Annotated in this window: 56 protein-coding genes and 3 pseudogenes; 29 read left to right on the top strand and 30 right to left on the bottom strand. The window is 69.5% G+C overall.

The annotated features are described in order from the left end of the window. The first annotated feature begins 92 nt into the window (after nt 1–92). The 3 genes from HZS56_RS12625 to def all read left to right on the top strand — a co-directional run bounded on the left by HZS56_RS12625 (nt 93) and on the right by def (nt 2,802). On the top strand, nt 93–830 hold the full coding sequence (locus HZS56_RS12625; RefSeq protein WP_253914138.1) for a DUF3152 domain-containing protein: 738 nt from the start codon (nt 93–95) through the stop codon (nt 828–830). A 290-nt stretch (nt 831–1,120) separates the two neighbouring features. After that, nucleotides 1,121–1,951 carry a C40 family peptidase gene (locus HZS56_RS12620; protein WP_216720776.1) on the top strand — a complete coding sequence of 277 codons (831 nt, stop codon included), beginning with the start codon at nt 1,121–1,123 and terminating at the stop codon, nt 1,949–1,951. Between the two features lie 227 nt (nt 1,952–2,178). After that, nucleotides 2,179–2,802, top strand: coding sequence for a peptide deformylase (gene def, locus HZS56_RS12615; protein ID WP_216720775.1), 624 nt, complete (start codon nt 2,179–2,181; stop codon nt 2,800–2,802). Nucleotides 2,803–2,873: 71 nt separating this feature from the next. On the opposite strand, the gene HZS56_RS12610 is transcribed toward def, so the two are convergent. Continuing rightward, a complete protein-coding gene (locus HZS56_RS12610; protein WP_216720774.1) occupies nt 2,874–4,166 on the bottom strand; it encodes a geranylgeranyl reductase family protein in 1,293 nt (430 codons plus the stop codon). A gap of 97 nt (nt 4,167–4,263) precedes the next feature. Between HZS56_RS12610 and HZS56_RS12605 the strand changes: the two genes are divergently transcribed. Together HZS56_RS12605 and HZS56_RS12600 are read left to right on the top strand one after the other, a co-directional pair. Further along, the gene (locus HZS56_RS12605; protein WP_216720773.1) at nt 4,264–4,818 is read left to right on the top strand and encodes a GNAT family N-acetyltransferase; all 555 of its coding nucleotides are present in this window, start codon (nt 4,264–4,266) and stop codon (nt 4,816–4,818) included. Nucleotides 4,819–4,885: 67 nt separating this feature from the next. After that, nucleotides 4,886–5,245, top strand: coding sequence for a PASTA domain-containing protein (locus HZS56_RS12600; protein WP_216720772.1), 360 nt, complete (start codon nt 4,886–4,888; stop codon nt 5,243–5,245). A 109-nt stretch (nt 5,246–5,354) separates the two neighbouring features. Here HZS56_RS12600 and HZS56_RS12595 read toward each other — a convergent pair whose 3' ends face one another. The 4 genes from HZS56_RS12595 to HZS56_RS12580 all read right to left on the bottom strand — a co-directional run bounded on the left by HZS56_RS12595 (nt 5,355) and on the right by HZS56_RS12580 (nt 9,914). After that, nucleotides 5,355–6,050 carry a demethylmenaquinone methyltransferase gene (locus HZS56_RS12595; RefSeq protein ID WP_216720771.1) on the bottom strand — a complete coding sequence of 232 codons (696 nt, stop codon included), beginning with the start codon at nt 6,048–6,050 and terminating at the stop codon, nt 5,355–5,357. Nucleotides 6,051–6,111: 61 nt separating this feature from the next. Beyond that, complete coding sequence (locus tag HZS56_RS12590) at nt 6,112–7,212, bottom strand: acyltransferase family protein (protein ID WP_216720770.1); 1,101 nt, start codon at nt 7,210–7,212, stop codon at nt 6,112–6,114. Continuing rightward, nucleotides 7,212–9,491, bottom strand: a complete 2,280-nt coding sequence (locus HZS56_RS12585; protein WP_216720769.1) for a bifunctional polysaccharide deacetylase/glycosyltransferase family 2 protein — start codon at nt 9,489–9,491, stop codon at nt 7,212–7,214. The genes HZS56_RS12590 and HZS56_RS12585 overlap by 1 nt, the downstream gene beginning before the upstream one ends. Before the next feature lie 18 nt (nt 9,492–9,509). Beyond that, a complete protein-coding gene (locus HZS56_RS12580) occupies nt 9,510–9,914 on the bottom strand; it encodes a hypothetical protein (RefSeq protein ID WP_216720768.1) in 405 nt (134 codons plus the stop codon). 265 nt (nt 9,915–10,179) lie between these two features. On the opposite strand from HZS56_RS12580, the gene HZS56_RS12575 reads away from it, so the two are divergent. Further along, nucleotides 10,180–11,208, top strand: coding sequence for a chitinase (locus HZS56_RS12575; RefSeq protein ID WP_216720767.1), 1,029 nt, complete (start codon nt 10,180–10,182; stop codon nt 11,206–11,208). A 76-nt stretch (nt 11,209–11,284) separates the two neighbouring features. Here the strand turns inward: HZS56_RS12575 and HZS56_RS12570 are convergent, their stop codons facing one another. From HZS56_RS12570 to HZS56_RS12555, 4 genes are all read right to left on the bottom strand, one after another. Beyond that, a complete protein-coding gene (locus tag HZS56_RS12570; RefSeq protein ID WP_216720766.1) occupies nt 11,285–11,884 on the bottom strand; it encodes a hypothetical protein in 600 nt (199 codons plus the stop codon). Between the two features lie 7 nt (nt 11,885–11,891). Beyond that, complete coding sequence (gene mqnC, locus HZS56_RS12565) at nt 11,892–13,091, bottom strand: cyclic dehypoxanthinyl futalosine synthase (RefSeq protein ID WP_216720765.1); 1,200 nt, start codon at nt 13,089–13,091, stop codon at nt 11,892–11,894. A gap of 78 nt (nt 13,092–13,169) precedes the next feature. After that, nucleotides 13,170–14,009, bottom strand: coding sequence for a prepilin peptidase (locus HZS56_RS12560; RefSeq protein WP_216720764.1), 840 nt, complete (start codon nt 14,007–14,009; stop codon nt 13,170–13,172). Nucleotides 14,010–14,095: 86 nt separating this feature from the next. Next, nucleotides 14,096–17,164 carry a bacterial transcriptional activator domain-containing protein gene (locus HZS56_RS12555; protein ID WP_216720763.1) on the bottom strand — a complete coding sequence of 1,023 codons (3,069 nt, stop codon included), beginning with the start codon at nt 17,162–17,164 and terminating at the stop codon, nt 14,096–14,098. A gap of 272 nt (nt 17,165–17,436) precedes the next feature. Here HZS56_RS12555 and HZS56_RS12550 point away from each other — a divergent pair, with 272 nt between their 5' ends. The 4 genes from HZS56_RS12550 (at nt 17,437) to HZS56_RS12535 (ending at nt 20,792) form a co-directional block, all read left to right on the top strand. Further along, on the top strand, nt 17,437–18,069 hold the full coding sequence (locus HZS56_RS12550; protein WP_216720762.1) for a hypothetical protein: 633 nt from the start codon (nt 17,437–17,439) through the stop codon (nt 18,067–18,069). A gap of 157 nt (nt 18,070–18,226) precedes the next feature. Next, nucleotides 18,227–18,886, top strand: a complete 660-nt coding sequence (locus tag HZS56_RS12545) for a hypothetical protein (protein WP_216720761.1) — start codon at nt 18,227–18,229, stop codon at nt 18,884–18,886. Nucleotides 18,887–19,071: 185 nt separating this feature from the next. Then, nucleotides 19,072–19,710, top strand: coding sequence for a hypothetical protein (locus tag HZS56_RS12540; RefSeq protein ID WP_216720760.1), 639 nt, complete (start codon nt 19,072–19,074; stop codon nt 19,708–19,710). Beyond that, nucleotides 19,698–20,792 (top strand): hypothetical protein, encoded by a 1,095-nt coding sequence (locus HZS56_RS12535; RefSeq protein ID WP_216720759.1) that lies wholly within the window; start codon nt 19,698–19,700, stop codon nt 20,790–20,792. The genes HZS56_RS12540 and HZS56_RS12535 overlap by 13 nt, the downstream gene beginning before the upstream one ends. Here HZS56_RS12535 and HZS56_RS12530 read toward each other — a convergent pair. Continuing rightward, nucleotides 20,782–21,036, bottom strand: a complete 255-nt coding sequence (locus HZS56_RS12530) for a hypothetical protein (RefSeq protein ID WP_216720758.1) — start codon at nt 21,034–21,036, stop codon at nt 20,782–20,784. The genes HZS56_RS12535 and HZS56_RS12530 overlap by 11 nt on opposite strands. Nucleotides 21,037–21,241: 205 nt before the next feature. On the opposite strand from HZS56_RS12530, the gene HZS56_RS12525 reads away from it, so the two are divergent. Next, nucleotides 21,242–21,892 (top strand): hypothetical protein, encoded by a 651-nt coding sequence (locus HZS56_RS12525; protein ID WP_253914137.1) that lies wholly within the window; start codon nt 21,242–21,244, stop codon nt 21,890–21,892. 31 nt (nt 21,893–21,923) lie between these two features. Here HZS56_RS12525 and HZS56_RS38165 read toward each other — a convergent pair. Both HZS56_RS38165 and HZS56_RS12520 read right to left on the bottom strand, forming a co-directional pair. Continuing rightward, nucleotides 21,924–22,133: pseudogene (locus HZS56_RS38165) on the bottom strand (hypothetical protein); the annotation flags it as partial. 8 nt (nt 22,134–22,141) lie between these two features. Continuing rightward, nucleotides 22,142–22,573 carry an ATP-binding protein gene (locus HZS56_RS12520; RefSeq protein WP_216720756.1) on the bottom strand — a complete coding sequence of 144 codons (432 nt, stop codon included), beginning with the start codon at nt 22,571–22,573 and terminating at the stop codon, nt 22,142–22,144. Nucleotides 22,574–22,867: 294 nt separating this feature from the next. On the opposite strand from HZS56_RS12520, the gene HZS56_RS12515 reads away from it, so the two are divergent. Further along, a complete protein-coding gene (locus tag HZS56_RS12515; RefSeq protein ID WP_253914136.1) occupies nt 22,868–23,641 on the top strand; it encodes a helix-turn-helix domain-containing protein in 774 nt (257 codons plus the stop codon). Between the two features lie 8 nt (nt 23,642–23,649). Further along, a complete protein-coding gene (locus HZS56_RS12510) occupies nt 23,650–23,841 on the top strand; it encodes a DUF397 domain-containing protein (protein ID WP_374201133.1) in 192 nt (63 codons plus the stop codon). A gap of 81 nt (nt 23,842–23,922) precedes the next feature. Here HZS56_RS12510 and HZS56_RS12505 read toward each other — a convergent pair whose 3' ends face one another. Continuing rightward, nucleotides 23,923–24,450: a DapH/DapD/GlmU-related protein gene (locus HZS56_RS12505; protein WP_216720796.1), complete on the bottom strand. Its 528-nt coding sequence runs from the start codon at nt 24,448–24,450 to the stop codon at nt 23,923–23,925. A 114-nt stretch (nt 24,451–24,564) separates the two neighbouring features. Between HZS56_RS12505 and HZS56_RS12500 the strand changes: the two genes are divergently transcribed. From HZS56_RS12500 to HZS56_RS12490, 3 genes are all read left to right on the top strand, one after another. Continuing rightward, nucleotides 24,565–25,509 (top strand): LysR family transcriptional regulator, encoded by a 945-nt coding sequence (locus HZS56_RS12500; protein WP_216720754.1) that lies wholly within the window; start codon nt 24,565–24,567, stop codon nt 25,507–25,509. A 165-nt stretch (nt 25,510–25,674) separates the two neighbouring features. Then, nucleotides 25,675–26,019 carry a hypothetical protein gene (locus HZS56_RS12495; protein ID WP_216720753.1) on the top strand — a complete coding sequence of 115 codons (345 nt, stop codon included), beginning with the start codon at nt 25,675–25,677 and terminating at the stop codon, nt 26,017–26,019. Nucleotides 26,020–26,254: 235 nt separating this feature from the next. Next, nucleotides 26,255–26,608: a hypothetical protein gene (locus HZS56_RS12490; RefSeq protein WP_216720752.1), complete on the top strand. Its 354-nt coding sequence runs from the start codon at nt 26,255–26,257 to the stop codon at nt 26,606–26,608. 20 nt (nt 26,609–26,628) lie between these two features. Here HZS56_RS12490 and HZS56_RS12485 read toward each other — a convergent pair whose 3' ends face one another. From HZS56_RS12485 to HZS56_RS12420, 14 genes are all read right to left on the bottom strand, one after another. Continuing rightward, a complete protein-coding gene (locus HZS56_RS12485; RefSeq protein ID WP_216720751.1) occupies nt 26,629–27,225 on the bottom strand; it encodes a hypothetical protein in 597 nt (198 codons plus the stop codon). 8 nt (nt 27,226–27,233) lie between these two features. Then, nucleotides 27,234–27,890 carry a hypothetical protein gene (locus HZS56_RS12480; RefSeq protein WP_216720750.1) on the bottom strand — a complete coding sequence of 219 codons (657 nt, stop codon included), beginning with the start codon at nt 27,888–27,890 and terminating at the stop codon, nt 27,234–27,236. After that, complete coding sequence (locus HZS56_RS12475) at nt 27,887–29,251, bottom strand: hypothetical protein (protein ID WP_216720749.1); 1,365 nt, start codon at nt 29,249–29,251, stop codon at nt 27,887–27,889. Before HZS56_RS12475 ends, HZS56_RS12480 begins: the two co-directional genes overlap by 4 nt. Beyond that, nucleotides 29,248–30,672 carry a putative T7SS-secreted protein gene (locus tag HZS56_RS12470; protein WP_216720748.1) on the bottom strand — a complete coding sequence of 475 codons (1,425 nt, stop codon included), beginning with the start codon at nt 30,670–30,672 and terminating at the stop codon, nt 29,248–29,250. The genes HZS56_RS12475 and HZS56_RS12470 overlap by 4 nt, the downstream gene beginning before the upstream one ends. Further along, nucleotides 30,669–30,992, bottom strand: coding sequence for a hypothetical protein (locus tag HZS56_RS12465; protein ID WP_216720747.1), 324 nt, complete (start codon nt 30,990–30,992; stop codon nt 30,669–30,671). Before HZS56_RS12465 ends, HZS56_RS12470 begins: the two co-directional genes overlap by 4 nt. An 82-nt stretch (nt 30,993–31,074) precedes the next feature. Beyond that, nucleotides 31,075–31,548, bottom strand: a complete 474-nt coding sequence (locus HZS56_RS12460; protein WP_216720795.1) for a pilus assembly protein TadG-related protein — start codon at nt 31,546–31,548, stop codon at nt 31,075–31,077. A 38-nt stretch (nt 31,549–31,586) separates the two neighbouring features. Beyond that, nucleotides 31,587–32,072 (bottom strand): TadE/TadG family type IV pilus assembly protein, encoded by a 486-nt coding sequence (locus tag HZS56_RS12455; RefSeq protein ID WP_253914135.1) that lies wholly within the window; start codon nt 32,070–32,072, stop codon nt 31,587–31,589. Continuing rightward, nucleotides 32,073–32,546: a TadE family protein gene (locus tag HZS56_RS12450; protein ID WP_216720746.1), complete on the bottom strand. Its 474-nt coding sequence runs from the start codon at nt 32,544–32,546 to the stop codon at nt 32,073–32,075. 64 nt (nt 32,547–32,610) lie between these two features. After that, nucleotides 32,611–32,871 (bottom strand): hypothetical protein, encoded by a 261-nt coding sequence (locus HZS56_RS12445; RefSeq protein ID WP_031035077.1) that lies wholly within the window; start codon nt 32,869–32,871, stop codon nt 32,611–32,613. A 114-nt stretch (nt 32,872–32,985) separates the two neighbouring features. Beyond that, a complete protein-coding gene (locus HZS56_RS12440; protein WP_216720745.1) occupies nt 32,986–33,906 on the bottom strand; it encodes a type II secretion system F family protein in 921 nt (306 codons plus the stop codon). After that, a complete protein-coding gene (locus HZS56_RS12435; RefSeq protein WP_216720793.1) occupies nt 33,903–34,913 on the bottom strand; it encodes a type II secretion system F family protein in 1,011 nt (336 codons plus the stop codon). The genes HZS56_RS12440 and HZS56_RS12435 overlap by 4 nt, the downstream gene beginning before the upstream one ends. A gap of 89 nt (nt 34,914–35,002) precedes the next feature. Beyond that, entirely contained in the window at nt 35,003–36,310 is a 1,308-nt protein-coding gene (locus HZS56_RS12430) for a TadA family conjugal transfer-associated ATPase (RefSeq protein WP_216720744.1), read from the bottom strand. Continuing rightward, complete coding sequence (locus HZS56_RS12425; protein ID WP_216720743.1) at nt 36,307–37,254, bottom strand: hypothetical protein; 948 nt, start codon at nt 37,252–37,254, stop codon at nt 36,307–36,309. Before HZS56_RS12425 ends, HZS56_RS12430 begins: the two co-directional genes overlap by 4 nt. A gap of 18 nt (nt 37,255–37,272) precedes the next feature. Further along, nucleotides 37,273–37,989, bottom strand: coding sequence for a hypothetical protein (locus HZS56_RS12420; RefSeq protein ID WP_216720742.1), 717 nt, complete (start codon nt 37,987–37,989; stop codon nt 37,273–37,275). 714 nt (nt 37,990–38,703) lie between these two features. Here HZS56_RS12420 and HZS56_RS12415 point away from each other — a divergent pair. The 3 genes from HZS56_RS12415 to HZS56_RS12405 all read left to right on the top strand — a co-directional run bounded on the left by HZS56_RS12415 (nt 38,704) and on the right by HZS56_RS12405 (nt 41,306). Next, a complete protein-coding gene (locus HZS56_RS12415; protein WP_216720741.1) occupies nt 38,704–39,453 on the top strand; it encodes a hypothetical protein in 750 nt (249 codons plus the stop codon). 150 nt (nt 39,454–39,603) lie between these two features. Beyond that, nucleotides 39,604–40,275 (top strand): hypothetical protein, encoded by a 672-nt coding sequence (locus tag HZS56_RS12410; RefSeq protein WP_216720740.1) that lies wholly within the window; start codon nt 39,604–39,606, stop codon nt 40,273–40,275. Further along, entirely contained in the window at nt 40,263–41,306 is a 1,044-nt protein-coding gene (locus HZS56_RS12405; protein ID WP_216720739.1) for a hypothetical protein, read from the top strand. Before HZS56_RS12410 ends, HZS56_RS12405 begins: the two co-directional genes overlap by 13 nt. 352 nt (nt 41,307–41,658) lie before the next feature. Here the strand turns inward: HZS56_RS12405 and HZS56_RS12400 are convergent, their stop codons facing one another. Continuing rightward, nucleotides 41,659–42,255 carry a hypothetical protein gene (locus tag HZS56_RS12400; protein WP_216720738.1) on the bottom strand — a complete coding sequence of 199 codons (597 nt, stop codon included), beginning with the start codon at nt 42,253–42,255 and terminating at the stop codon, nt 41,659–41,661. A 165-nt stretch (nt 42,256–42,420) separates the two neighbouring features. Here HZS56_RS12400 and HZS56_RS38160 point away from each other — a divergent pair, with 165 nt between their 5' ends. The 9 genes and pseudogenes from HZS56_RS38160 (at nt 42,421) to HZS56_RS12355 (ending at nt 49,903) form a co-directional block, all read left to right on the top strand. Continuing rightward, nucleotides 42,421–42,573: a hypothetical protein gene (locus tag HZS56_RS38160; protein WP_253914134.1), complete on the top strand. Its 153-nt coding sequence runs from the start codon at nt 42,421–42,423 to the stop codon at nt 42,571–42,573. Nucleotides 42,574–42,875: 302 nt separating this feature from the next. Further along, nucleotides 42,876–43,184: pseudogene (locus tag HZS56_RS12390) on the top strand (PE-PGRS family protein); the annotation flags it as partial. A gap of 1,481 nt (nt 43,185–44,665) precedes the next feature. Continuing rightward, nucleotides 44,666–45,337 carry a hypothetical protein gene (locus HZS56_RS12385; protein WP_216720736.1) on the top strand — a complete coding sequence of 224 codons (672 nt, stop codon included), beginning with the start codon at nt 44,666–44,668 and terminating at the stop codon, nt 45,335–45,337. 26 nt (nt 45,338–45,363) lie between these two features. Next, a complete protein-coding gene (locus HZS56_RS12380) occupies nt 45,364–46,407 on the top strand; it encodes a hypothetical protein (protein ID WP_216720792.1) in 1,044 nt (347 codons plus the stop codon). Between the two features lie 127 nt (nt 46,408–46,534). Further along, a complete protein-coding gene (locus HZS56_RS12375; protein WP_216720735.1) occupies nt 46,535–46,819 on the top strand; it encodes a hypothetical protein in 285 nt (94 codons plus the stop codon). Between the two features lie 44 nt (nt 46,820–46,863). Continuing rightward, entirely contained in the window at nt 46,864–48,204 is a 1,341-nt protein-coding gene (locus HZS56_RS12370; RefSeq protein ID WP_216720734.1) for a putative T7SS-secreted protein, read from the top strand. A gap of 13 nt (nt 48,205–48,217) precedes the next feature. After that, nucleotides 48,218–48,628, top strand: coding sequence for a hypothetical protein (locus tag HZS56_RS12365; RefSeq protein WP_216720733.1), 411 nt, complete (start codon nt 48,218–48,220; stop codon nt 48,626–48,628). After that, nucleotides 48,618–49,289, top strand: coding sequence for a hypothetical protein (locus HZS56_RS12360; RefSeq protein ID WP_216720732.1), 672 nt, complete (start codon nt 48,618–48,620; stop codon nt 49,287–49,289). The genes HZS56_RS12365 and HZS56_RS12360 overlap by 11 nt, the downstream gene beginning before the upstream one ends. Then, nucleotides 49,286–49,903: a hypothetical protein gene (locus HZS56_RS12355; protein ID WP_216720731.1), complete on the top strand. Its 618-nt coding sequence runs from the start codon at nt 49,286–49,288 to the stop codon at nt 49,901–49,903. The genes HZS56_RS12360 and HZS56_RS12355 overlap by 4 nt, the downstream gene beginning before the upstream one ends. 153 nt (nt 49,904–50,056) lie before the next feature. Here HZS56_RS12355 and HZS56_RS12350 read toward each other — a convergent pair whose 3' ends face one another. Then, on the bottom strand, nt 50,057–50,359 hold the full coding sequence (locus HZS56_RS12350) for a WXG100 family type VII secretion target (RefSeq protein WP_194276485.1): 303 nt from the start codon (nt 50,357–50,359) through the stop codon (nt 50,057–50,059). Between the two features lie 264 nt (nt 50,360–50,623). On the opposite strand from HZS56_RS12350, the gene HZS56_RS12345 reads away from it, so the two are divergent. Beyond that, nucleotides 50,624–55,210: an FtsK/SpoIIIE domain-containing protein gene (locus tag HZS56_RS12345; protein ID WP_216720730.1), complete on the top strand. Its 4,587-nt coding sequence runs from the start codon at nt 50,624–50,626 to the stop codon at nt 55,208–55,210. A gap of 133 nt (nt 55,211–55,343) precedes the next feature. Here the strand turns inward: HZS56_RS12345 and HZS56_RS12340 are convergent. Continuing rightward, a pseudogene (locus tag HZS56_RS12340) lies at nt 55,344–56,037 on the bottom strand (serine/threonine protein kinase); the annotation flags it as partial.

The raw sequence follows: 56,037 nt of genomic DNA, 5'->3' as shown, positions 1-56,037 counted from the left end.
ACTCCGTGCACCGCAGCGGCGTCATGGCAAGTGTGGAGAACATCCTCAAACGGCCAGTCGAACCTCGGAGAAGAAGAGTCGGAGAGAAGAGCATGCCGGTCCGCCCCTCGTTATCTCTTTCCCTCGCAGCCGTCGTCGCGGTGTCCTTCCTGTCGGCCTGCGGCACGGACAGCAGCGCCGCGGACGGCGGGAAGGCGGAGGGCGACAGACCACTGGCGACCGACAGCGGGCCCGTTCCGGGCGTGCTGCAGCACGGGAACGGGGAGTTCGACACGGCGCAGGCCTCCGGGCAGGTGCACGGCGACGGAAACAAGGTACGGCGGTTCGCCGTCATGGTGGAGGAGGGGACCGGTGTCTCGGCGGACAAGGCCGCCCGGGAGATGGAGAAGATTCTCGCCGACGAGCGGGGCTGGACCGCCGACGGGGTCAACGCGTTCCAGCTCGTCTCGGAGAAGCCGTACGACTTCGTGATCGACATCGCCAGTCCGGACACCGCGGACCGTATCTGCGCCGAGGGGGATCTGGACACCATGGGAGAGCTCAACTGCGACGTCGGGCACAAAGTGGTGGTCAATCTCAAACGCTGGCTGACGGGTTCACCCGAGTTCAAGGGGCCCACCTCCGAATATCGCGCGCTGATCGTCAATCACGAGGTGGGGCACCGCATCGGCCACGGCCACGAAGGGTGTCCGGGCCCGGGAAAGCCGGCACCGGCGATGATGCAGCAGATCTACGGACTCGACGGCTGCGAGGCCAACGCCTGGCCCTACGACACCAAGGGGAACTATCTCGGCGGACCGCCGGTGAAGGGGTCGAAGGCCGGCGACTGACGGCCCGGCGGTTCCCCCCTGCGCGGACCACCGCGGAGTGGCCTCCGTCACACTCATGAGAGTCGCATGAGAACAGGGATTGGCCAACCACTCCAACCGATGGTAGGTGCGGGGCAATTCGGACGTAACGATGAAAGTACGTGATCACGGGCCGATCACGGACGCCCGCTATGTCCGTTAGGGCGTCAATAAGGAACGACACGCCCGGGATTCGGAGGTGCGGTTGAACAATTGTGGCGCACCCCACGTTTCTTGAAGGTATGGAGGAGTCACTGATACCGGTTGTTCCTATGTCCCACACCGCTCACATACGCAGCCACCGGAAGCCCCGCCGCAGCGCGTCGACGATCGCGATGCGGACCGGAGTTGCCGGTGGCGTCCTCAGCACCCTGGCAGTGGCCGGTGCGTCGGGGTCGGCCAACGCGGCCGAACCGGTGACGCAGACCCTTGAACTGCCCACCCTGACGGCCGACCTGGCTGCTCAGGTCGCCCAGTCCGCCGACGTCACGCAGCAGGCGGCCTCGAGCTACGAACTGCGGGCCGAGCGTGACGCCGCGGCCGCGAAGGCCGCCGAGCAGGCGAAGGCGGACCTCGCCGAGGCCAAGAAGAAGGCCGCCGAAAAGAAGAAGGCCGAGGAGGCCGCGCGCAAGGCAGCCGCCGAGCGCGCCGCGCGCACCGCCGAGCGCCCCACGCTGAACTCCTCCTCGGACACCGGCCCCGCCCAGAGCGCGGACACCGGCACCAGCACCGGCTCGTCCTCGGCCACCGGTTCGGCCGCCGCGATCGTCTCCTTCGTCCAGGCCCAGGTCGGCAAGGCGTACGTCTCCGGCGCCACCGGCCCGTCCGCCTACGACTGCTCCGGACTCGTGCAGGCCGCCTTCAAGCAGGTCGGCATCAGCCTTCCGCGCGTCTCCCAGGACCAGTCGACGGCCGGCACCCAGGTCGGGCTGGACAACCTCCAGCCGGGCGACATCCTGTACTGGGGCGGCGCGGGCAGCGCGTACCACGTGGGCGTCTACGTCGGCGACGGCATGTTCGTCGGGGCGCAGAACTCCTCCACCGGCGTGGTCGAGAAGCCGCTGTCGTACGACCCGCCGAGCGGCGCGGTGCGGGTGCTGTAACCCGCCCCCGCGCGCACTGCGCCATGTGCGCGCGCAGTGGTCCCCGCGCAGCGCAACCCCGCGCACTGCACACCGCACTGCGCACAACCGCACATCACGTACACCGCGGACATGTCCGCACGGAGGGCCGCAGCCGCTCGGGGGCTGCGGCCCTCCGGCCTCTCCTGGCATGCTCGGCGCGGGCCGGTGCCCCACCGGCCCGTCCACGAGCCGGAGGAGAGAGAGTCATGCCGAGTGTGTTCGTACAGGGGCGGCCCACCGCCTCCTATCCCCCGTTCGCGCCCGAGGCCCGGCGCGGATCGGTGCGGCGCGTCACCGAGGTCGGCGAGGAGGTCCTGCACCGGCCGTGCCGGGACGTCACGGAGTTCGGACCCGACCTCGCCGCGCTCATCGACGACATGTTCCGCACCATGTACGTCGCGGAAGGGGCCGGGCTTGCGGCCAATCAGGTCGGGCTCGGCCTGCGTCTGTTCGTCTACGACTGCTCGGACGACGAGGGTGTCCGGCATGTCGGGCACGTCGTCAACCCGGTGCTCGACGCCCTCGACCCGGCCGCGCGCCGGCTGCTGGACGAGGGCGAGGGGTGCCTGTCGGTGCCGGGCGCCGTCATGGCCGTACCGCGGCCCGACCGGGCCGTCGTGCGGGGCCTGGACAAGGACGGCGCGCCGCTCCTCGTCGAGGGCACCGGGTACTTCGCGCGCTGCCTCGCCCACGAGACCGACCACGTGAACGGGCACGTCTACCTGGACCGGCTCTCCGCGCGGGAGCGGAAGGCCGCGCTGAGGCAGTCGGCGGACCGGCGCGAGGAGGTCTTCGCGCGCAGGTCCGCCAACGCCGCGGCCTTCGCCTGAGCCGGCCGCGCCGACCGAGCCGGCCGCGGTGGTCGGAAGCCGCGTCCGGGGTCCGGCGACGGATCCGGTGATCAGGCCTTCGGCGCGACCTTGCTCAGCCCGTTGATGATGCGGTCCATCGCGTCGCCGCCCGTCGGGTCCGTCAGGTTGGCGAGCATCTTGAGGGTGAACTTCATCAGGATCGGGTGGGTGAGGCCGCGCTGGGTCGCGATCTGCATGACCTTCGGGTTGCCGATGAGCTTCACGAAGGCGCGGCCCAGGTTGTAGTAACCGCCGTAGGTGTCCTTCAGGACCCGCGGGTAGCGCTGCAGGGCGATCTCGCGCTGGCCCGGCGTGGCCCGGGCGTGGGCCTGGACGACGACGTCGGCGGCGATCTGGCCGGACTCCATGGCGTAGGCGATGCCCTCGCCGTTGAAGGGGTTGACCAGGCCGCCGGCGTCGCCGACCAGGAGCAGGCCCTTGGTGTAGTGGGGCTGGCGGTTGAAGGCCATGGGCAGGGCGGCGCCGCGGATCGGGCCGGTCATGTTCTCCGGGACGTAGCCCCAGTCCTCGGGCATCGACGCGCACCAGGCCTTGAGGATCTCGCGCCAGTCGAGCTCCTTGAAGGCGGCGGAGGTGTTGAGCACTCCGAGGCCGACGTTCGACGTGCCGTCGCCCATGCCGAAGACCCAGCCGTAGCCCGGCAGCAGGCGGTCCTGCGGGCCGCGCCGGTCCCACAGCTCCAGCCAGGACTCCAGGTAGTCGTCGTCGTGGCGCGGCGAGGTGAAGTACGTGCGCACCGCGACGCCCATCGGGCGGTCCTCGCGGCGGTGCAGGCCCATCGCCAGGGACAGCCGCGTGGAGTTGCCGTCGGCGGCGACGACGAGCGGGGCGTGGAAGGTGACCTCGCGCTTGTCCTCGCCCAGTTTGGCCTTCACACCGGTGATACGGCCCGTGCGGTCGTCCACGATCGGCTCGCCGACGTTGCAGCGCTCGTGCAGCCGGGCGCCGGCCTTCTGGGCCTGCCGGGCGAGCTGCTCGTCGAAGTCGTCGCGCTTGCGGACGAGTCCGTAGTCGGGGAAGGAGGCGAGATCGGGCCAGTCGAGCTGGAGGCGGGAGCCGCCGCCGATGATGCGCAGGCCCTTGTTGCGCAGCCAGCCGGCTTCCTCGGAGATGTCGATCCCCATGGCGACGAGCTGTTTGACCGCCCGCGGGGTGAGGCCGTCGCCGCAGACCTTCTCCCGGGGGAACGCGGTCTTCTCCAGGAGCAGGACGTCCAGTCCCGACCTGGCCAGGTGGTACGCGGTCGTGGAGCCGGCCGGCCCCGCGCCCACGACGATCACATCGGCGGTGTTCTCGGAGAGCGGCTCGGTCTCGACGGTCACGGCGGGATCTCCCCAAGTTCGGAATCTGCGTGCCGACCGGCACTGGACATGGGCAGTCTATTCAGCGTCATCGTCCATCCGGCTGAAGGGCTGCCCCGTGAAGCGACCTCTCCCCGTTGTACGGCTGCGCGTTCCCACCGACGAGGACGCCCTCGCCTGGCACCGGGTCTTCGACGACCCGGAGGTCATGGAGTTCCACGGCGCGAGGTCCGCGGAGCTCTCCGTCTACGAGGAGCTGACCGCCCGCCAGCGCCGGCACGACGCCGAACGCGGTTTCTGCCTGTGGACCATGGTGGACGCCTCCGGGCAGGTCCTCGGCTTCACCGGCGCCCAGCCCTGGCCGCGCGAGTGGGGGCCCAGGGGCGAGATCGAGATCGGCTGGCGGCTCGGACGGGCGCACTGGGGCAAGGGGTACGTCACCGCCGCGGCAAGGGAGACCCTTCAGCGGGTGCGGGCGGCGGGGGTGGCCGAGGTGGTCGCGATGGTCGACGCGCGCAACACCCGGTCCATCGCGGTCACCGGGCGGCTGGGCATGCGGCTCGCCGAGGTGTTCACGACTCCGGACTCCGAACGGCAGGGGCACTGCTACCGCCTCGCTCTGGACGAGACCCGCGAACCCGTCGTCACAGTGGGTAGTCGACTGTCACAGTAAGCCACTTGACGCTTCCGGGTGACGTCCGGCGGCGCTACTGTGCCGGGTACCGCTGGGGGTGACGCCCGTGGGCCTGGTATCCGAGAAGCCCGAAGTCCGCGTACCGCGCCTGGTCGGCCTGATGGCCGAGGACGCGTACGACACCGCCCGCGTGCGGGGCCTGTCCCTGCAGGCGCCGGACCGGCCCGACCTGCGGCACGCCGTCGTCGACCACGTCGTACGCCAGTACCCGCAGCCCGGCGCGCAGGTGCCGCCGGAGTCGACGGTGTACGTGTGGTTCGACTTCAGGGAGGGCGAGGGCGAGGGCGGCGGGGGCATCCGTGAGCCACGGGTGCCGCGGCCGCCGCTGGGCGGGCTCCGCAGGGAGCTGGCGGAGCCGGGCGAGCCGCCGGCCCGCCGCGTCGTCCACAGCGTCAGCCTGCCCTGAGCATCTGAAGACCTGAAACATCTGAGGACCCGAGAACCTGAAGACCTGAAGCGCTTGAAACGCTTTAAACGCCTCAAGCACCTCAAGCCTCGGGAGGGGGGCGTCGCGCTCAGGCCGCCTTGAAGCCGCGGTGCAGTGTCACCACGCCGCCCGTCAGGTTGCGCCACGCCACCCTCGACCAGCCGGCCCCGCCCAGCCGCCCGGCGAGCGCCGCCTGGTCGGGCCAGTCGCGGATGGACTCGGCGAGGTAGACGTACGCGTCGGGGTTGGACGACACCGCGCGGGCCACCGGCGGCAGTGCGCGCATCAGGTACTCGGTGTAGACGGTGCGGAAGGGCGCCCACGTCGGGTGCGAGAATTCGCAGATGACGACCCGCCCGCCGGGCCGCGTCACCCGGTGCATCTCGCGCAGCGCCGCGTCCGTGTCCTGGACGTTGCGCAGCCCGAAGGAGATGGTGACGGCGTCGAAGACGTCGTCCCTGAACGGCAGCCGTGTCGCGTCGCCCGCGGTGAACGGCAGCCACGCGTGCCGTTCCTTGCCGACCTTGAGCATGCCCTGGGAGAAGTCGCAGGGCACGACGTAGGCACCGGTGCGGGCGAACGGCAGCGAGGAGGTCGCCGTACCGGCCGCGAGGTCCAGGATCTTCTGCGCGGGGCGGGCGTCGACGGCCTGGGCGACCGCCTTGCGCCAGGCCCGGTCCTGCCCGAGGGAGAGGACGGCGTTGGTCAGGTCGTACCGTTCCGCGACGTGGTCGAACATCGAGGCGACTTCGTGCGGCTGCTTGTTCAGGGAGGCGCGGGTCACGGGCCCATTGTTGCAGCACCGCAGGCCGGCACCGCAGGGCAGCCCCGCGCCCGCGGCCCCCTCACGGCACCAGGCGCGGCCTCCTCCGCGCGGCGACGTCCTCCACCCACCCGAACAGCAACACGAACACCCCGACCAGGACCCAGCCCACGCCCAGCAGGAACCACTGGCTCTCCAGCGGCAGGTACGCCGCGAAGGCCGGCACGTCCCAGCACCGGTCGATCAGCGGGACGGCCAGCACGAGGGCCAGCTCGTGCCAGAGGTAGACGGTCACCGCGCGGGCGTTGAACACGCTCACGAGCCGGTCCAGCCGCCGCATCCGGACCAGCCCCGAGAAGTCGGTGCCGAGCCGTGCCTTGGCGTACATCAGCAGCGTCAGGAACCCGGCCGACCAGAAGGCCTGCGCGAGCGGGATGTCGTCCAGGTCGTAGGTGCCGTACTCGCCCCGGTGCGCGAACGCGTACCAGGCGCCGAAGGCGAGCGCCGCCGACGACAGGGCGACGACCGCGAGCGGCCTCAGGCGGCCCAGGACACCGTCGTGGTGGGCGAAGCCGAGGACCCAGCAGAAGAGGTACGTCGCGAGGTCGAGCAGCCCGGTGCCGAAGCGGTCGTCGGGCGGCTGCCACAGGAACCGGAGGACCACGGCCGGGGCGAGGGACAGCAGCAGCACCGGCACCGGCGCGAGCCGGAACAGCCGCAGGAGCAGCGGGGAGAGCAGGACGAACCACAGGTACGTGCGCAGGTACCAGAGGATCTCCCAGGCCTGTTCGCCCCAGGCGCTGCCCGGCGGGTCGCCGAGCGGCACCACCCAGTAGACGATCTGCCACCCCGGCATCCAGCCGCGCACCAGCATGGCGCCCACGACGAAGAGACCCCAGCACCAGAACGGCGGCAGCAGGCGGCGCAGCCGGCTCCGCAGCACCGCCGGTGCGGGGCGCCGCAGCGACCTGGCCATCAGGCTGCCGGCCAGGCCGAACATCACCCCCATGGAGGGGAGGACGAGCCCCGCCCAGGGCCAGCCGAAGGCGTGGTACGCGACCACCCGGACGAGGGCGAGCGCCCGCAGGGTGTCGAAGTAGCGGTCCCGCACGGGTGTGCTCCCGTCGGCGTGCGCGTCTCCCGCTGCACGCCGGTGCACCGCCCCCTTGCTGTGCGCTCCCATCACCCGTTCCCCGCCGGCGTCCCCACCTCGCCCGTCCGTTTCAGCTTCTGCCAGCGCAGCCGGCCGCCGGTGAGGGCGGTGACGCAGGAGTGGATGAGGACCAGGTACATCATCTGCCGGTACGCCAGCTGCTGGAGCGGCATCATCAGCAGGTAGCGGTACTTCTCCCGGTCGAGCCGGAAGGCGTACGCCGCGCACACCAGCTGCACGCCGAGCACCGCCAGCCACGCGAGCAGCGCCGCGCGGAAGTCGACGAAGACCATGGAGTAGAGCGTGAACACGTCGATGAGCGGGGCGAAGACGGGCGTGACCACCTGGAAGAGCACGACCAGCGGCATGCCGACCCGCCCGAAACGGCCCGAGGGCCCCTTGTCCGTCAGGGACCGGCGGTGCTTCCACAGCGCCTGCATCGTGCCGTACGACCACCGGTAGCGCTGCGACCAGAGCTGGCCGAGCGACCCCGGCGCCTCGGTCCAGGCGCGGGCGTGCTCCTCGTAGACGACCCGCCACCCCGCGCGGTGCAGCGCGATGGTGATGTCGGTGTCCTCGGCGAGCGTGTCGTCGCTCATGCCGCCGGCCTGGAGGACCGCCTCCCGCCGGAACGCGCCGATCGCGCCGGGGATGGTCGGCATGCAGCGCAGCAGGTCGTACATGCGCCGGTCGAGGTTGAAGCCCATCACGTACTCGATGTGCTGCCAGGCGCCGATGAGGGTGCGCCGGTTGCCGACCTTGGCGTTGCCCGCGACCGCGCCGACGGCGGGGTCGGCGAAGGGCTGCACCAGGTGCCGTACGGTGTCGGGTTCGAAGACGGTGTCGCCGTCCATCATCACGACGATGTCGTACCGGGCCTGGCGGACACCGTTGTTGAGGGCGGCGGACTTGCCCGCGTTGGCCTGCCGCACGACGCGGACGCCGGGCAGCCCGAGGGACTCGGCGATCTCCGCGGTGCCGTCCGTCGACCCGTCGTCCACGACGATGATCTCGACGGGGTGCGTGCTGCGCGCCAGCGATCTCAGGGTCGCCTCGATGCACTCCTTCTCGTTGTACGCCGGGACGATCACGCTCACCGGCCCGGTGACGGGCGGGCCCCAGCTGAAACGGCGTCTGTTGCGCTGTCTGTGGTGGCGGCGGGCGAGGACCAGCATCATCGCGAACCGGCCCATGACGGCCACGCCCACGACGACGAGTCCGGCCGAGAGCGCCGGGACCGTCCACTCGGCGACCGCGACGGCCGCGACGAGCGCCTTGCCCTCGTAGAGGGTGGCGCCGGTGGCCTTGTGGTGGGCGGCCTGGAGACCATCACCGCCGGGCTGCTGCGACTTCCGATCACCGTCCGGCTGCTGTGACTGCTGCTGTGACTGTTGCTGTGCCTGCTGGTCGGCCATGGCGCCGCTGACGGTGGTGAAGGTGTAGCCCTTCGCCTGCATCTTCTCGATGTACTTCGGCAGCGCCGCGATCGTCTGCGACCGCTCGCCCCCGGCGTCGTGGAAGAGGACGGAGGCGCCCTCGCCGTCCTCCGGCGTGGCCCAGTCGACGATCTTCGAGACGCCGGGCCGCTTCCAGTCGTCGCTGTCGGTGTCGATGAAGACGCTGGTGTAGCCGTCCTCGCCGAGGCTCTCGTAGACGGGCCAGCTGTAGTTGTCGATGGCGTTCGTCTCGGAGGAGTACGGCGCGCGGAACAGCGTGGTGGTGATGCCGGCCGCGCCCGCCAGTGCGAGCTGGGTCTGCTCGATCTCGCGCTCGACGCGGGCCTCGCTCTGGTAGGAGAGGTCGACATGGGTGAAGGTGTGGACGCCCACCTCGTTGCCCTGCTCGACCAGGTCCCGGACGATGCCCGGGTGGCGCGAGACCATCGAGCCGACCAGGAAGAACGTGCCGGGCACGTCGTACTCCTCCAGGATGTCGAGGACCTGCGGCGTCCAGGTGGGGTCCGGCCCGTCGTCGAAGGTCAGCACGATCGTCTTGTCCGGCACGGAGACGGTGGTCGCCTGTCCGCCGGGGAAGGTGAGGATCGGCCCGCCGTCCAGGACGTCCTCGGGCACGTCGCTCGCGGAGGCGCCGGTGCGGACGCGTTCGTCGCCGCCGACCTCGGCGCGCAGGTAGCCGTCCAGGAGCATCACGCACGTCAGCGCGAGGAGCAGCAGCAGGGCGAGCAGGACACGCGGGCGTTGCAGCGCGGCGGCCCGGCCCGCGGCCCGGCCGATGCGGGAGGGGGCGCGGCGGCGACCGCGCGGTGGGGAGGAAGCGGGTGAGGAGGGAGGCGTGGTGGGTGTGGTCATGGGGGTGGGGGCGTCCGGTCAGTCGGTGGAGGCGGCGCTGGGGACCGCGCTGGGAGAAGCGGAGGGACCGGCGCTCGGTGGAGAGCCAGTGGGAGCGACACCGCCCTGCGGCCCCGCGCCACCGCCCGGACCCGAACCCCCCGCACCGCCTGGACCGCCCGGACCGCCCGGTCCGTCGCCGCCGGCGCCGAAGGGCAGCAGCGAGGAGGGGTTGACCGAGATGCCGACGCCCATGAAGGCGAGGCCCAGGACGGCCGCGTAGCCGACGCAGACGGCACCCACGAGGAGTCCGAGCCGGCGGAGCAGCCGCGCACGGCGTCCGGAGCTGTCGACGAACACGGGGCCTTCGGCGGACCCCTTGCCGCGTTTGCGACGGCGACCGCGCGCGGTGGCGCGGGAGGCGATGGCGGGCTCGGATTGCATGCCCCGGACGTTAAGGAGACTTTCCTGTCGTGAACTGGGAGCTTGTTGAGAGGTCCCGGTGAAAACCGGTCTGTCCTGTGCGTTTCCTGGCAGACAGGGCCGATACGCCTCCTTTCCTCAGCGAAGACCCAGAAACGCGTGCCAGGCTCACTCGTCCGAACACAGACGCCGAACAACGCCGAACAACGCCGAACACGAACGCCGAACACGAACGGCGAACACAGATGTCGAACACAGACGCCGACAGGATCGGGAGCGTACGCACATGAGGGCTCACCGGAAGGCGGCGGCCGGGTGCGCCCTGCTGCTCGCGCTGGCCACGGCGGGCTGCGCCGGACAGGACGACCCCGCAGGCACCGCCGACGCGGCTCCGACGGCACCGGCCGAGTCGTCGGGGGGATCGACGGGCGCGTCGTCGGCCACCGCCTACGCCCCCTACGTCAGCGCCACCACCGCCTCCGCCAACGACACGGCGGGCTCCCCGGCGACGTACAACCTCGCCTTCGTCATCTCCTCCGGCGACGACTGCGCCCCGCGCTGGAACGGCACCCAGGACGTCGACGACACCTCCGTCGCCTCCCGCGTCGGGAAGCTGAAGGAGTCCGGCGCCACGGTCCGCGTCTCCTTCGGCGGCGCCTCCGGCACGGAGCTGGCGGCGGCCTGCGACAGCGCCTCGGAGCTGGCGGCGGCGTACGGCACGGCGCTGGACGCCGCCGGCTCCACGCAGGCGGACTTCGACGTCGAGGGCGACGAACTGGCCGACGCGGACTCCCGCGCCCTGCGCTCGGAGGCGATCGCGCTGCTCCAGGAGGAGCGGAGCGACCTGGAGGTCTCGTTCACCCTGCCGGTGATGCCTTCCGGCCTGGACTCGGACAGCCTGGCGCTGCTGGCGTCCGCCAACGACCATGCCGTACGGGTCGCCACGGTCAACCTCATGACGATGAACTACGGCGAGTCCTACACCGGCGACATGGGCGAGTACGCCCTCACCTCGGCGAAGGCCGCGCACACGCAGCTCAGGGAGGTCTTCGGGACGTCCGACGCGGACGCGTGGCGGGGCATGGCGCTCACCTCGATGCTGGGCGTCAACGACGTCGCCGGTGAGACGTTCACCCTCGACGACGCGGCCGAGGTCCGCGCCTTCGCCGAGGAGAAGGGGATCGGCTGGGTGTCGGTGTGGGCGGCCTTCCGGGACACGCAGTGCGCCGACGACGCGCCGGCCACCGACGCGCTCACCACGTGCAGCGGCGTGGAGCAGGAGGACGGGGAGTTCGGGACGGCGTTCGGTACGTAGACCACGTAGACCACGTAGGCCACGTAGGCCACGTAGACCACGTGGACCGGTCGGACCGCGCCCGTGGACCGCGCGTTCAGCGCCCCCGGTAGACCAGGCGGCCGCCCACGACGGTGGCCACGCACGTGGCCGCGCCGTCCCGCACGAGCGCGGCCCGGTCGGGTACGTCGAACACCGCGAACCGGGCGGGCTTCCCGGGAGCGAGTGCGGGAAGCAGCACCAGCGGCACCGGCGAGAAGGACGCGGGCCCGGGCAGCCCGGCCGGACGCGCCGCCAGGGCGAGCCCCGCTCCCCGCACCGCGTCGAGGACCGCGCGGCCCCGTAGTTCTCCGGCGACGGCGACCGTGCCGTGGGCCAGCATCCGCTGCACCCCTCGGCGGGCGCTGCCGCCCCGCGCGGACGGGTTCGCACCGAGGAGGGCGAGCGCGCGCTCCCCGAAGAGCGGCTCGGTGCCCAGCCGGTCCGCTTCGCGCGGGTCGGGGTGGTACGCCTGCTCCAGCAGTTCCGGGCCGTACGGGTTGAGCAGTCCGGGCGTCAGGATGCCGGGCCACCGGCGCACCCGCGCCCGCGGGTGGCCGGCGGCCAGCCCCTCGTACGGTCCGACGGCGGCGAGCTGCGCGCCGTCGACCGCGACGGCCGCCTCCGGCGAGGCTTCGGCAACGTGGATCGTCAGCACGGCAGCTTCAGTTGGAGGCGAGCAGCTTCAGCTCGGGGTGCGCCGTGCCGCCCTCGATCGCCGTGGACGAGATGTGCGAGACGACGCGCTCGTCGACGGGGTCGTTCGCCGGGTCGTCGTGCACGACGAGGTGCTCGTACGTGGTGGCCCGCTGCGCGGGCACCCGCCCCGCCTTCCTGATCAGGTCGATGATCTCCAGCCGGTTGGACCGGTGCTTGGCGCCCGCGGAGGAGACGACGTTCTCCTCCAGCATGATCGAACCGAGGTCGTCGGCGCCGTAGTGCAGGGAGAGCTGCCCGACCTCCTTGCCCGTGGTCAGCCACGACCCCTGGATGTGCGCGACGTTGTCCATGAACACCCGCGCGATGGCGATCATCCGCAGGTACTCGAAGAGCGTGGCCTGCGTACGGCCCTTCAGGTGGTTGTTCTCGGGCTGGTAGGTGTACGGGATGAAGGCGCGGAAGCCGCCGGTGCGGTCCTGCACGTCCCGGATCATCCGCAGGTGCTCGATGCGCTCGGCGTTGGTCTCGCCGGTGCCCATGAGCATGGTGGACGTCGACTCCACGCCCAGGTTGTGCGCGATCTCCATGATCTCCAGCCACCGCTCGCCGGACTCCTTCAGCGGCGCGATCGCCTTGCGGGGCCGCTCGGGCAGCAGCTCGGCACCGGCACCGGCGAAGGAGTCGAGCCCGGCGGCGTGGATGCGGGTGATGGCCTCCTCGACCGACACCTTGGAGATCCGCGCCATGTGCTCGACCTCGCTCGCCCCCAGGCTGTGGATGACGAGTTCGGGGAACTCCTTCTTGATGGCGGCGAAGTGCTTCTCGTAGTACTCCACGCCGTAGTCCGGGTGGTGGCCGCCCTGGAACATGATCTGCGTGCCGCCCAGCTCGATCGTCTCCGCGCAGCGGCGCAGGATGTCGTCGAGTTCGCGGGTCCAGCCCTTTTTGGTGTCCTTGGGGGCCGCGTAGAAGGCACAGAACTTGCACGCCGTGACGCACACGTTCGTGTAGTTGATGTTGCGCTCGATGATGTACGTGGCGATGTGCTCGGTACCGGCGTACCTGCGCCTGCGTACGGCGTCGGCGGCGGCGCCCAGCGCGTGCAGCGGGGCGTCGCGGTAGAGGTCGAGCGCCTCTTCGGGGGTGATCCGCCCACCGGCGGCGGCGCGGTCGAGGATGGGCTGAAGGTCGGCCTTCTCGGTCACCGGCTTCCCTTTCGCAAGGTTCGTAAGGGTTGTGGACAGACCTGCCCAGGGTACGCCAGGCCTTTCGCCCCCTCGTGGTCAGGCCGCGAAGGCGCCGACCAGGACGCCGAGGAAGGCGCCCGCGATGAGGAACGGCCCGAACGGGATGGCCGTCTTGCGCCCCGCCCGCCGGGTGACGAGGAGGGCACCGCCGTACAACGCGCCGAGCAGGAACCCGGCGAAGGTGCCCAGCATCAGCGTGGGCCAGCCGTACCAGCCGAGGACGGCGCCGGCGGTGAGGGCCAGCTTCACGTCGCCGAAGCCCATGCCGGCCGGGTTGATGAGGAACAGCACGAGGTAGCCGGCGCCGAGGGCGAGGGAGCCCAGCAGGGCGGTGGTCCACTCCCCCGCGTGCTCGGGTACGAGCGCGACGAGCCCGAGCAGGAGGAGCGCGGCCCCGGCGAGCGGGAGGGTGAGGGGGTCGGGCAGTCGCCGTACCCGCAGGTCGACGGCGGCGAGGAGTACGCCGACCGGGGCGAGGAGCAGCCAGACGGCGACCTCGGGCCGGGCCCCGGTGGCGGCGGCCAGGGCGACGCAGACGACGGCGGTGACGGCGGCGAGGAGACCGGCACCGGGACCGTACGCGCCCTGCCCGCGCCCCCCGCTCTCCCCGTTCTCCCCGTTCTCCCCGCTCTCCCCGCTCTCCCCGTCGGCGCACTGCCCGCAGCGGGCCGGCCCGAGCCAGCCGCGCACCTGATGCTCCCGCGGGCACCGCTCGCGCCACGCCTCTCCGGACGGGGCGGAGAACCGGTACACGGCGCGGGGCAGCAGCGCGCCCGCCGCCACGCCCCAGAGCGCGGCGACGAGAACGGCCAGCAGGTCGAAGTCCACCCCGAGCCCCTCTCCGAGACTCGTCACGAAACCCGTCCCCAGACTCATCCCTGGCCCCATCCTCAGACCCATGCCCAGCCCATGCCCAGACCCATCCCTGGCCCCGTCTCCGGACCCATCCGGCGGCCCGGGGCTCAGCCCGTTGCCGCGGCGCCGTCGCGCCAGGCCGGCAGGAGTTCGTCGAGCAGCGCCTCGGTGCGCGGCGGCAGACCGCGCGCGCCACTGCGGCCGATGAGGTCGGCGGCGAGAGCACGCAGCCGGTCGGTGTCCTCGGTGGCGTGCGTGGCGCGCAGCAGCTCGTGCCACAGGCGCTCGTCGGCGGGGGCGGTGCGCAGGGCCGCGTTCAGCGCCTCGATGGCCTTCTCCGCACGGTTCTTCTCCAGGTGGAACTCGCAGAGTGCCAGCCCGGTGTCCGCGACGAGGAGCGGGAGCTGGGCGTCGACGATCTCGTGGGTGAGCCAGCGGTAGCGGCCCTCGGGCCGGTCGGCGAGGAGCGGCCCGCGCACCAGCACCAGCGCGTCGGTGAGCAGCCGGCCGCGCACCTGGCGGCTGCCGGCGCCCCGGCCCTGTGTGGCCTCGTGGTAGAGGGAGCGCAGTACGTCGAGGTCGGAGACGACGGACTTGGCGAGGGTGAGCCGACCCGCGTCGTCGGTGCGCAGCCGGGCGCCGCCGTCGGGGTCGGTGCCGAGCCAGGTCCGCAGCCGGTCGAGGAGCGCGTCGCGTACGTCCTCGGTGACGCCGCGCGGCCACAGCGCGGAGGAGAGCACGCGCGGGTGGACGCCCTCGCGGTGCAGCAGGAGCAGCGCGAGCGCCTCGTGGAGCTGGGCGCTGCGGTCGCTTTCGGGCGCGTCCAGCCCGATGATCTCGTACGACCCGACGAGCCGGGCGTACACCGCGGGCCGCCCCTGCTCGCTGATGTCGACGAGGAACGGCGGCCTGTTGGCGGACCCGCCGGATCCGCCGGACCCGCCGAAGTCCCCGGAGCCGTCGGGCCCGTGCCCGGGATCGGCGTCGCTGAACAGCCGGACGACGGCCCGCTGCTGGGCGACCGGCAGCAGTTGCGCGTCCAGCTCGAGACCGAGCAGCGGCGCGAGCAGCCGCCCCTGCCCGGTGATCTCCAGCTCCCAGGCGGCACCGGGCAGGTCCGCACTCCCGGTCCCCACGAGGTAGCCGATGCCGAGCCGGCCGGCGTCGGCGGCGAGTTCGGCGAGCCGCAGCGCCTCCTCGTCGGACGGCTGGGCGGCGAGCAGGACGAGGTGCGGGGCCCAGCGCGTGTGCTGGGCGGGCCCGGTGCGGCCGGTGAGCACGGAGTCGTGCCCGGCGGCGCCGAGCGCGCCGCGCCGCTGCCGGGTCTCGGCGGACATGGTCTCGAAGAGGTCCTCGAACCCGTCGAGATGGCGGATCCGGTTGGGCGCGAGCGGCGTGAGGTCGTCGCCGAACCCGACGAGGGTGATGGTCATCCGGTCCGACCAGCCGTTGGTGGCCAGTTCGGCGGCGACCGACGCGAACACGGCGGCCCGGTCGGCCTCGGTGCCGCTGAGCGAGACGATGCCGGGCACGGCCTCCAGGTTGAGCAGCAGCCGGGAGTCGTCCATGGTGCCGAGACTGACGAGCCCCGGGTACGGCGCGGCCGTCTCCGCGTCCTCGTACCGCTCGGCGTCGGCGCGGGTCAGCATCCAGAACGTCTGGTCCTGCCCGAGCTGCCAGGGCGCGGGCGGCTTCCCGGCGGGCTGGGCGAGCTGGAGGTGCAGGTCGCCGTTGCCGCTCATCCAGGCCGCGTAGACCACGGGCAGCGCGCGCGACTCGCCGGCGAGCGACGCGGCCAGCCCGCGCAGCGAACGGTCCAGCAGGCGTACGCCGTCGGGGTCGGCGCCGACGAGCAGCGCGTCCTGCACGTCCTGGGCGTCACCGGTCGGCGTGGGCGGCTCCATGCCGCGCCGCCCGCCGACGGCCCCGAGCGCCGACTGCCACAACGCCTGCCGTCGCCTGCGGCCGAGGGCGCCGAGGAGCCCGGCGGCGAGGAGGGGCGCGGCGAGGAGCGCCTCGGGCAGCCCGAACGACTGCCCGGCGTCGGCAGCGGGAGACGCGGACGTGGCAGGAGCGGCCGGCGTAGCAGGCGCGGCGGGCGTCGCAGGCATGGGCGCAGGCCGCTGCTCGGGTACGGACACGCGCGCGTCCCCAGCACCCCCACCACTCCCGCTGCCGCTGCCGCTGCCACTGCCGGCATGGCCCCCGCTCCGGGCGTAGTCACTGATCTGCTGCTGCACCTGCTCGGAGACGTCGGGTGCCTCGTCCGGCATCTCGACGAGCTCGCCACCGCGCGCGTCACCGGGCATCTCCATGATCCAGCCCGGCCGGATGAGCGAGGCCTCGGACAGCCTGGACCCGTCGGGCTGCACCCGGTCCTTGTTGAGCTCGAAGATCTCCTTGTACCGCCGCCCGTCCCCGAGGTGCCGTTCGGCCACCTCCCACAGCGAATCGTGGTGGCGTCCCTCCGGCGGCTGGATCCGGTAGTACTTCGTGTCCCCGTGCGCCGCGGAGCCGCCGCCGTCGGCCCGCGCCGCGGCCTGCCCCGCCTGTCCGGCCTGCTCCGCGAGGGCACTCGCCGTGGCGGCGGCCTGCTCCTGCTGCTGGGCGAAGAGCCCCGGCGTCTGCTGCGCGGCGGCGACGGCCGGCTGCTGATTCCCCTCCAGGCCCTGCCCGAGCTGCGACAGCCCCGGCGTGAGGCTCGCGGCGGTGGCGCCGAAGAGCAGCAGCGCGGCGACGAGCTGCCGGGCCAGCAGCTGACTGGGCCCGGACCCGGGCACCCGCCCCGGCACGCCGGCGCCGGACAGCGCGGCCTTGACCTCCACGAGCACACAGGCGGTGAACTGCGCCCACGCGAGCCAGACGATGACGGTCAGGATGTGCAGGAAGGTCTGCACGGTGATCTCACGCTGCAGCCAGTCGAGACTGGGCGCACCGCCGGGCAGCGGCCAGCCGACCTGCATGGCCAGCGCGAGCGGCACCCCCACGACCAGCCCCGCCAGCGCGACGAAGGCGAAGAACGCCTTGACGAAGTCCCCGAACGACCGCCGCCGCACCCGCACGGGCTGAGGCGTGCGGTTCCTCGGCGCCGGGGAACCCGAGGATGCGGAGGGCGCTGCCGAAGGAGCCGAGGGAGCCGTCGAGCTGGAGGAGCTTGATGTACGGCGTCGCGGCATGGCGTGGAGTCCTGGGTAGTGGGCGGCAGAGGCCGGAGGCGTCCGGTATGAGGGGTGTGCTGAGCCTACAGAGATCTTATGGACTCCGACCGACAGCGGCGAAGGCCCGAGAACGGCCATCTCACAACAGGCGCCCGTTTCGCCCCCTTTAGCCACCCCTGTCATCCACCCCTTCGCGGCCCCGCGCGGCCGCCGAAAGCCGGCCAGAACCCCTGCACCCGCCCCTGATAACTTCGTTCCCTGTCGCACACGCCGCACCCGGGGGAACACCAGTGGCCCGCAACACCCTCACCACCACCGCCGCCACCCTCACCGCAACAGCGGCCCTGCTCCTGACCGCCTGCGGCTCAGGAGGCGACACCGAGGGAGCGAGCGGCCCGTCGTCTTCGCCCTCGCCGCCGCGTGCGGCCGACGTGAACCGGCCGGACGTCGGCCTGCCCGAGGACCTCAAGCTGGTCTTCGACTTCGAGGAACCGTCGGACGCGGACTCCGCTGCCGCGCTGGACGACGCCGCGAACTACATCAGAGCGCTGAACCACGGCATCACCGAGCAGGATCCGAAGGACCCCGCGTACGGCTTCTACTCCGCAGCCGGCGCCGCTCGCTACGCCGAGTCGCAGATTCAGGAGTACGTGGACGGCGGCTGGACCCTGACGGGCGAGGACCGGTACTACCAGGCCGGAACCAGCCCCGCGGGCGAGGGGGAGTCGATCGTCGTCACTTTCTGCGAGGACCAGTCCCGGGCCTACGGCAAGGAAGTGACGACCGGCAAGGTCCACCGAACCGAGGAAAGCCTGGCCAGTTACCAGAAGTTCAGTCTCCTCATGGCACCCCAGGAGGACTCGCCCGTGTGGCGCGCCCAACAGATCACCGTCGAGGGGAAGGCCGCCGCCTGCCGGAGCTGACCGCCTCCCGTCGTCCGAAACACCTTTCCTCCGTCACCCGCCCCTGTCACCCACCCCCTTCGCGCCCCACGGGACCCCCGAAAGCCCGCCAGAACCCCTGCACCCGCCCCTGATAACTTCGTTCCCTCTTGCACACGCTGCACTCCGGGGGACACCAGTGGCCCGCAACACCCTCACCACCACCGCCGCCACCCTCACCGCAACAGCGGCCCTGCTCCTGACCGCCTGCGGCTCGGGAGGCGACGACTCGTCGCAGGGCGACCCCAAGGGGGCGGAGACGGAGACGAGCAGCCCTTCGGCTTCGGAATCGCCGAGCCCCTCATCACGCCACGGCGCCGATCGTCCGGTGATCAAGCTTCCCAGTAGCTTTCGCCTGACCTTCGAGGACTGGAAGAGCAGCGACGCCGAGCAGCAGTCCGTGCTCGAGGACGCCAGGGAAGAGCTGCGGGCGGGATACGCCGCGATCATCGCCGACGACCCCGACAGCGAGTCCGTCGCCTTCTACGACACGGGTTCCGGGCGGTCGCAGAGTAAGAAGTGGATCAAGTCGTACACGGACAAGAACGTGAGCGTCGTCGGCAAGCTCCCGGTCTTCGACCCGAAGGTGACCCTCCTCCACGACGGCAGGACGGCGTCCCTCGGCTACTGCACCGACGAGAGCGAGGCCTACACGAAGCACCGTGAGACCGGCAAGGTCGAGGGAAACCCCGAGGGCATGGACCCCCAGGTGTATTACCGGGTCACGCTCCGCAAGAGCAGCCAAGGCGTGTGGCAGAACGACTCCGTCCGCTCGGAGAGGGGCGACTGCGCGAAGTGAGGACTTGGCGCAGGGGCTGCCCGTGACCGCCACCTCACTGACGACCGCCCTCGCCCCCCCCTTCACACCCCGCACACAATCCCCGAAAACCGGTCAGAGCGCCTGCACGCACCCCTGATAACTTCGTTCCCTGTCGCACACGCCGCACCCCGGGGGGAACACCAGTGGCCCGCAGTGCCCTCGCCATGACCACCGTCACTTTCACCGCAACGGCGGCCCTGCTCCTGACCGCCTGCGGCTCGGGAGGCGACGACTCGTCGCAGGACGACATCAAGGGGGCGGAGACGGGGGCGAGCAGCCCTTCGGCTTCGGAGTCGGCGTCGGGGGCGGACGACCGACCGGACCTGAGCCTGCCGACCGACCTCAAGGTCGAGTTCGACGTCTCACAGCCGTCCGAAGACCGCCACGCGGCGGCTCTCGACAACGCGAAGAACTACATCCTGGCTCTGAACCACGGCATCACCGCTCAGGATCCGGACGACCCGGCCTACCAGTTCTACTCGCTCGGCAATGCCACCAGGTACGCCAGAACACAGATCCAGGCCTGGGTGGACGACAAATGGACCGCCACCGGCACGGACAGCTACTACAAGTCCCGGACCGACGACGTCAGCGACTCCGGCGGCGTGCTCGTCACAATGTGCCGGGACCAGAGTGAATTCTTCGGAAAGAACGTCGATACGGAGAAGGTCAAGCACACCGAGCCGAGCCTCGACGACTATCAAGAGTTCCGTCTCCTGATGAAGCCTCCGCAGGCCTCCCAGAAAATCTGGAAGGTTCTGCAGATCGAGGTGCAGGGGCGTGTGAAGGAATGCAAGCGATGACGCCGAGGCCTCTGGCACTGCGCCTGGCGTCCCTCCTGGCCATGACAGCCGTCCTGGGGCCCGTCGGCACGGCGTATGCCGCGGGCCCGGAGGACAACACCACGGTGCCACCCGCCGACGAACCGAGCGGCAACGCCACCGGCGACGGAACACTGTCGGCCTCGGTGTCCCACATCAAGGTCACATACTTGAGCGGTGGGGACGGCAAGGGCAAGCAGGGCAACCTCGGCACCGTCGATCCCAACTGGAAACCTCCGGCCTGCTGGTACGAGCCCGCCTTCACCCCCGCCCAACTCAAGAAGTTCGTGGAGACGGACGGCGGGGGAGACGTCGGTATTCACCAGTCGTGGTGGGGCGAGGAACTGTGGACCAACCACTACCGCGACGAGAAACCGTCGGACAACTTCGATTTGCACGCGCCCACCAACAGCTCTGCCGACGGATACAAGAACTACAACCTCGGCAAGGACGGCTACTTCTGGCGCGGTGTGGCTCCCGACAGCTCCGACCCCGATTCCTGGGACTGTGGACGCATCATGTTCTGGGTCGACGCCGGCCAGCTGCCGGACGATCCGAACAGTCCCACCCCTGAAACACTCGCCGAGTACGCCTACGACAAGGTCAAAGTCCCGGAGACGGAGGTGGAGCTGAAACCCGAGGCCCGTTCGACGGTGAATCTCCCCACCTGGGTCTGGCTGGACAAGGAAACTTTCCAGGACGTCAAGGTCCGCGCCGAGCTGCCCAACACTGGCCTGTGGGCGGAGACGACCGCGAAGCCGGTCGCCCTCCACCTCGAACCCGGCACGGACGACGCCGAGACCTTCCCCGCCTCCGGCGACTGCGAGATCAACGCCGACGGATCCATCGGCACGCCCTACACGAAGGGCAAGTCCGACGAGACCCCGCCCTGCGGCATCCGCTACCTCCGCGCCTCGGGCGGCAAGCCGTACCAGCTGAAGGCCTCGATCACCTGGAAAGTCTCCTGGGAGGGCACAGGCAACGCCCGGGGCGACCTCCCGGACGGCACCTTCGAGACCACCCAGGACATGGACGTCCAGGAGATCCAGTCCATCAACCGCTGAACAGGTCTTCCGCCCGAGCGACATGAATGGCCCGCTGGGACCAGATCTTGAGCTGCTCCAGGTCGGTGCAGGCAAGGACCCGCTCACGGACAGCACCCGACACCCGGATACCGCGCCACTCAAGAATCTCAAGCGTGATCTCGGACCGATCCTCGGCCCGCCCTTCCTCACGGCCCTCCACCCGGCCTTCCTCACGAACCTTCTCGGCCACCGGATTGTTGAAGAAGTAGCGGATCTCCGACATCAGTTCATTCCAAGGACCCTTGGCCCGGCGGCCACGTAAGCACGATCAGACGGGGCCCCGGGACATCACCGCTCTGCCTGATCTCACACCGCACACGTGAGCGTCGAACGCCGGCGCAAAGGCGTCTGCGTTCCCCTGATAACTTCGCTCCATGTAGCACACACCTCGCCTCGGGGGAACACCAGTGGCCCGCAGCACTCCCGCAATGACCGCCACCACTCTCGCCGCAACAGCGGCCCTGCTCCTGACCGCCTGCGGCTCGGGAGGCAACGACTCGTCGCAGGGCGACCCCAAGGGGGCGGAGGCGGGGAAGCACAGTCCCACGCCCTCGGTACCGGCATCGGCGTCGGGCAAGTCCGAAGCGGACCGCCCGGACGTGAGCCTGCCCAAGGATCTGAAGTTGGTCTTCGACTTCGAGAAGCCGTCGGACGCGGACGCCGCTGCCGCACTGGACGACGCCGCGAACTATATCCGCGCTCTGGACCACGGCATCGCGCAGCAGGATCCGAACGACCCGGCGTATCAGTTCTATTCGACCGGCGGCGCCCAGAAATACGCCAAGTCGCAGATCGAGGCCTGGGTGAAGGACGGCTGGACGGTCACCGGAAACGACCGGTACTTCGACGCCAGTGTCGAATCCGCGGGCGAAGGCAAGTCCACACTCGTCACCTTCTGTCGCAACCAGGCGAAGTTCTACAGCAAGAAAGTCGAGACCGGTAAGGTCAGCTACACCGACGAGAACCTGGACAGCTACCAGAGATTCAGCCTGCTGATGAGCCCCTCCGAGACATCGGCAGAAGTCTGGCAGGCGCGGCAGATCGAGGTGCAGGGCCGCGTGGAGGAATGCAAGGGATAACCGCCCCTCGCCGTATCGCCCCGACCTGCGGCCGCTTGCCGTCGCCCTTCTTCCCCTGTGCCTCGATGACGAGGAGGTACGCCCCCTCGTCCGTCTCCACCCGCATCAACGTGTCCACCCGTCTCTCGACGGGTTCGATCTCCGTGACATCGGTGTTCAGGACCGCGAAGTCACGCGGTTCCGGGAACGGAACGCGCAGCACACTCTGGAACGCCCGCGCTCTCCCTCCTGTACGAAGCAATCAACGCGCTACGCCGCGACAAGGTCACACCACAGATACTTGCCCCGGTTCCCGTCCCGGACCAGCGGCTGCCAGCCCCAGGCGTCCGCGCACGCCCGCACCAGCGCGAGTCCGCGCCCCTCCTCCGCGTCACCGAGCGCCTCGAAGTCGCCGGGCGGCTCCGGCGGTTCCGGATCGGCGTCCCAGGCCCCGACCCGCAGCACCCCGGCCGCCCACCGCACCCGCAACGCGGCGGGACCCTTCGTATGACGTACGGCATTGGCGACCAACTCGGTCGCGAGCAGTTCGGCGGTGTCCACAAGGCGAATGAGGCCATGCATGGTGAGGATCAGCCGGAGGGTACGGCGGCATACGGTGACGGCGCGCAGGTCGTTGGGGATGTAGAGGGTGTACTCCCAGGGTGCCGCGACCGCAGGGTCGGCGTACTCGTTGTCAGGCATGGGTGAACTCCGTTCGGTGATGGGGAGTTGGCCGGCCGGTGGCATCGCCGCTCCTCCAGGCACGACGAAGCGGTGCTCTTCCGACACTGCTGCTGTCACACAGTGCGTGCGACATCACTGACGGTATTTCCTAGTTTTAGGAAACTGCAAGTGCCTGCCGTATTCTGGCCCCGAACGAGCGACGCGACGCGGACCGTTGGCCCCAGGAGGAATCAGTTGCCGCCGAAGAGGCACCTCACGGCACGCAGGGTGCGGTTGGGCTCTGAACTGCGCAGACTGCGAGAGGCAATGGGCATGAAGGCCAGGGAGGCCGCGGAGCTGCTCGGCGCCGACTCAGTCCAGATCAGCCAGATCGAGTCCGGCGTCGCCGGAGTGAGCGCCAAGCGCGTACGGCGTCTCGCGGCTCATTACGCGTGCACGGACGACGGACTGGTCGACGCGCTGGTCGCGATGGCGACCGACCGCACTCGCGGCTGGTGGGAGGAGTACCGAGGCGTTCTGCCTCCGGTGTTCCTGGACACAGCCGAGGTCGAGCACCATGCAACGGCCCTGCGGGAGATCGTGATCACACACGTCCCAGGGCTGCTGCAGACCACGGACTACGCCCGCGCGGTGTACACGTACATGATGCCGGGGCTGCCCGACAGCGAGCTGCTCCCCCGAATCGAGCATCGGATGCGGCGGCGTTCCGTGATCGAGGGCGACAACCCGGCGCCGTACGAGACGATCATTCACGAGTTCGCGCTCCGGGTGCGTGTGGCCGATCGCCCGGTAGCTCAGGCTCAGCTCCGTCAGATCCTGGCGCGGAGCGAGGACGGTCACGCCACGGTCCGAGTCATCCCGGCCGACCAGGACGGGTTCGCCGGCGCCGAGGCCTCGATGATGCAGGCATGCGGCCCCGTGCCCCAACTGGACACCGTACTCCGCGACTCTCCTACCGGGACTGCCTTCATCGACGCAGAGCCTCAACTGAACCAGCTTCGAACACTGTTCCGTAAGGTGGAGAAGGCGTCACTGAGCCCAGCGGCGTCACGGGACTTCATCCACCGGTTGGCCAAGGAACTGTGAGGCGAGCAGTGACCGAGATGCTGTGCTGGCGCAAGTCGTCGTTCTCCGGCGGCGGCGACGGCAACACATGCGTCGAGATTGCCCGGCTGCACAGCCGAGTTGCGATACGCGACTCCAAGGACCCGTCCCGCGGGACCCTGACCGTCCCGGCCGGCTCCTTCAGCGCCCTCGTCCGGGGACTCAAGACGACCGCCACCTGACGAGGGCGCCCCGCTGAGGCAGGAAGTGCGTCCAACCGCACCCTGGAGGTGGGGCGCACCCAGGCCGACGGCCCGGCCGGCTCAGTCGATCGTCTTGATCACTCGGGCGGGCACACCCCCGACCACCGTTCCGGCAGGAACGTCCCGAGTGACCACCGCGCCCGCGGCGACCACCGCACCGGCACCGATGGTCACCCCCTGCGTGATGACCGCAGCCGTCCCGATCCAGACGTCGTTCTCGATGACGACCGGGGCGAAGGAGAGGTACTCGCGACGCTCGGCCAGGGGCAGTGGATGGCCCCCGGTGATGAGGCTGACCTTCGGGGCGATCATGACCCCGTCGCCGATACGGATGCCTCCCCGGTCCATGAAGGTGCAACCCTGGTTGACGAAGACGTTCTCCCCGAACGTCGTGTTCAGTCCGTACTCGGTGAAGAACGGCGGATAGATCGTCACCGACTCCGGCAGCGGACCACCGAACACAACGGAGAGTAGTTCCGCGCGGCCTTCGCTGTCGCCGAACGGAAGCACGTTCAGCCGGGACGTCGCATCGGTCACCTCCACGATCCGCTCCGCATGACGCGCGAACTCGGGCGTCCGGACATACATGACCTGCTCTGTGCGCGTAGACATGCGCTGATCCGACCACCGGGCAGAACACTCGATCAAACAACCCCGCACCACAGCGCTCACAACCAACGGTTGTGCACGTAGGCTGCGAAGGTGGACGTTGAAGCGCTGCGGACGTTCGTGGCCGTCGCCGGGACCGGCCACTTCCAGGCCGCGGCCGACGAGTTGGGGATCAGCCAGCAGGCGGTCTCCAAACGGATCGCGGCCCTGGAAAGGCACATCGGGGCGACGCTCCTGGTGCGGACCTCCCGCGGCTCCCGGCCGAGTCCGGACGGCCAGGTCCTCCTGCCGCACGCCAAGAAGGTCCTGGCAGCCGTCGAACAGGCCGAGCAGGCCGTGCGTCCCGGCAGCCGTCCCTTGCGCGTCGATGTCCTCAACCGGCGCATCGCCCCGGCACAGGCCGTCTACCGCTTCTACCGCTCACGCCCCGGGACGGACCTGGACGCGGTCACCCTGAGCAGGGAGAACGCCACCCAGGCCGCCCAGGCGGTGCTCGAAGGGACCATCGACGCGTCCTTCCGTGCCCTACCGGCAGACCAGGTTCCGACAGGGCTCAGCACCGAACGCCTCCTGGACGCTCCTCTGGAGCTGCTGGCCGGCCCCGGCCACCCGCTGGCCGACGCGCCCTGGATCCGTCCCGAGGACCTGGCCGGCCACCGCATCTGGATCCCCGGGATCACACCGGGCACGGAATGGGCGGCGTTCTACCGGGCCCTGTCCGAGGCCTTCGGCCTGAACATCGACGCACTCGGTCCCAACTTCGGTGACGAAGCCCTGATGGACGCACTGGCCGACTCGGCCTCGCCGGCCACCCTCATCGGCAGCGGGGACCGGTACGTGTGGCCCCGCACCCACGACCTACGACGCATCCCGTTGCGCGACCCGACCCCGGTCTACCCGCACCTGCTGCTGTTCCGCGACGGAGACCGGCACCCCGTACTGACCGCGCTGCGCGACCATCTGCGCGTCACGGCACCGCGCACCCCGCACGACGTATGGACACCGGACTGGGCAGACCGTCGACCAGTATGGTGCTGACCCGGACGTACGTCCCCGTACGGGGAACCACCTGCCAGGTCGTGCTCGTCTCCGGAACCAGCCCCCGTGCTGGATCTCGCCGAGGCGTTCCACGACACCTTCGACGCTGTGACCGGCACCTTCCGTTTCGTCTGGATCGTCTGACCCGCAGAGAGGACTTCGGCCATGGGCAAGAGCGACCTCGCACTGCCGTTGACCGAGATGGAGGACTACGGGCGCCGGCTGCGGTCGCTCAAGACGCGGCTGAACCACACCAAGAAGCTCTTCGAGTCGTACGAGGACGACATCGGCGACGGCAGTGTCAACGACGCCCTCAGTGACTTCGAGTCCAACTGGGAGGACGGCCGCGAGGACATCAGCCAGCAGCTCGACGCCCTCGGCGACATGTCGGACGCCGTCGTACGGGAGTTCAAGAAGCTCGAGGACGAACTCACCAAGAAGATCAACGATGCCGTGAAGACGGAGGACAAGCGGGGCGGGAAGGGCGGCAAGGGCGGCAGCGACACGTAGGGCCCTCTGCCGGGACCGGTCCCGGGAGGGTGTGTCTACCGTGCCGGCATGCCGTGCTCCGCTCTTGGTGATCCGTGTCCCCGGGGCGGGCCCGTGCGCCAGGGCTGCCAGCAGCCGTTGTTCGCGGTCGCCCATGGGCTCGCTGAACAATCCTGTCGCCGCTGCAATGGGGCGGCTCCCCGACACAGGGGCAGCCGGTTGTGTCTGTTTTCACGCACCCCGTTGGAGGAAGACCGTGGGCTACCAGGAACGACGGACCAAGCTGATCGCCAAGCGGGCCGCACCTCATCTGGAACCCGGAGAGACGATCCAGACGGGTTTCATCGCGCAGAGCGGTTCGTCCGTGCTCACCCTGCGGGTGTGGACGTTCGTGGCCACCGACCGCGCGATCCTGGTCATTCGCCGCGGCGGCGTGCAACGCCTCCCCCGTGACCTGTACTTCGGCGAACCGACGGGCCTGTACCACACGTTCGAGCTGGATCGCGTGTACAAGGTGCACCGGGACTACTACACGGAGTTGGGCACCGCCGACGCAGCCCTGCGCAAGATGCAGCCCGACGGCAACGCGCCGGACGGCGAGCAGCTCTGACTCCGGCTCGCTCGGCGGCGTCACAGGTGCAGCGTCGTCGCGATGGTGTCCACGATGTTCTCCAGGGGCTCGTCCAGGACCGGTTCCGTCCAGGAGGCCAGGAGGGTGATGGCCGCGTCCGTGGTCGGAGGGCGGACGGCGTAGAAAAGGGTGTGGACGACCGGGCGCGGGCCGAGGAGGCGTTTCTTCTCCTCGATGAGGTTCTGGCGGATGCGGACCGCGTCGCCCAGCGGAAGCCCGACCTCGCGGACGTCGGGTTCGCCGAAGTCCCTCGCCGTCATGTGCTCGGTGAGGAGCGGGAGGGTGACCTCCGGGAACGTGGCGTCCGGGTGGATCGCGTCGAGTTCGAGGACGGCCGCCACCGTCTGGTGGCCGCTGAGGTACCAGCCGAAGGCGCCCAGGGGTTCGCGGGTACGGCTGTCGGCCGCGGCGCGTCCGAGGTCGCGGGCCAGGAGGCGGGCGTTGCCCTTCTCGCCGTCGCGTGCATACCGCTCGACCAGCTCACCGGCCTGGTGCTTGGCCCAGTAGTCGAGGTCGATCGTCCCGGCGACGGGGAAGGGCACCCAGTCCTCCGAGCACTCCAGGCCGAGGTTCGACAGATCGTCGTCGGCGGTCATGTACGTGGTCACTCCGTCCAGGTCAGCGAGCCGGCGATCGCGTCGAAGAGGCCGGCCATCGCGTCGGCGATCGGCTCCAGGGGCGTGGAGAAGGTGAGCAGCAGGTACGCCGTCGTGCCGGGGACGGGGAGGTGGTACTCCACCGAGACGGAGGCGTTGGGTCCGTGTGGGTCGTCCGGGCGGTCCGGGCCGTTTCCGCCCGGCTGCCGGGCAAGTCTGCGCACCCGTACGGCCGTTCCGGCGGCCAGGTGCTCGACGCCGATCTCGGGCGCCGGCGTCTCCGCGTCCCCGTCACCCGCGTCCTCGGCGAGGGCGCGGGCGAGGTCCTCCGGCGGGAGCGGTTCCGCGTGGCGCAGGGGCGCCAGGGTGATGAGGAGTGAGGCGGGGATGGTGAAGGGACCGACCGCCTGGAGGCTCAGGTACAGCTCGATGCCGCCGCTGCGGTGGGCCTTCGCGGCGCGGCGGCGGAGGTCGCCGCGCAGCTCCTCCTTGAGGTGCGGGGCGTTGTCGATGCCGCGGAACTGGCGCTCCACCAGCGCGTCGACGGACCTCTCCCGCTGATCGGGGTCGAGCAGGATCCGGAACCAGCCCTCCGGCAGCAGCAGACGGTAGTCGGCAGGAGGCGTAGGGCCTTCGGTGGGTGTCGGACTTTCGGTGGGCGTCATGCGGCAACTTTCCTGGAGGTCGTCCGTTCCGGGAGCGGCCGGTCGAGGTGGAGGCGGCTGCGCAGTTGGTGGATCGTGTAGGGGCCGCCCTGGAGGGCCAGTCCGACCGCTCCCAGGAGTACGGCGCCGAGTGCGGCGCCCGGGTGCTCGTCGGTGATCCGCAGGCCCTGGATGACGGAGAAGACGGAGCCGATGGCCATGATCGCGGTGGAGGACACCCCGGCGATCGTGCCGGGGAAGCGCGACATGCGGCGGGCCTCCGCGCCCGACCCGGGGAGCAGACGCAGGCCAAGCACCGGGCCCTTCGGCCAGATCGCCTTCCCGGTCAGGCGGCGTTCGGACGCAGTCAGCCCGGTGGCCGCCCGCAGCCGTGCCCAGCCGTCGGCGCCGGTCTCGCCCCCGAACCAGAGGTCCCAGGGCAGGACGGCCCGCACCTGCTCCCCCGGGCCCCGGAGTTCCACCCCGAGGTCGGCGCCCGTGCGGTCGCGCACCCGGACCAGCGACGTCACCGCGTGCGCGCCGGTCAGCGGGAACCAGTACTCCTGCCCGCCCAGGTCCCGCAGGACGAGGTCCCGGTCCTGCACCCGCAGTTCGGTGTCCCGGCAGAACCGCACCGTGGCGCCGAGGCCGGGCGCGGGGGACGGGCCGACGCGCTCGCGCACGGCGGGGACGTACCGGCGCAGGCGTATCCGGGTCCAGGCGCGCAGCGCCAGCCTCGCCACCGGTGCGACGGCTGCGGTGGCCGCCAGGAGCAGGACGAGCCAGGGCGCCGTCGTGCCGGAGAAGAGGACCGCCGTGAACGCCGCGAACCACACCGCCCCGGCGACGGCGCGGACGCTCCAGTACCAGTACGGGAAGACGGTGCCCGGCCCGAGCGCGGCGCCTCTGCCGCCCGAGGCCACCAGCGGATCGTTTCTGTCCTGCACGACGTGCAGGGGCACCCCCGCCGCCTTGAGGAGGTGGGACACCCCCGTCCGATGGAGGAGCTGTTCGCCCCGGACGGAACGCTTGGGCAGGGCGGGCGACTCGGGCAGCCAGTCCTCGAGGTCGAAGCGGCCGATGAGCGCCCCGTCGCCGTCCTGGAGCTGCAGTTCGCCCCAGGAACCGGGCAGGGTCGGGCCCACGCGTTCCCGGTCCTCGCCGGGGGTGTCGACGAAGACGGCCCGCGCGATGCCGGTGCCGCCCACCGGGTGGCGGACGGTGCGGCGGCGGGTACGCAGGACCAGGGCGCCGTCCTCGCAGGAGAGCCGGGCGGAGTGGCAGCGTGCGAGACCGGGGCCGCGCGAAGCGGCCGGTCTGAGGGCGGGCTCGGCGGGCGTGGGGGGCGTGGAGTGCGCGGGGCTCGGAAGGCGCGCGGTCATCCCGTCGCTCCGTCGTACAGGGACGTGACCGTCCCGTAGGCCCCCTCGGCGCCGGCTGCCACACCGGTGGCGGTGGCACCGGCCCAGACGTTGGTCTGGCCGGAGAAGTTGCCCAGCGCGTTGCTGACCGCGGGCATCTGCGTCGCGGCGGGCGCGATGCCGTCGAGGTCGGCGGCGGCCCTCGCCAGGTCGGGGTCGAGGGTGCCCGCCGAACGGGGCGCCGCCATCCCGCCGAGGCCCTCCCGCCAGCCCTGCTTGGAGAACGCGTTGCTGATGGACTTCACGCCGTCGACGCTATCGCGGTACATGGACACGGGGCTGAAGCCCTCCTTGATGTTGCTCCAGGTGGGCAGTTTCCCCTTGGGCATGTTGGCCATGGCCTTCGCTGCGTCCTTGCCCCGGATCGCGCCCTGGGCGCCCCGGTTGGCGAGGTTCCAGGCCTTGTTGGTCTTCATTCCCGCCGCGACGGCGCTCTTGTAGAGGTTGCTGCGGGCCAGCGCCTTGCTGCCCGCGGCCACTCCCTTGGCACCCGCCATCGCAGCCCGCCCGAGGCCGAAGGTGGCCACGCCCACGGCGTCCAGGATCACCGACTTCCAGCTGCCCTCGCCGCCGAGTGCCAGCACGAGGTCGGTGGCGAGGGCGACGACACTGGCGAGCAGGGCGACCGCGTTGGCGACAGCGGCGATCGCCTGCCCGATGACGGGTATCCAGCCCAGGGCGAGCGCCGCGACGCCGGCCCACAGCGCGATGCGCCCCGCCCATTTGGAGATCTGGGTGAGCCAGCCCGCGTTCTCGTGGACCCAGTTCTTGAACTTGTCCTTCCAGCCGTCCTTGAGACCGTCGTTCTCGATGACGTCGTGGATGGCGTCGGCCGCCCGGCGCGCTGCGGCGTCCCGGATCCCCTTGGCCGTCCGGAGCGCGTCCTTGGCCGACGACAGGGCCGACGACGCGGTCTCCTTCTGGTCCTTGTACTTCTTGGTGTCCGGGTCGTCCTTCGGGGTGTCGTCGGGCTGCCCGTCCAGTGACTTCTGGGCGGCGCCGAGGTCTTCGTCGGCGGCTTCCGCGTCGGTCAGCGCCTTGTCGGCCATCTGCTGGGCCCGGTGCAGTTCCGAGGCGAACTCGGTACTGCACACGCCGTCCACGACCCGGGTTCCGAGCGCGTCGGCCGCCTCGTCGTACCGCTTGAACGCCTTGCGGAGCTTGTCACCGGCGCCCTCGGCGGCCGACCGGAACTCGGTGGCGGCCTTGCCCTTCCAGTTCTCGACGGAGGCCAGCTCCTTGATCTCGCGGGCCTCCTTCTCGATGGCCTCGGCGGTCTTGCGCAGTTGCCGGCCGAGTTTCGCGACCTCTTCCGGGTCGCCGGGCACCGGGTCGGAGTTCTCGTCGAGCACCGCCCAGCGGTGGTTCGCGGGACGCGTCACTTGCCGCCGCCCTTCCCGGACTTGCCCTTCTCGTCCGCGCGTCTGAGCGCTTCGGCGAGTTCGTGGTCGATCTTGTCGTACGAGTCCGCCGCGGCCTTGGTGATTCCGTGCAGCTTCTCCAGCTCGTCCGTCAGCTGCCGGCGGTGGATCTTCCAGTTGCTGCCGAACGTGTCGAAGGCGTCGAGGATCTTCTGCGACCCGATCTCGCCGACGCCGTACCCCTCGGCCGGGTTCGCCCGCTCCGCGAAGGTGCCCCGGATGCGTTTCAGCGCCCGCGCGCTCTCCCGGATCCGGTCTATGTCGGCTTCCTGGTCCCCCATGACCGCGTCCTCCTTCTGGCCCTTGCCTGCTTCCCTGCTCTCGCTCTTCCCTGCTCTCGCTCGCCCTGCCCGTCCCCGGGGCTCAGCCCACCTCGTTCTCCGCCACCGCCTGGCCGTGGACCACCACGTCGCCGCCGTAGAACATGCCGGTGAAGACCGGGGAGTACGTGAGCTGGACCTCGACCTCCACCTGGGCCGCGTCGGCCGCGACGCAGTGGGTCGCGGCGATGTCGGCGCCGGTCATGTCCATCTCGGCGGCGAAGGCCTTCACCCGGGCGTCGCAGTTCCCGTAGTTGATGGGGGCGGGGCCGCCGACGTCGTCGTAGAGGGCCTCGCGGTCGATGTCCTGGGCGGCGTAGCGGGCGGCCTGCTCGGCGATGTCGGCGGCGCGTTCGCGCTTGGAGATGGACATGCCGCCGTCGATGACGAAGGCCGAGAGGGAGAGGAAGACCAGGGCGAAGACGATGACCGCGCCGGCGCCCGAACCGCGGTCGTCCAGGTGCGCGCGCCTGCGGGCGAGCGGGCGCGCGAGCCACTCGGGTACGAGCGTGCGCACGTCGGACACGGCCGTTCTCGCGACGGGTACGGGAGTTCTCACGCCGTCCTCCGGTACGGGTCCAGCGGGGAACTGAAGGTCGCCGACAGGGTGGTGGGGATGTTGAGGCCGATGGTGGCCAGGCCGCGTATCTCGCAGCTCACCTCGACGGTGAAGAGGGTGTCCGGTTCGAAGCCGGCGCTCTTCTGGACGACCGAGACCGGGCCGGAGCAGACGTCCGCCAGGTCGGCCTCGGCGGCCTTCCTCGCCTCCGCGATCGCCGTGCCGTGGTTCTTCTGGATGGAGCCCGCGCGTGCCGCGTCCCTGGCGGCGCCGTCGAGTGCGCCGCGGCCGTCGACCAGCTGGCCGAAGGCCACCAGGACGAGGATGAAGAGGATCATGACGGGGGCCAGGATGACCACCTCGACGGTGGACAGGCCGTCGTCGTCACCCGGGCGGTGCCGGCTCCTGTGCGCGGGCGCCGGGCGGTGCCGGCTCCTGTCCGCGGGCCTGTGCGCGGGCCTGTGCGCGGGGGCTGCGTTCATCTAGTTCTGCCCCTCCGGCACGAAGCGCTCCACCGGGCCCGTCGACTGGGCGTGCACCGTCAGGTCCAGGCCGGGGAAGACGGTCGGGATGCGGGCCGTGATCTCCACGCCGACCGTGTCCTGCTCCGGCTGCAGGGTCTTCACGTCCGGGGAGAGGACCAGTTGCGGGCCGAGCTGCCGGATGTAGCTGTCGACCACGTCGTTGGCCTCGCCGCGCCAGCCGCCGGGCTGGGCGTCGGCCGTCGCGCGGGCCTTGCGTGCGCCCGCCTGGGCCGCGGCCTGGGCCACGTGGTCGGCGAAGAAGTACAGACCGAACTGCACCGTCGCGAAGATCATGAAGAACAGCACCGGGGTGAGCAGCACGAACTCGATCGCGGTCATGCCCGAGTCGTCGCCGCGGGTGGCCGCGGCCTCCCGCGCCGCGTCCACTCTTCGGCGCACCCGTCCGAGGACACCGCGCACAGCAGCCGGCATCCCCGTCCTCGTCCCCGTCGGTTCCGTCACGTCCTCGTCCCCGTCAGCCCCGTACAGCGGCTGGTCAGCAGGTCTTGCCCGCGTCCGCGCCCTTGATGCAGTCGCCGACCTTGTTGGCGCCGTCGCTGAGCGCGGCGTTGATGATGGCGGCCACGACACCGACGATCGCGACGACGACCGCGGAGATGATGACCCACTCGACCGCGGAGGCGCCGCGGTCCAGTTCGCCGGAGCGGGCGCGGTCCACGCGGGCGCGCAGGAAGGTGATCAGGAAGTCGACGGGCACGATGCCCGTGGTGCCGGTGCGGAAGTTCCGTCCGTTCATGGCGGGTTCTGTCCTCTCGTGTCGGTTGTGGGGGCGAAGCGGCCCGGATCTGCTAACCGAATCTCGGATCTGCTGACCGAATGAAGCGAAGCGCGGAACGCGCGGGAAGCTGCGTCACACCTGAAACACCCGCATCGCCGCCGGGTAGATCAGGAACACCAGGAACCCGGCGCACAGCAGGAGCTGGGCCACGAGCATCGACTGCGACTTCTCGCCGGCGCTGCCCTCGATCTCGGCCAGTTCGCGGTGGCGCATGGTCTCGGCGCGGGACGAGAGGGACTCGCGGACCTTGGCGCCGTCGTCCGCCACCAGGGCGAGCGAGGCGGAGAGGTCCTTGAGTTCCTCCACGCCCAGTTCCTCGCCGAGCTGACCGAGCGCCTGCCACTGGCTGATACCGGTGATGCGCGCGTCGGCGAGGGCGTTGCGAATCCGGTGGGTCGCCCAGCCGTCCGACACCTCCGCAGCCGCCATCAGCGCCTCCGGCAGACCGCGGCCGCCGGCCAGGCTCATGGACACCAGGTCCAGGTACGCCCCGATGACGCGCCGCAGGTCACGGCGCTTCTCGGCGGCGTCCCGGCGTACCTCCAGGTCGGGCAGGAAGAAGAACAGCGCGGCGCAGAGCAGGGCCAGCCAGACCGGGATGACCGGGCTGTCGCCGAAGCCCAGCGTCCACACGATCGCGAACAGGAACGGGCCGAAGAACAACCCGCCCACGGCCAGCAGCGCCTTCGTCGCCAGGAACTTCTCCCAGCTGCGGTCAAGGACCGCCAGGTCCGCGCGCAGCGAGCGCTGCTCCCAGCCCTGCTGCAGGTACAACTCGGCGACGCGCGCGCCGACCTGGGCGCGCAGTGAGCCGAGGCGGCCGGTGTCCTGCGCGACACGGGACGACTCGTACGCCGCCCCGCGCGCCCGCATCGCGTCGATGCGGGCGACCTGCTGGATCGAGCTGCGTCTGCTCGGCATCAGGGCGCGGACCAGGGCGTAGATGCCCAGGCCGAGGACGGCGCCCACCAGGACCGGCATGGTCAGGTTCATCGTCGTACCCCCTCGTTCCCAGACGCCGACGGCTGCTGGGACGGTTGCGGCAGGCGTTGTACGGGCTGACCCGGCTGACTCTGCTGACCCGGCTGTCCCGGCTGACCCGGCGTGCGCGGGCGTACGAACTGGACGTCGGTGCCGTCCCGGACCAGGAAGCGCTCCGGCGTCTCGATGGTCGACAGCTTGCGCAGCCACCAGAAGCCGAGCGCGAACAGCCCGCACACGCAGGCCAGTACGAGCTGCCCGACGGGTGAGCCGTACGGCTCGACGAAGTCGCGGTTGAAGATGGACAGGCCGAGGACGAACAGCACCGACACCGCCACCACGATCTGCACGGACCGGCGCGTCGAGGCGCGCTGCGCCATCACGCGCTGGCGCATGTCGACCTCCTCGCGCGCCGACTTGGCGAGCGCGCCGAGCACCTGCCGCAGACCGGGGCCGCGCAGGCGCGCGTTGAGGATGAGCGCGGCGACGATGATGTCGGCGGACGCGTCGTCGATCTCGTCGGCGAGGTGCTGGAGCGCCTCGGGCAGCGGGGTGCGCGAGCGCAGCCGGTCGACCAGGGCGTCCAGGTGCGGGCGCAGCACCGGGGCGGCGGCACGGGCCGAGGCGGGGATGGCCTGCTCGAGGCCGACCGCGCCCGCGATGGTGTCGCGCAGTGACTCCGTCCAGGAGGCGAGGGCCTCCACCCGCTTCATGGCGGCGCGTTCCTCGGAGGCGCCGCCGAAGAGACGGTCCCAGAAGAAGACGAGGATGCCGGCGGCGATGCCGAGCACCGCCCAGCGGGTGAGGAGCAGGACGACGAGCCCGACGATGGCGGCGGCTGATCCGCGCCGCCCCGCCCAGCGGATCAGCTCGTTGACGCGCTCGCTCGCCTGCCGCCTCTCGTGCTCGGGCTTGGCCGGCAGCCCGCGTACGGCGACCAGCAGCAGCGCGAGGCCGCCGCCGACGGCGACACCGCAGCCGAGCGCGTACAGCACCGTGGAGGAGAACAGGCCGCCCATCGACCCGAGCGAGCCGAACGAGTCCAGCGCCGCGAGCGGCACGTCGGTGGCGTGCGCGGTCGCATCCGTGGTGGCTGTGGTCACGTCCCTCACCCCCAGGTTCCGTTGGGCCGGTAGCCGTAGGCGATGAGTTCCTCCAGGCAGGCGATGGGGGCGTGCGGCACGACCTGGCCGTCGGGTGTCTCGGCGAAGACCTCGCTGGACAGCACCCTGCCGTCGACGCCGTTGACCTCGCGGACCGAGGTGACCATGCGCTGGAGGGTGCCGCCGCTCTGGAAGTTGTTGCGCCGCTGCACGAAGACGACGAAGTTCACGGCGCCGGCCACCAGCATCTGGCTGGCCTCGATGGGCAGCCGCTCCGTGGCCTGGAGGGCGTACGTGGAGATGCGGTTGAAGACCTCGTGCGAGCTGTTGGCGTGGATCGTGGAGAGCGAGCCGTCGTTGCCCTGCGACATCGCGTTCAGCATGGTCACGATCTCGTCGCCGAGGACCTCACCCACGATGACGCGGGAGGGGTTCATACGGAGGGACCGGCGGACCAGTTCCGCCATGCTGATGGTGCCCTGCCCCTCGGAGTTGGGCAGCCGTTCCTCGAACGCCACGACGTTGGGGTGGAGTTCGGGGAAGGTGTCGAGCCCGAGTTCCAGCGCCCGCTCGACGGTGATCAGCCGTTCGTTCGGGGGGATCTCGTTGGCGAGGGCACGCAGCAGCGTCGTCTTGCCGGCGTTGGTGGCGCCCGCGATCATGATGTTCTTGCGGGCCCGGACCGCGCAGGCCAGGAAGTGGCCCAGCTCGGGCGTGAGGGTGCCGTTGCCGACCAGGTCGGAGATGAAGACCTTGCCCAGGCGGGCGCGGCGGATGGAGAGCGCCGGGCGCCGGGCGACGTCCATGACGGCCGACAGACGCGAACCGTCCGGCAGTCGGAGGTCCAGCTGGGGGTTGGCGGAGTCGAAGGGCCGGGAGGACAGGCCCGAGTAGGCGCCGAGGATCTGGATCAGCTCGATGAGCTCCTCGTCGGTCTCGGCGACCGGCTCACCGCGCACCTCGCGCCCGTCGGCGTACCCGACGAAGACGTGGTCGCAGCCGTTGATGTCGATGTTCTCGACCTCGGGGTCGTCGAGGAGCGGCTGCAGCCGCCCGACGCCGAACAGCGCGGCGTGCACGGCGGCGGCGTACGCCTCCTCCGTCTCCGCGTCCAGCGGCGTACGCCCGGCGTTGATCTCTGCGCGGGCGTACTCCTCCAGTATCTGCGCGATGACGGCGCGGGCGTAGTGCCGTTCGTCCTCGGTGGACATCGGCGTGACGCCGGCGACCTGGTCCTGGCGGCGCTGCTCGGAGATGCGGTCACCGGCGTCCTGCCGGAACCGCTTGACCAGCGAGTGGTCGACGGCACTCATCGACCGGCCCCCGCGTGCCCGCCGGGCCCGCCGGTGCCGGTGCCGGTGTAGCCGGTGGTGGGGCCTGTGTGGCCCGTCGCCCCCTGGTGCCCCACAGGCCCGGCGTTGGAACCGGCGTGCCCGGTGTTGGGTACGGACCAGGCGGCGCCGAACTGCTGGTACAGGTCGGAGGCGACCTTGCGGGCGGAGCGGACGAGCAGCGACTTCTCCAGCCGGCCGCGTCTGCGCCCGGCCAGCTGGTCCGCGCCGGCCGGGTCGTCGGCGATCGTGCCGACCACGCGGGCACCGGTCTGGGCGTGCACCAGCATGTCGTTGACCTGGCCGGAGAGCTTGGCGGCGTTGTTCGTGTCGGCGACCAGGACGACGCCGATCAGCGGCATGCCGGGCGCTCCGGGACGCACGGCGCCGTTCGGACCGCCGTGCAGCTTGTTGGACAACGCGGCGGCGCGGTCGCGTACACGGGCGATGGCCTCCGGCTCGGTACGGGAGAGCAGGAGGACGAGCGCGGCGTGCGGGAACAGCTCGGTGGCCGGGGTGTCTCCGCTGACGCGGCCGCAGTCGGCTATGACGTCGGCGGGCGCGTTCGGGGAGTCGGCGAGGGAGGCGAAGGCCCGGCCCAGGGTGGGCCACAGCCCCGCGAGACCGGCGGCCTGCTCGGAGATCCCGAGCCCGACCAGCACCTCCAGGCCGCCGCTGAGCGGCTGCACGTGGTCCCAGAGCTGGTCGGGTACGAGGCCGCGGCGTGCGGTGGCGGCGATCGACAGCATGCCGGTGTTCGGGTTCAGCGGACCGCCGTGCGCGGCGGCGGACCGGTAGACCAGGTCGCCGCCTGCCGGGTCGGTCTCGGCCAGCAGGACACGGCGCGGCCAGACCGCCGCGAGGGCGACGGCCGCGGTGGTGACGCCGGGGGAACCCTTGTCGGCGGCGAGAGCGATGAGGGCCATGGCTTCTTCGGTCGCCTTCTAGTTGCCGGGAACGCGCACGATGGCGACCTCGCCGGCGGCGGCCGCCGAGGCGAGGGCTGCCGCGTCGGCCTCGTCCACCAGGAGCGTGACCGACTTGTTGCCGGTGCTCACGGTCGAGTCGCCGTCGTCCGCGACGCCGTTGACACGGGCGTCGGGAACGATCGCGCCGCCGGATGCCGAGGACCCCGTGTCCTTGTCGGCGGAGCCACTGGACCCGGAACCGCTGGAGCCGACGCGGTAGGCGGCGACGATGTCGCCCGACTTGATGCCCGCCGGGTACTGCCCCTCCTTCAGGGCGACGCCCACGGAGGCCTTGCCCTCGGGGAGCTGCTCCTGGGCGGCGAACATCTGCCCCATCACGACCGTGTCCTTGAAGATCGTGGACTTGGCCTTGAGTTTCTTCAGCGCACCGAGCTGCGACCACTCGATGTAGTTGATGCTGTCGTCGGCGGCCACCATCACGGACGTGACATGGTTGCCGACGGACTCGCCGGCCTGGATCTCCGACGTCACCTTGACGACCTCGACCCGGTCACCGGCCCGCAGCACCAGCATGGTGGCGCCCAGCGCACCTACGAGGATCAGCAGCACCGCCAGCGCGGCCAGCGCGGGTTTGCGCTCGCGAGGAGGACTGGGAAGCCGGTCACCGACCGGCGGCTGAGCCGGAGCCGCGGAACGTCCCGCGCCCGCCCCCGTACGCTCCTGGATCTTCACGCAACCGCTCCCCGTACACCCAAGAAATTGTCTGCCATGTTCCGAGTTCCGAGTTCTGACATGCCCGACTCGGACAGGAACTGCCCGAGTACGACAAGTACGTGCCCAAGCGCGCAGAACTCGCCGCAATTCCGGACACGTGCCCCGCACTCACCCGACCGATGACGTCCCGGGACATCCACTGACACACCCGCCCGACCTGGGCGAACAACCAGCAGTGAGGCGAGTGTCAAGCCTTGGCACCGTATCAGCCGCACATAAGCCCCTCAAGGCATCCCGCCCCCCTGCCCAAGCACCCGCCCACCGTTACTCATCTGCAACTTCACACCCCCGGAACCCCCTTGAGCACGGCCCATCCAGCCGCCACCCCCACTGTGCTCGCGCGAACCCCGGACGACCACCCCCGAACACCGCCCGCACGCGCTTCGCCACGGCGCACTCATGGGTCCTGCACGATTCACTCACGAGAGAGCGGCGGGCCCGTGCCATGATCTTCGCTCGGACCGGTGACGGGGGGTGACACGGGCCGACCGCGGAGCAAGCACCGGGGGCGGCGGCCCCGTTCACCGATGCACTCACACGTCCCGGAAAGCAACCCCAAGCACCCGCGCGAACCGGTCGACGGCGACCGGCCGTCGGCCGCGCCGACGTCCGGAAACCCGGCCTCGGTCCTACGAAGGTCCCACGAATGTCCCACGAAGCAACGGAGTACTCGTGAACCGTCCCACAAAGGCAGCCCTCGCCTCCCTGACCCTCCTCTCCCTCGCCGCACTCACCGCCTGCGGCGGCAGCTCGGACTCGGAGACGGCGACGGACAAGCCCAAGTCCGGTGAGTCGGCGAACGCGGACAAGGCTCCCTCCCCCTCGGAGCGCCTGGCCAGCACAGTGGTCACGACCTCCAACGCCGACGGCTTCCGCGTCGACAAGCCGCAGGACGAGTTCGTCTTCGCCAAGTCGACGGACGAGGTGACGGTCGACAAGCCCGTCTGCGCACCCCTGGCCTACGCCATGAACCAACTGCCGCTCGGCAACCCGGAAGCCGACCTCACCCGAGTGGCCTCGGGACAGACGGACGCCGAGACGGAGATGACGAAGGGCATCGTCTACACGTACGTCACCCTGTCCGCCCACCCTTCCGGTGACGCACAGTCCGCCTTCGCCGACGCCCGGAAGGCCGTGGATGCGTGCGGCGACGGTTTCACGGCCGAGGCGAACGGCGACAAGAGCCCCTACGACTCCGTGACACCGGAGAAGGTCACGCCGGCCGGGGACGAGTCACTGGGCTTCGCCTCCACGCTGACCTCCCGCGCCGTGCAGCACGTCGTGCACGGCGAGATCGTCCGAAGCGGTGACGTCCTCGCCGTCTACTTCTCCGTCGACGGCATGGCGATCGCCAACGGCAGGCCCAGCGACGCGAAGCTCTCACCGACGGTGGTGAAGGCGCAGAACGGGAAGCTGGGGTGAGGGCGAGGGCCCGCCGTTGGGCATCGCCGCGGGCTCCGGCGCCGACGCCCTCTTCGCCACTCTGACGGTTCCGGCGACGAGCCAGTCGACTCTGGCGAAACCTGGCCCCCCTCTACTACCGTCAGTTTCTCTTGACAGAATCTTTGTACTATGGGGGAGCTCACTGTGAAGCGCCGTTCTTTGCCCGTCGCCACCGCGCTCGCTGCGACTGCGACGCTGCTCCTGACGGCCTGCGGCGGTGGGGACGACAAGTCCGGGAACAGTGACGAGATCGCTGGTGCGGACACCAGTGCTTTGCCCTCCGCGACATCGTCGGGTGCTGCCGCTCCGGAGTCCGCCGACCGTCCGGACATCACGCTTCCGAACGACGTCAAGGATGTCTTCGAGAAGTGGGAGACGGGCGATGCGGCGAAGGACACCGTCCTTTCCGACGCCGCGCGTGCGCAGACCGCGATGAACGAGGCCATCGTGCAGGGCAAGACGGACACGGAGGGCTTGGCCTTCTACTACGACGGCAAGGCTCTCACCACCTCAGTGAAGTGGGTCCAGAAGTGGCTGGACGCCGGGATCACGTACACCGGCACCACCCGCTACTTCGGCCCCAAGGTCGAACTCTTCAACGCGAAGTCCGCAGGCGTGTCGTTCTGCGCCGACGAGACGAAGGCCTACAACAAGGACCGAAAGACCGGAAAGATCGACAAGTCTCCAGCCACCAGCGATTCCTACGTGCTGTACAACACCCGGCTGGAGAAGGACGACCACGGCGTCTGGCGGACGACCGACGGCACTTCTGTACGGGGGAGCGAGACATGCGTGCAGTGAGGAGGACCCGGCTCGCAGCGGCAACGGGGGCGCTGGCCGCCACGTGTGTGCTCACTGCGGCCGGCACCGCGTTCGCGAAGGATCCCGGCGGATCCCAGTTCGACGTCGAGGGCAACAACGACAAGAACAACGGGCAGACGCTCGAGTCCCGCATCGTCTTCACCGACTCGACGGGAGGAGGCGGCCGGGAGAGCTCCGGAGGCTTCACCCCGGCCGGGGACTGGACACCGCCGGCCTGCTGGTACGAGCCCAAGTGGACGCCGGCGGAGTTCGCCGAGGAGTTCCGCAAGAGCTGGGACATACCCCATGCCAGCGGGGTGGGCGAGGCCTACCGGCTCTCGCAGGACCACTACATCAACGGAGAGCCGTACGAGGACTTCAACAAGGAGAAGACCGGCAAGGGCATCTGGTGGGAATCGGTCCGGGACGAGGACCGCGCCGAAGCGGGCGACCCGGCGGCCTTCGCCTGCGACGCCCGAACGTTCTGGGTCGACAACGGTGAGGCTCCCGAAGTCGAGAACGCCGTCACCCCGGAGATCCTCGCCCAGCTCGCCTACTCGAGGATCAAGGTCCCCGACACGTCCGTCACTCTCGCTCCCGGCGACGCGACCAAGGTCAACCTGCCCACCTGGGCCTGGCTCGACAAGGCCGAGTTCGACGAGGTGTCGGTCACGGCGTCGCTCGACGTGGGCGGAGTGAACATCCAGGCCACCACCACCGCCACGCCGGTGGCCCTCAAGCTGGAGCCGGGCACCCCGGACGCCGAGACCTACCCGGCCTCCGGCGAGTGCACCATCAACGCCGACGGCTCCATCGGCGAGCCCTACGCCAAGGGCAAGGCCGACCACACCCCGCCCTGCGGCATCAAGTACCTCCGCTCCTCCGGCAAGGGTGCGTTCAACCTTCAGGCCACGGTCACGTGGGAGGTCGAGTGGACGGGCTCTGGCGGGACCGGCGGCGACCTGCCGGACGGCACGTTCGGGAACGACCAGGAAGTGGTCGTCCAGGAGATCCAGTCGATCAACCGCTGACCTTCGGACGGAGGCGTGCACATGCCGTTCCTGAAGTTCTTCTCCAACGAGGTGAAGGAGATGGCGACCACCCTGGAGAACAGCGGTGGTCGAACGAAGGAGGCTTCGCGGGAAATGAAGCGGCCGATGCCAGTCAGGTCGGTCACTCGGGTCTCCAGTCCGCCTGTGCCGACTTCGCTGACTCGTGGGGCTACGGCTTCGGACCGCTCTCCAAGCTGACGCAGGGCGTCTCCAAGTCGCCAACAAAGCGTCCGACGAGTTCCTCAAGACAGACCAAGCGCTTTACGAAGAGCTGAAGAAGTCCGCCGCGAACACGGAGCAGAAGAGCTGATTGGCGCGGGTCGCGCCCGTCTCACACGTCGACCCGCGGGGGCCAATCCACACCCGCTACGGAGAGACGTGCGAGGTGTTTGGCCTTCCGTCGCCGAGTCACACCGAGACCGACGAGATAGCAGAGGAAGAAGGCGCCCCATATTCCCGCCGCGATGGATACGCTCTTCGCCGTGTATCCCGGAAAGATGAGGAATATCGCCATGACGGTCGGTAGAATGAGAATGTTACTCAGAACACGCGCATTGTACCGCCCGCCTGCATCGACGACCATCTGCGAGTGGAGAATCTGCACTTGGGGCCGGACTCCCTTGACGGGAGTGAGACCGCGTCCCGGCTGCATGCCCGGCAGCAGCTTGCGGGTCGAGGCCTCTCGGTTGAGTGTCAGCAGGGCGGTGGCCCGCTCCCGAGCGTCAGGGGTGCGAAGGAACAGGAAGTAGGGGTTGTTCAGCGCCGCACCGCCCGGGGCGTGTCCCATGTAGCGATATCCGAAGCATTCGGCGACATATGCGAAGGCCGCGAACTTCTTCAGACCGGGGATGTGTGGCCTGACCACGAACTCGTGCGCTTCTTCAGCGACCGCCTTCATCAGTTCGTTCAGCAGATGCCGTTCGTCCATGGCCGTCTCTTCCTTCGGCTCGTACGAGGGCGAAGCCTCATCGTGGCATACGGCCACCACCGGTCAACTTACCGATTCTGCCGGCACAACATACGGGGAGAAAAAGATGAGTTCCGACAATACCCGAATCTGGGGTTCGATCCGGCATGGGGCGATCTCGAGGCCGTGCAGGAACTGGTGAAGGCCGTGGGCCGCCTCACCAGCGGCGGCGACTCAGCCCAGACAGAGCTGAGCACCATGGGAATGTCGGACGGGATCTGGGCAGGCAAGTCCGCCACGACCTTCCAGGACACCTACGCGCGGTCCCACCGTACCTGAAGAAGGGTCTGGGGTCGCTGGACGCCGCTCGTCGAGCTCTCAGCAGTTGGGAGACTCAGCTGGACGAATTCCAGTCGAGGGCACGAAAGTTGGAGGAAGAAGCGGTTGAAGCAGTCCGCAAGGTCGGACGCACAGCCGCATATTTACAAAAACTAAATAATGCCCGGCCAGCCGTCATCGCTGCAGGTAAGACTGCTTCCCATTCCTGAAAGGTCTCGGCGCAGCAGGTAAAACGGGCGACTTCTTCGCGTCGCCGGTGTCGGCGCAAGTGCTCTGGCAGATTCAGCGCCGCTGATGTATAGGCACAGGGAGATCCTCGAAAGGCCTTCAAGGAAAGGGTGCCGGTTACGTCCGCGGATGTGTCGGAAGTCGGCTTCAACGCGTCACTGACCGCCGCGACGGTCGCACCGAACCCCGTCACCATCGGCTTGGCGGTGGGTACCGGCCTCGTCTACGGCGATGCAAAGGTCGTTGAACACTGGAACGACAACAAGGCAAATGCGGGCAAGGCAGTCGACTGGACCGGCGATAAAATATCGAAGGCCGGAGAGGAAATCGCCAATGGCGCGAAGAGCGTTGCAAAGGCCGCCAACCCCATGAACTGGTTTTGACCGTGACGAGCGATCCAGCGAGAGAGAAAAACATGGAAGAAGAACTGCGATTTGAGCTCCGACCTGCCTTGCACAGAGGGGCACGAGGCCGCGGGGGCGTCGTGGCGCATTTCGGCGAAGTGACCGTGGAAGTGCAGCAAAGGAAGGGGATCGGCCCTGCCTCGGGAAGCCACTGGGAAGTGAGTCTGCATGGCGATCAATTCCCTGACGTCATGTACCGTACGGTCGGTCCGGCTCAAGCCACACTAAGGAACTCTCGCCTTCACGTGGACGGACATTCCGTCGGAATGCAGTTCAACCACCAAGGCCTCAGCAGTGTCGCGCGCGCACTGCACCTGGAATACAAAGATCGGTCGTACACCTACCGTAGGACGGAACTCTCGCGAGGCGCCACCCTGAGTCGCCCCGGCACTTCGCTCACCACCACTCGGGAAAAGAGTAGCAACGGAAAAGGAATGAGCACGTTCGGTGTTGCGACCGGAGAGTATGATGCGACCGACCTCGCACTTGTCATTGCCTTCGACAGCATTGACACTTCGGAACTGACTACGGCCGGCGCAGTGTCTGGAGCAGTGAACAGAATTCTCTTTCCACGCTCCAACCAACCACCAGCTGACTAACGAGCTCGTGCACGGTAGGCGGTGAGACGTCGGGCACCCTCGCTTGGATGCTGGACATCTGCACACCGAACCCACGGGGCCGCCACCGCCTTGGCGCACTACCGCCTCTCCGCTTCATCCCCTCTCCTCCGCCTCTGTTCATCGATACTTTCGACAGCAACGCGTCCCGGTTGATGAACTCGTACGTTCTGCACCCGACCGAACGCCGGCGCCAACGTGCCGCCTACCTGGCAACCCCCGGCAGCGCGGCCCTGAAGCCCATCCACGGCCTGTCAGCGCCGACGGCCAACCGGTGACCCGCCCCACCGTGCGGATGTGCGCCCGCTGCCAGCGAACAACGGACGAGCCGGTCGTGGTCCACGAGGTTCACGCCGCCACCGGCCCAGGCTTCAACGTCTACGCGTGCCCCGAGTGCGCCCCGCACTACCCGCCGACGACGGGCCGCTTGCACATCCTCGACTCCGCCGCCCGCCGCCGCTCCCGCCTCACACTTCGCGTGTACAAGGTCAGCGCGGACGGAATTGCGACCGACGTCGGCCACAGGGCCGAGGTCCACGCCGGCGGCCCCAACGAACCAATCCCCCATTCATCGGCGTATCCGCCATGCGCGTGCCCGAGGTGCCGGCGCCCCTCCCAGTAACCACTGGCTGCGCGCCCCACTACACAGCCCCGGACGCGACACCCAACGCGTCCGGGGCTACCACACGTTCAGGCACGGTCAGGACACACGAACACGACCCACCGGCGCCTGAAGATCTTGCATCACCACGGTTCTCGGAGTAACCCGCCCTGGCTAAATGCGGAACCCCACGGATACCGTCAGTAGGCCTGACCTCACTTCTGTCTCACGGGGAGTCCACTGTGAAGCGCCGCTCTTTGCCCGTTGCTGCCGCGCTCGCCGCCTCAGCAGCCTTGCTGCTGACGGCCTGCGGAGGCGGGGACGACAAGTCCAGCGACAACGACAAGATCGCGGGGGCGGACCAGGGACCTGAGAGTCCGAGCAAGACCGCAGAGGCGTCGAAGGGATCGTCGAGTGAGGAGTCGGACGGCGTGGACGTCTCCCTGCCGTCCGACGTGAAGTTGGTCTTCGACTGGGACAAACCGAAGAACGCGAACGAAGCGGCCGCCATGGACGACGCAGCCAACTTCTTCCGCGCCATCTACCGTGGCGTCGACAAACACACGACCAAGGACCCCGCCGTGACGGCATACGCCACTGGCGGTGGAATGAAGTACGCGAAGACGCAGATCGAGGCATGGATCGAAGGCGGCTGGACCGCCACCGGCACTCTGCGTCATTACGACGTGTCCACCCGGTCCTCCGAAAACGGCACATCCGTGGAAGTGGCGTTCTGCGCCGACGCGAGCAAGTTCTACGGCAAAGAGGTCAAGACCGGCAAGGTGCTCACAACCGAGCCCAGCGCCGAGGACTTTGATCACTACAAGATCATCATGACCAAGTACCCCACTGCTGAGGGACTGTGGCAGGCGTCCAAGGTGTTCGTCGAGACGAAGGCGGCACAGTGTCAGTGAGATCGTCACTCAGCACGACCGTCAGCATCACGACGCTGGCGCTCGTCATCAGCCTCTTCGCTCTCTCCGCCCCTGCCTATGCGGGGAAACCAGTGGGTTCCGACAACGGTGCCGAAGCAGAGCAGACAGGCGGCGGTGACGACTCCGGCATCCATGCCGCCGTCCGCATCGAGTACTCCGGTTCCGTCGCCCCGAACGGCGGCACGGGGAACGTGGCGTCCGCCGATGTCAACTGGGAGCCTCCGCCCTGCTGGTACGCCCCGTACCTCGGAGCCAAGGACTTCAAGAAGAAGATGTCGGCGAACATCGAGGATGCCGCAGGCACCGCGACAGGCACCGCGGCCTCCGCGATCGGCCAGACGAAGCAGCACTACGAGGACGAGTTCGGCTGGGAGGACCACCCCGGCTACAAGGACTACAACGTCGACAAGGACGGTGAGGGGATGTTCTGGGCCGGCGTCGAGAACCCGAACGAGCCCGACATCCTCAAACGCGGTTCCTGCAGCGAGCTCCCCTTCTGGGTCGACAACGGCGAGGCACCGCCACCCCAGTTCGAGCAGGCCATCGACCCGGAGATGCTCGCCGCCCTCGCCTACCAGCACATGGAACTCCCCGGTACCGAGGTCACACTCGCTCCCGACGGGACCACGAAGGTGAACCTGCCGACCTGGACCTGGCTCGACAAGGCCGACTTCCACGAGGTCCAGGCCACGGCAGCGATCAACGCCCCCGGCTTCGCCCTCCAGGCCACGACGACCGCCACACCGGTGTCCCTCACACTGAAGCCGGGAACCGACGACGCCGAGACCTACCCGGCCTCCGGCGAGTGCACGATCAACGCCGACGGCTCCATCGGCGAGCCCTACGCCAAGGGCAAGGCCGACCAGACACCACCCTGCGGCATCAAGTACCTCCGTTCCTCCGGCAACGGCACCTTCGACCTACAAGCCACCATCACCTGGGACATCGCCTGGACCGGCACCGGCGGCGCGGGCGGCGACCTGCCGGACGGGACGTTCGGCACCACCCAGGCGGTCACCGTGCAGGAGATCCAGGCTGTCAATCGCTGACACCTGATCGACACGCACCAGACCTTTCACATCACGTGTTGGGAACGGCACTCTGAAAACGCTCACCTTCCGGGCTGCTGACCTCGCTGCCGCCTTCCTCGCCAACCAGAGACTGGATTGACCCCCAATGTCCGACTTGACTGTCGATTTCGAGCTCCTGAAGACCTCGGCAAAGCAACTAGGGGTGATTCGCCGGGAGTTCGAAGACCTGAACGACTGGAAGGATGACATCACATCGGCAGTGGGGGCTCCGGACCTCAGGGGCGCCATGACGGACTTCATCGACAACTGGGACGACAACCGTAAGCGTTTGGTGGAGTCGTTGGAAGAAGTCGGAAAGATGGTCGAAGGAACGCGTGACGCCTTCAAGAGTCTGGACGATGAACTGGCTAAATCTGGCAAGAAGAAGTAGCCATACGTCGATCTCCGCATCGCCTTGCTGACTCTGGGGAAAAAATGGCACGACCCAAAGACTGGCATCCACTGCGCGAAAGTGACCCGGTACCCGGTGATCCCGACGAAGTTCGCAGCCAAGTCAAACACATGAAGAAGATCGCCGAGTACTTGCGAACTCAGGCGAAGTCCCTCACGGCCATGGCAGACGCCGACAACCTCAAGGGGAAGTATGCCGACGAGCTGACAGAGAACTCCCGCAGCTTGGGACGCAAACTCGATTTGGCCGAGGATCGGTACCGTGAGGTCAAGGGGCACCTTTCCGACTGGGCCGACGACCTGGAAGGTTTTCAAAAAAGAGCCGACAAAGCAATCACCGACGCCCAAGAAGCCCAAAGAGTCATCGATCAGCGTTCAGAGAAGACCGAAAAAAAGCCCGATGACAATAAAAAGGGCGAAAGTGACACCTCTGAATCAAGCGATGAGGATCCCGCTCTGACGCGAGCCAAGGAGGACCTCGCCGACGCACGCCGCCGCCTCAACTCAGCAGAGGGCGACTACCAAGAGCGTGCCACTCACTACGCCGGAAAGATCCGGTCGTCCATCGACGACGACATGAAGGACAGTTGGTGGAACGATTTCAAGGGGTGGGTCGCGGACGCCGAGTGGCTCGGCGACATCGCCGACTGGGCCAGTTGGGCAGCGACGGTCGTCGGGGTAGTAGCCATGTTCTTCCCAGCCGTGGGTGTCATCGCTCTGGCCCTCACGGTCGTCGTTGCTGCCATCCATATCACGCAGGCGGCGACTGGAAACGGCTCGTGGTTCGATGTGGTCATGGACCTTGGCGCGCTAAAACTTGCACGTACGGGAATGAAGGCTGCGAAAGCTGTCAAGGCGCTGCAGAAGAGTTCACGGAAGACCGCTGCCGGGCTGGCCGAGGGGCAAGCAAAGTCGCAGGCGGCCCGCGCGAACGCAGGGGCCCGCAAAACCGCTGTTCGGGCCGAGCGCAGGCGGGGCGGGACCTCGCGGAAGAACCGCGAACGAGCCAGAGCGAAACGGCTTCGGATGGAGGGGGAAAACCGCACGGCAGGCAAGCGTGCCTCCAACGAGGTACGTGATGCCGAGATGCCACAGATCACGGCACAAGAAAAGGCGAGCGCCATTGGGGACAAGGCGCTCGCGAAGCAGATGAAGGACATCAACAATTGGCGTGATGCCTACCCCGACAACCCTGCTCTGGCTTCCAACGCCAGTCAGGCCCAGCGCCACAAGGACGCGGTCCAGGGATCGTGGGCTGCTTCGACCGGGCTCGACGCCGCGGACAAGAGCGCGGATGCCGTCACCAACGACGGATACAGCAGGATGAAGGACCGCATGACCGCACCTGTTGGCTCACAGTGGTGAAGGAGACCGACCGATGACGACTGCCGATGACGACGGAAGGGCCGGACAGGCCTTTCCCTGGCTGCACTACGTTGTCGCAGGCGTGAAGATCGTCTTTGTGCTTGCCATCTTCCGTCTCTTCTCTACGCCCTTCTCCGAGGAAATGTTCGGAGAGCAATGGCTGCCGATGCCGACGTGGGACTGGGCGCTGGCATCGACGACTCCCGTACTGCTCATCTTGTTGGCCCGCCGACCGGCCGACTGGGCAGCGTTGTCCGGCGAGCGCACCATCCTGCGTATCGCTCTCACCTTCTACCTCGCGTACGGCCTGGTGTTCGCGGCTCTTCAGAGCGAGGAAGTCCTGTGGGTGTCCGTCGCTGCCGGCCTCGTCGGCTTTGTGGCCATGCGCCATCTCGACAGCAAGGAGTCTGACCATGCCGGCTGAGCAGAGGGAAGCTGCCGGCCACGAGAGTGCACCGGCCACGGGTTACCGCCTCCTTCTCCCCTCTCAATGGGCACATATTCCTCTGCGCCAGGGCACGGAGGAAGCGGTCGAACAGGTCTTGCAGCAAGCGTACGCACGGCTGCCAGCAGGCGCCCCTGCGGACAAGGTCGGCCCGTACAAGCAAGAGTTGGCACGCCGATTCCGCGAATCCGTTGCCACGGCTCGAGAGCGCAACGCTCTCGATCTGTACCTCCCCGTGAGGCCCGTGGGCGACGAGGAATTCATCCCCGGCGCTTCGATCCTTGTCACCGAGACCGTGCTGCCTGCCCAGAAGGGTGATGGGCCCCGAACTTCGCCCAGCGAGGTAGCTGTCCAGTTGCTGACCGAAGACAGTCCGGCGCATGCCGACCTCAGCTCCGGCGAGGTGGACGGTGCACTCGCTGTCCGACGGGAACACGTCGCGGCCGCAACTCCCGACCGAGGCACCGTTGTGGCTTCTCGACGCGTCGAATACATCGTATCCGTCCCAGGAGATCCCAACCGATGGTTCGTAGCCGCGTTCTCCACGATTGGGGGCGGTGACCCGAGAGACGAACTGGCGGAGGCTCTTGTGGAATGGTTCGACGCCGTCATGGCCACCTTTCGCTGGAGGTATCGATGAGTGACCCATTCTGGCCGATCATCGATATCGAGTATGTCGACGTTTATCCGTGGGTGATCATCCCTCCGCGAGCGGGGGTGTCCTCCCCCTTCGATGAGTGGGACGACGTCCAGGATTGGTGTGGGGAACGGGCGAAGGACCTGTGGGCCGACAGGGAGTTGCCCCCGGGGTCCAACGGGGTGGCCTTCGTGGGAGAAACACTGGCGCGCTGCGCCGAAGCGTTCTGCCGTCCTGGATCAGATCACTGGCTGTTCCTGCACCTCGACCACCCGTTGGATGTCCCACTGGCCGTATGCGCGGCCATCGGCCCGGCCCAAGGGCCACGGGAGGCAACTCTGCGCATGCTCACCGAAGCTGACGACACCACTGCCGTTGAGCCCCCTGTCGTGAAGAGCTTTTTCTCGCCTCACCTCGGGGAAGGAATGACAACTTTTCGATACGTGACCCAAGAAGAATCACCACATCTCACCGCTTGTCTGCGATACGCGTGGCAGGTTCCGGAGCACGCAGCGGACATCGTGATCTGGACGGGGACCGAAGACGTCGGTCGTATCCTCAATGCCGCCGAAGACGTGGAGGAACTCGCCCGCTCCCTGGCTGTCTTCGTGCCGTGATGGGGCGCGCTCATGAGCAGTGCGGAGCCTTGCGAAGAGCGAACCTCGTGGGCCATCACGCCAGTACCGGTCGCTGCTTGTCCACCTACAGCGACGGTGCGGCAAGGCATCCAGCTCCCCGCCGCACCGCGACCCGCTCGGCGGCAGCCTGCGCTACTTGCTTCGCGCCTGCTTCGCCAGTTCCTCGTCGATCTGTTCGAACTTGTCGGCGGCCGTCGTCAGGTAGTCGCCCATGCCGTCGAGGCCGTCGAGGGTTTCCTTCGCGCCCTTGGTGAACTCGTCGAAGTTCTCGTCGAAGGCCTTGGAGGAGGACTTCGTGACGTAGCCGCCCTCGACCAGGTTGGAGATGTACTTGCGGAGGCCGTCGAGCTTCTCCTGGAGCTTTTCCTTCTCCTTCACGACGTGCTTCGCCGCGCTCCGCATGTCGTCGTATGTGACGTCAAGGTCCTTGGCCATGAAGCCGCTTCCTCTCACAATGCCGCAGGGCCAACCCCCGTGGCTCCTCGTTTGCGGATCGAACCGGCGCACTGGTCGGACCGACCATGTGGCGCGACCGGTGTGATCGTCCGCTCTTGAGGCAGCAGCTTACGGGGGAGGCCATTGGTGTCACATCCCTCCGTTGCCATCGGGAACGGGCGGGCGTATCCCCGTTGCCGTATCGCGACACGCGGCGGATATCGTCGCCTGGGACTGTGGGCCGTGGTGTGGGGGAGGACAAGCGTGCGACTGACTCTGACCGTCGTCGACCCGTACGGAGGGGCCGCCGCCGACGTGGTGCTCGACGCCGATCCCGAGTCGACCGTCGGGGACATCGCCGAGGAGCTGGCCAAGCAGGTCGGGGTCTCGGGTGCGCAGGTCATTCCCATCGGGCAGCAGCGTCAGCAAGGCAGTGGCGGTGGCAGTGGCGCTCCGCTTGTTTATGTGGACGGGTATGCCGTTGATCCCTCCGCCACCGTCGTCGGGTCGCCCCTGCGGGAGGGGGCCGTCGTCTCGTTGCAGGATCCGTCCGGGTGCCTGCCCGGTGAGCCGACCGGGCTCGTGGAGCTGCGGGTCGTCGGCGGGCCGGGGGCCGGGTTCGTGCACCGGCTCGGGGTCGGGAAGTACGACATCGGGAGCGGACCGGCCGCCTACATAAAGGTCGAGGACCCCGAGGTCGAGGCCCGGGCGCTGACGCTGTCCGTGGCCAGCGACGGGGCCTGCAAGGTCGTCGTGCACGGCGACAAGGAGGACGTCACCCTCGACGGGGAGCCCGTCAAGGACCGGGACAGTGAGGAGTGGCCGCTCGGGGGGCAGATCGCCGTCGGGAACTCGCTCGTCGAGCTGGCCCGGTACTCGCCTCCCAACGCGGCGCTCAAGTGGTCCGAGGACGGGGTCGGGCTGGACTACAACCGGCCGCCGCGGCTGCGCCCGCCGCAGCGGCAGACCAACTTCCGGCTGCCGTCGCCGCCCCGCGAGTACGAGGCCCGGCCGCTGCCCTGGCTGATGGCGCTGACGCCGCTCGTCGGTGCCGTCATCGCGGTGGCGGTGTTCGGGCGCTGGTACTACCTGATCATGGCGGGGCTCAGCCCGATCCTGCTGTTCGCCAACTACTTCAACGACAAGAAGCACGGGCGCAAGTCCCACGCCAAGCAGGTCAAGGAGTACGAGGAGCAGAAGGAGAGGATCGAGAAGGACGCCCGGGACGCGCTGGTGGCCGAGCGGGACGACCGGCGGCAGGCCATTCCGGATCCGGCGGTCGTGCTGTCGGTCGGGACCGGGCCGCGCACGCGGCTGTGGGAGCGGCGGCGGACCGATCGTGATCACCTGCTGGTGCGGGTGGGCACCGGGCAGCTGCCCTCCGAGGTCGTACTCGACGATCCCGAGCAGGACGACCACCGGCGGCAGGTCACCTGGAAGATCGAGGACGCGCCGGTCGCGCTGGCGCTGCGCACGCTCGGGGTCGTCGGCATCGCGGGCCCCGGGGATTCCGCGCGGTCGCTCGGGCGGTGGGCCGTCGCGCAGACCGCCGCGCTGCACAGCCCCATGGACGTGCAGTTCTACGTGCTGAGTGAGAACTCCGCACGGAGTGAGTGGGACTGGGTGCGGTGGCTGCCGCACGCGCGGCCCTCCGGCGGGCAGGACGTCAATCTCCTCATCGGGACCGACGCCGAGACCGTCGGCGCCCGCATCGGTGAGCTGACGCAGATCCTCGACGCCCGCAAGAAGGCCGCCGAGCAGAAGGGCGGCGGGGCACAGGGGACCAGTTTCAGTGATCCGGACATCGTGGTGGTGTGGGACGGGTCGCGGCGGCTGCGGTCGTTGCCGGGGGTGGTGCGGCTGCTGCGTGAAGGGCCGGCGGTTTCGATGTTCGCCGTCTGTCTCGACTCCGAGGAACGGTTCCTGCCGGGTGAGTGCCAGGCGTTCGTCGTCGCCGAGCCCCAGGCGGAGGGAAGTGGGCAGCAGCAGCGGGATGAGCAACCGCAGCCGCCGCAGCAGGCCGTGGGGGGCTTTCCTTCGTTCCAGGCGTGGCACACGGGCGCGCCGGCCGAGGCCGAGCAGCGGGCCCGTGCCGAGAAGCTGCGGCTGCGGGTCGAGGAGGCGGGGGTCGAGCGGATCACGGACGTACGGCCCGACTTCGTCACGCCCGCCTGGTGCCTGCGGCTGGCGCGGGCCATGTCGGCGCTGCGGGACATCAGCGGAGAGACCGAGGACTCGGCGCTGCCCGGGGCGAGCCGGCTCCTTGACGTGCTGCAGCTGGAGCCGCCGACGGCCGACGCGATCGGCGCGCGGTGGCGGATGGGCGGCCAGTCGACGATGGCCGTGATCGGTGAGTCGTACGACGGGCCCTTCGGCATCGACATGCGCAAGGACGGGCCGCACGGGCTCATCGCCGGCACGACCGGTTCCGGCAAGTCCGAGCTGCTGCAGACGATCGTGGCGGCGCTCGCCGTGGCGAACACGCCCGAGAACATGACCTTCGTCCTCGTCGACTACAAGGGCGGGTCCGCGTTCAAGGACTGTGTGCAGCTGCCGCACACCGTCGGCATGGTCACCGACCTCGACGCGCACCTCGTCGAGCGGGCGCTGGAGTCGCTGGGCGCCGAACTGAAGCGGCGCGAGCACATCCTCGCCGCCGCCGACGCCAAGGACATCGAGGACTACCAGGATCTCGTGAGAAGGGATCCCTCGCATGCTCCGGTGCCCCGGCTGCTCATCGTCATCGACGAGTTCGCCTCCATGGTGCGGGACCTGCCCGACTTCGTGACCGGACTCGTCAACATCGCCCAGCGAGGGCGTTCCCTCGGCATCCACCTGCTGCTCGCCACGCAGCGGCCCAGCGGTGTGGTCTCCCCCGAGATCCGCGCCAACACCAACCTCCGGATCGCGCTGCGCGTGACCGACGGCGGCGAGTCGACCGACGTCATCGACTCGCCCGAGGCCGGGCACATCTCGAAGAACACGCCGGGGCGCGCCTACGTACGCCTCGGCCACTCCTCCCTGGTGCCGTTCCAGTCGGGGCGGGTCGGCGGCCGCCGGCCCGGTGCCGCCGATCCCGCCGCGCTCGCCCCGTGGGTCGGGTCGCTGGGCTGGGAGGACCTGGGCCGGGGGGCGCTGACCAAGCCCAAGACCGAGTCGCGCGAGGACGACGAGATCACCGACCTCAAGGTGCTGGTCGACGCGGTGCGCGACGCCAACCGGTCGATGGGCATCCCCGCCCAGCACAGCCCGTGGCTCCCGGCGCTCGACGAGACGCTGCTGCTGGACGATGTCGAGGTCCCGGTGCTCGCCGGTACCGCCCCGGGGAAGCTGCCGCCCGCCCCGTTCGGCATCGAGGACCTGCCCTCCGACCAGGCCCGCCGGCCGGTCGTCGTCGACTTCGCGAGCTTCGGCCACCTGATGATCGGCGGTGCTCCGCGCAGCGGCCGCTCCCAGGTGCTCCGCACCATCGCGGGCTCACTGGCCCGCACCCACTCCGTCGCCGACGTCCACCTGTACGGCATCGACTGCGGCAACGGCGCCCTCAACGCGCTGACCCGGCTGCCGCACTGCGGTGCGGTCGTGGGCCGCAACCAGACCGAGCGGGTCGTACGCCTCGTCAACCGGCTCAAGGGCGAACTGTCGCGCCGACAGGACCTGCTGGCCGACGCGGGCTTCGCGGACATCGGCGAGCAGCGGGCCTCGGTGGAGGAGGGTGAGCGGCTGCCGCACATCGTCGTCCTGCTGGACCGCTGGGAGGGGTGGGTGCCGACCCTCGGCGAGGTCGACCACGGCTCGCTGACCGACGAGTTGCAGACGATGATGCGCGAAGGCGCGAGCGTCGGCATCCACCTCGTCCTGACCGGTGACCGGACACTGCTCGTGGGGCGCATCGCGACGTTCACCGAGGACAAGTACGGTCTGCGCCTGGCCGACCGCGGCGACTTCTCCGCCCTGGGCATCCCGTCCCGCAAGGTCCCCGAGGAGATCCCGCCGGGCCGGGCCTTCCGCAACGAGGCCGGTACGGAGACGCAGTTCGCGCTGCTCTCGGAGGACACCACGGGACAGGGCCAGGCTGCGGCGATCACCGCCATCGGCGAGGCCGCCACGGCCCGGGACGCCGAAGTGCCGCGTGCCCGGCGCCCGTTCCGCGTCGACAGCCTGCCCAGCCGGATCGCCTTCCCCGAGGCCTGGGAGATGCGCGACCCGGAGGCGTCCCGTTCCAGGCTGTGGGCGCTGATCGGCATCGGCGGCGACGAGATCGTCGGCTTCGGGCCCGATCTCGCCGAGGGCGTACCGTCCTTCGTCATCGCGGGGCCCGCCAAGTCGGGCCGCTCCACGGTGCTGATGAACGTCGCGCAGTCCCTTCTGGCCCAGGGCACCCGCCTGGTCGTCGCGGCGCCCCGCCAGTCGCCGGTACGGCAGCTGGACGGCAGGGAGGGCGTGCTGAAGGTCTTCACCGGCGACGACATCGACGAGGACGAGTTCGAGGAGCTGATCGACGGGGCCGGCCCGGAGGAGCCCATCGCCGTGCTCGTCGACGACGGCGAGATCCTGGAGGACTGCGATGCCGAGCGCCAGATGAAGAAGATCGTCTCCCGGGGCGCCGAGCGCGGCCTCGCCCTCGTCATCGCGGGTGACGAGGAGGACGTGTGCAGCGGCTTCTCCGGCTGGCAGGTCGACGCCAAGAAGGCCCGCCGCGGCATCCTGCTCTCCCCGCAGGAGTCCTCCAGCGGCGACCTCATCGGCCTGCGCGTCTCACGCCAGATGGTCGGCGGCCAGGTCACGCCGGGCAAGGGCATGCTGCACCTCGGCGACGGGGAACTGCGCACGGTGGTGATCCCGGGCTGACCGGTGGAAGACGGGCTGAACCGTGGATCGCGCGCCGACCGGCGGGAGACGGATCGGCGGAGCCGGGGCGGGCCCGGGGCGGCTGCTCCGGGCCCGCCCCGGCCCGGAGCCTGTCGCCCCGGCCCGGAGCCTGTTACTCGATCTTCGACAGCCGTGCCTCCGGCCGGCCCGACTCCTCGCTCTGTGAGGCGTAGTCGAGGTCGTCGCCGACCGGGGTGAAGGTGACCGTGGTGGGGGCGGGGTTGCAGCCGTCGTGGTTGCCCTTGGCGCCGACGGAACCGGCGACGATCTGCTTCTCCGTGACCTTCTTGAGGGTGATCACGTCGACGCAGACGCCGCCCAGCGCGTCGGTCTGGTGGAGCCTGCCCAGTTCCTGGCCGACGTTCACCTGCTTGATCGTGATGCGGAAGGTGCCCAGCGGGAGCTTGCCGTCCAGGGCGGCGGCCTGGCCCTCCCAGGTGCCGAGGTAGCGCTCGGGCAGGCTGCCGGAGGAGGAGGCCGAGGCGGAGGGCGGGCGCGTGGCGGGGGCGCCCTCGCCGGAGTTGTCGGCGTCCCTGCCGCCGCCCGGCAGCACGTCCAGGACGAACACCGAGCCGACCGTCACCGCCGCCAGCGCTCCCGCCACCGCGAGCGCCACGGTGCAGCTGAGCCGTCGGCCGCGGCCCTCGGTGCCCGTGCCGTTCCGGGTGGCGGTCGCCGCGACGGAGAGGGCGAGTCTGCCGCGCGCAGGGCTGCCGTCCCGGTCGGTGTCCTCGCGGGCGGCGAGGCCGCTGTGGGGGCGGCGGGCGAAGCCGGGACGGCGACCCCGGCCTCCGGTGTCTTCGGCC

Origin of the sequence: Streptomyces mayonensis, assembly GCF_018982965.1 — a bacterium.
In the GTDB taxonomy this organism is placed as follows: domain Bacteria; phylum Actinomycetota; class Actinomycetes; order Streptomycetales; family Streptomycetaceae; genus Streptomyces; species Streptomyces mayonensis.
This window is presented reverse-complemented; position numbering and strand designations above follow the sequence as displayed.

Excerpts from the sequence above, each read along its gene's own strand:
- HZS56_RS12625 (WP_253914138.1), top strand. The coding sequence starts at position 93 with ATGCCGGTCCGCCCCTCGTTATCTCTTTCCCTCGCAGCCGTCGTCGCG.
- HZS56_RS12620 (WP_216720776.1), top strand. The coding sequence starts at position 1,121 with ATGTCCCACACCGCTCACATACGCAGCCACCGGAAGCCCCGCCGCAGC.
- def (WP_216720775.1), top strand. The coding sequence starts at position 2,179 with ATGCCGAGTGTGTTCGTACAGGGGCGGCCCACCGCCTCCTATCCCCCG.
- HZS56_RS12590 (WP_216720770.1), bottom strand. The coding sequence starts at position 7,212 with ATGGGAGCGCACAGCAAGGGGGCGGTGCACCGGCGTGCAGCGGGAGAC.
- HZS56_RS12585 (WP_216720769.1), bottom strand. The coding sequence starts at position 9,491 with ATGACCACACCCACCACGCCTCCCTCCTCACCCGCTTCCTCCCCACCG.
- HZS56_RS12580 (WP_216720768.1), bottom strand. The coding sequence starts at position 9,914 with ATGCAATCCGAGCCCGCCATCGCCTCCCGCGCCACCGCGCGCGGTCGC.
- HZS56_RS12575 (WP_216720767.1), top strand. The coding sequence starts at position 10,180 with ATGAGGGCTCACCGGAAGGCGGCGGCCGGGTGCGCCCTGCTGCTCGCG.
- HZS56_RS12560 (WP_216720764.1), bottom strand. The coding sequence starts at position 14,009 with ATGAGTCTGGGGACGGGTTTCGTGACGAGTCTCGGAGAGGGGCTCGGG.
- HZS56_RS12555 (WP_216720763.1), bottom strand. The coding sequence starts at position 17,164 with ATGCCGCGACGCCGTACATCAAGCTCCTCCAGCTCGACGGCTCCCTCG.
- HZS56_RS12540 (WP_216720760.1), top strand. The coding sequence starts at position 19,072 with ATGACCACCGTCACTTTCACCGCAACGGCGGCCCTGCTCCTGACCGCC.
- HZS56_RS12535 (WP_216720759.1), top strand. The coding sequence starts at position 19,698 with ATGCAAGCGATGACGCCGAGGCCTCTGGCACTGCGCCTGGCGTCCCTC.
- HZS56_RS12530 (WP_216720758.1), bottom strand. The coding sequence starts at position 21,036 with ATGTCGGAGATCCGCTACTTCTTCAACAATCCGGTGGCCGAGAAGGTT.
- HZS56_RS12525 (WP_253914137.1), top strand. The coding sequence starts at position 21,242 with ATGACCGCCACCACTCTCGCCGCAACAGCGGCCCTGCTCCTGACCGCC.
- HZS56_RS12520 (WP_216720756.1), bottom strand. The coding sequence starts at position 22,573 with ATGCCTGACAACGAGTACGCCGACCCTGCGGTCGCGGCACCCTGGGAG.
- HZS56_RS12515 (WP_253914136.1), top strand. The coding sequence starts at position 22,868 with ATGAAGGCCAGGGAGGCCGCGGAGCTGCTCGGCGCCGACTCAGTCCAG.
- HZS56_RS12505 (WP_216720796.1), bottom strand. The coding sequence starts at position 24,450 with ATGTATGTCCGGACGCCCGAGTTCGCGCGTCATGCGGAGCGGATCGTG.
- HZS56_RS12495 (WP_216720753.1), top strand. The coding sequence starts at position 25,675 with ATGGGCAAGAGCGACCTCGCACTGCCGTTGACCGAGATGGAGGACTAC.
- HZS56_RS12485 (WP_216720751.1), bottom strand. The coding sequence starts at position 27,225 with ATGACCGCCGACGACGATCTGTCGAACCTCGGCCTGGAGTGCTCGGAG.
- HZS56_RS12480 (WP_216720750.1), bottom strand. The coding sequence starts at position 27,890 with ATGACGCCCACCGAAAGTCCGACACCCACCGAAGGCCCTACGCCTCCT.
- HZS56_RS12475 (WP_216720749.1), bottom strand. The coding sequence starts at position 29,251 with ATGACCGCGCGCCTTCCGAGCCCCGCGCACTCCACGCCCCCCACGCCC.
- HZS56_RS12465 (WP_216720747.1), bottom strand. The coding sequence starts at position 30,992 with ATGGGGGACCAGGAAGCCGACATAGACCGGATCCGGGAGAGCGCGCGG.
- HZS56_RS12455 (WP_253914135.1), bottom strand. The coding sequence starts at position 32,072 with ATGAACGCAGCCCCCGCGCACAGGCCCGCGCACAGGCCCGCGGACAGG.
- HZS56_RS12450 (WP_216720746.1), bottom strand. The coding sequence starts at position 32,546 with ATGCCGGCTGCTGTGCGCGGTGTCCTCGGACGGGTGCGCCGAAGAGTG.
- HZS56_RS12445 (WP_031035077.1), bottom strand. The coding sequence starts at position 32,871 with ATGAACGGACGGAACTTCCGCACCGGCACCACGGGCATCGTGCCCGTC.
- HZS56_RS12440 (WP_216720745.1), bottom strand. The coding sequence starts at position 33,906 with ATGAACCTGACCATGCCGGTCCTGGTGGGCGCCGTCCTCGGCCTGGGC.
- HZS56_RS12435 (WP_216720793.1), bottom strand. The coding sequence starts at position 34,913 with ATGGGCGGCCTGTTCTCCTCCACGGTGCTGTACGCGCTCGGCTGCGGT.
- HZS56_RS12430 (WP_216720744.1), bottom strand. The coding sequence starts at position 36,310 with ATGAGTGCCGTCGACCACTCGCTGGTCAAGCGGTTCCGGCAGGACGCC.
- HZS56_RS12425 (WP_216720743.1), bottom strand. The coding sequence starts at position 37,254 with ATGGCCCTCATCGCTCTCGCCGCCGACAAGGGTTCCCCCGGCGTCACC.
- HZS56_RS12410 (WP_216720740.1), top strand. The coding sequence starts at position 39,604 with ATGGGGGAGCTCACTGTGAAGCGCCGTTCTTTGCCCGTCGCCACCGCG.
- HZS56_RS12405 (WP_216720739.1), top strand. The coding sequence starts at position 40,263 with ATGCGTGCAGTGAGGAGGACCCGGCTCGCAGCGGCAACGGGGGCGCTG.
- HZS56_RS12400 (WP_216720738.1), bottom strand. The coding sequence starts at position 42,255 with ATGGACGAACGGCATCTGCTGAACGAACTGATGAAGGCGGTCGCTGAA.
- HZS56_RS12375 (WP_216720735.1), top strand. The coding sequence starts at position 46,535 with ATGTCCGACTTGACTGTCGATTTCGAGCTCCTGAAGACCTCGGCAAAG.
- HZS56_RS12370 (WP_216720734.1), top strand. The coding sequence starts at position 46,864 with ATGGCACGACCCAAAGACTGGCATCCACTGCGCGAAAGTGACCCGGTA.
- HZS56_RS12365 (WP_216720733.1), top strand. The coding sequence starts at position 48,218 with ATGACGACTGCCGATGACGACGGAAGGGCCGGACAGGCCTTTCCCTGG.
- HZS56_RS12360 (WP_216720732.1), top strand. The coding sequence starts at position 48,618 with ATGCCGGCTGAGCAGAGGGAAGCTGCCGGCCACGAGAGTGCACCGGCC.
- HZS56_RS12355 (WP_216720731.1), top strand. The coding sequence starts at position 49,286 with ATGAGTGACCCATTCTGGCCGATCATCGATATCGAGTATGTCGACGTT.
- HZS56_RS12350 (WP_194276485.1), bottom strand. The coding sequence starts at position 50,359 with ATGGCCAAGGACCTTGACGTCACATACGACGACATGCGGAGCGCGGCG.